Genomic DNA, 54814 nt, shown 5'->3' on the forward strand with positions numbered 1-54814 from the left:
GACGACGGATGCGGCTTCGCGTTCAGGGTTTTCGACCCTGCCGACGAAGGCTACTGCAGCCTGCTCGGCGGTGTCGTCATCCGGCCTGAGCCCCTCGAACCGAACGACCGGGAGCCATTCGCCATCTGGATTGCCGAGAGCATACTGGAGAGCGGCGCCGGCGTTGTCCGGGTGGAAACAAGAGGCAAGCGGATCGACGGCAGCCTTCACCGTTTCGCGATCATCGCGCTGGCGGCAGCCGACGCGAACAACCCCGATACGTGGACCGAATGGGACGTCGGCCTCTCGGCGCATTCCGGCGGCTCGATCGCGCAGTTCGTGGCCATCCCGTATCTCGGGAAGAAGAACGGCGATCCGGCTCCGCTCAGGCCCGATGGAGAGCAGCGGGACCGTCTTCTCCGAAACATGGCGACCGGCTGGTTCGAACTGAACCGACCTCTGCTGATGGACGATCCGGACTGAGGCGCCTTGCCCCGAGCCGCTTTCGCAGGAGGCCTCAGCCGATCCCAGCTTCCAGGACCATTCCATCGAAGGCCGGACGGATATGCGCCGGGAGGCTCTCGCACAGCGTGGCGTAGTCGAGCGGCGTGTGCATATGGGTCAGGACCGCGTTGGGCACGCGCAGGCGCTCGATCCAGTCCAGCGCCTGATCGAGCGAGAGATGGCTCGGGTGCGGCTTGTGCTGGAGCGCGTCGATCACGAGATGGCTGGCGCCTTCGATGGCCTCGACGGCCGAGGCCGGAAAGTCGCTGACATCGGAACAATAGGCGAACGGGCCGACGCGAAAGCCCAGCGAGACGATGCGACCGTGAACCTGCTCGAACGGCCGGAACGGGATCGGCCCGCCGGGTCCGTCGATCGAAAAGTCCCGTCCGGCCTCGACGCGGACGTGGCGCGCGATCGGCGGATAGCTGCTGCCGGGCGGCGTCGCGAAACAGTAGCCGAAGGCCTCGTTCACGCGTTCGAACGTGGGATCGTCCGCATAGACCGGCACGAGCCGCTTCTGCCCGAGGACGAAGGTGCGCAGATCGTCGATGCCATGGATGTGGTCGGCGTGCGGATGGGTCAGGACGGCCGCGTCGAGCCGGGTGACGTTCGCCGACAGCATCTGCTCGCGGAAATCCGGCCCGCAATCGATGACGACGCTGGTCGTTCCGTTCGGACCGACCCGCTCGAACAGAGCCGCGCAGCGGCGGCGCCGGTTCTTCGGCTCGTTCGGGTCGCAGTCGCCCCAGTCGCCGTTCGGGCGCGGAACGCCCGGCGACGAGCCGCAGCCCAGGATCGTGAGCCGCAGCCTGTCCGTCACGGCCGGTCCCGAAGCGGCCGGGGATCGCGCGCCTTGGCGAACAGGCGGAAGAAATTGTCGCTGGTCGCGGTCGCGATCTCGTCCAGCGTCACGCCCTTCACCTTGGCCAGCACCTCGGCAGTCTTGCGCGTGTAGGCCGGCTCGTTGCGCTTGCCCCGGTGGGGCGGCGGCGCCAGGAACGGCGCGTCGGTCTCGACCAGAAGCCGGTCCATCGGGACGGAGGCCGCGATCTCGCGCAGCTCCTCCGACCGGTTGAAGGCGAGAATGCCGGAGAAGGAGATCGTGCCGCCGAGCTCCAGGCCGACTTCAGCCAGGCGCGGCGTCGAGGAGAAGCAGTGGAGAACGAAGGGGAAGGCCCCCTTCCCCGTCTCCTCCCTCAGGATTCTCTCCATGTCCTCGTCCGCGTCCCGCGCATGGATGACGAGCGGAAGGCCCGTGCGGCGCGCGGCCTCGATATGGCGGCGGAACACGATCGCCTGAACGTCTCGCGGCGACTTGTCGTAGTGATAGTCGAGGCCGGCCTCGCCGATCGCGACGATCTTCGGGTGCTCCGACAGACGCACCAGCTCGTCCGCCTCGATCTCCGGCTCGGCCGCCGCATTGTGGGGATGGGTGCCGACCGAGGCGTAGACGTTTTCGTGCGCGCCCGCGATCTCCAGCAACGTCCCGATCCGCGAGACGAAGGTCGAGATGGTGACCACCAGCCCGACGCCCTCCGCCCGCGCCCGCTCCAGCAGGGCGCCGGTTTCGCCCTCGAAGTCGGGAAAGTCGAGATGGCAGTGGCTGTCGACGATGAAGGTCATGCGTTCGGCGCGGCCTCGGCCGTCGGCTCCACGAAGCGCGGGAAGATGCCCTGCGGCGCCGGCATCGGGCGACCGGCCTCCAGCATGCGGCCGGAGGACAGTTCGGCGAAGGTCCGCTCGTTCCCGCCGACGGCGAGGAGGTCGAGGAGCTTTTCCATCGACTGGGGCATGAAGGGCTGCAGCAGGATCGCCACGCGGCGCAGCACCTCCGCCGTCACGTAGAGCACCGTGCCCATGCGCGCGGCGTCCGTCTTGCGCAGCACCCAGGGCTCCTGGGCCGCGAAGTAGCGGTTCGCCTCCGAGACCACCGCGACGATCGCCGCGAGCATGGCGTGCAGCTCCTGCCGGTCGATGGCCGCGCGCGAGCGCTCCACCAGCGCGCCGGCGGCGGCGAGAATCGCGCGGTCGGCGTCGGTCATCTCACCGGGCGTCGGCACCACACCGTCGCAGTTCTTGGCGATCATCGACAGCGAGCGTTGCGCCAGATTGCCGAGATCGTTGGCGAGCTCGGAGTTGATGCGATTGACGATCGCCTCGTGGCTGTAATTGCCGTCCTGGCCGAAGGGCACCTCGCGCAGGAGGAAATAGCGCAGCGGATCGAGCCCGTAGACCTCCGACAGCGCCATCGGATCGATGACGTTGCCGACCGACTTCGACATCTTCTCCCCCTTGTTGAAGAGGAAGCCGTGGACGAAGACGCGCTTGGGGAGCGGCAGCCCGGCCGACATCAGGAAGGCGGGCCAGTAGATCGTATGGAAGCGGACGATGTCCTTGCCGATGACGTGGAGGTTCGCCGGCCAGAAGCCGGCGCGCTCGCCGCCCTCCAGATGCTCGGTGGCGGTCAGATAGTTCGTCAGCGCATCGACCCACACATACATCACATGCGCTTCGTCGCCGGGCACCTTGATGCCCCAGTCGAAGGTCGTGCGGGAGATCGAGAGATCGCGCAGGCCCGAGCGCAGGAAGGACATCACCTCGTTGCGGCGCTCGGCCGGCGCGACGAAGTCCGGGTTCGCCTCGTGGAAGGCCAGAAGCCGCTCCTGGAAGGCGGCGAGGCGGAAGAAGTAGCTTTCCTCCTCGACCCACTCCACCGGCGTGCCCTGCGGCCCGATGCGGGTCCCCTCGCCCGTCACCACCGTCTCGTCTTCGGCGTAGTAGGCCTCGTCGCGGACCGAGTACCAGCCGGAATAGGCGTCCTTGTAGATGTCGCCCGCCGCTTCCATGCGGCGCCAGATCTCCTGCGAGGTCCGCTTGTGGCGCTCCTGCGTGGTGCGGATGAAATCGTCGTTTGAGGCGTTCAGCGCGGCGCCCATGGCCTCGAACGCGTCGGAATTGCGCTTCGCCAGCTCGGCGGGCTCGATGCCCTGTGCCCGCGCCGTCTGCAGCATCTTGATGCCGTGCTCGTCCGTGCCCGTGAGGAACAGGACGTCGTAGCCGTCGAGACGCTTGAACCGTGCGATCACGTCGGTCGCGATCAGCTCGTAGGCGTGGCCGATATGCGGGCGCCCGTTCGGATACGAGATCGCGGTCGTCAGATAAAAGCGTTCGGGCATGATGTCCTGTCTGTCGCATCCGGAGCGCCGCGCCGCGAAGGGCGCCGATGGTCTCGCTCCGATCGGTCGCTTCTGGCGAGATAAAGCATGGCGGGTCCGCGCTCAATGCGCGCGCACGCCGAACCGGTCACGCCGCCCGGTCGTCGCGCTCGCGCACCTGCGCCAGACCGTGGAAGAAGGTGACGAGAAGCTGCTTCCTGTCGAGATTGTAGGCCAGTCCCTCGCGCCAGCGCGCCTGCTCGCTCGACCAGAAGGCGGCGAGCGCCGCGGCCTCGCCCGCATGGCCTGCCGCCTGCCGGTCCTGCGCGTCGCGCGCCAGAAGACGGAAGAGCTCCTCGGACACGAGTTCGAAGGCCGCTTCGCGCCCCTTCATCGCCAGCTGTTCGCCGAGCTTCTGGATCGCGCTCCAGGCCGGCGGCGCGGCGTAGAGCCGTTCGGCCTCGCCCGCGAGTTCCAGACCGCCGCCGAGAAGCATCAGGAGCGCGCGCCGTGCGCTGCCGCCGGCCCGCGAAGCCGCCGCCGCGCGCTCGCGCACACCGGCATCGGGCACGTGCAGCCCGAGGATCCGCTCGACGCCGGCCTCCGGCAGCGGCTGGAGCCGCAGGACGCGGCAGCGCGACCGGATCGTCGGCAGAAGGCGGCCGGGCTGGTGGTTGGTGAGGAGAAACACCGAGCGCGGCGGCGGCTCCTCCAGCATCTTCAGAAGCGCGTTGGCCGCGCTCCGGTTCATGTCGTCCGCCGGATCGACGATCGCGATCCGCCAGCGCCCGCCCGCCGTCGTCTGGAAGAAGTGCGTGAGGCGGCGGATTTCCTCGACGGTGATCTGGGTTCGGAAGCCGCCGCCCCGCTCGGCCGGCGGGCGGGCGATGTGGACGAGGCCGGGATGCCCACCCTGCTCCACCTGACGGCTGACATTCTCCAGCGGCTCGTCCGGCAGTTCGCCGTCGTGTGCCGCCGAAAGCAGCCGCCGCGCGAAGTCGAAGGCGAGCGTCGCCTTGCCGGCGCCCAGCGGCCCCTGAAGAAGCCAGGCGTGATGCAGCCGCTGCGAACGCACGGCCTCCTCGAGCTCGGTCCGCGCCGCTTCGTGCCCGACGAGGGCGCGCGTCTCGGCCGGGGACGGCACGCCGTCGATGTCGTCGTGGCGCTCGAGCGCGACCCGCTGGAAGGCGCTCACGCCACCGGCTCCGACGAACGCTGCCCGATGACCTCGCCGAGCTTGTCGCCCAGGATCCGCGCGACCTCCCGCGCCACCTCGTCCGCCGGACGGCTCGCGTCCACGACGCGGCAGCGCTTCGGATCGGCGGCCGCGATCTCCAGGAATCGCCTCCGCCGCGTCTCGTGGATCTCCACCGCCTCGCCCTCGAACCGGTCGGCCGTCGCCGCGCCGCGTCGCGACGCGGCACGCGCGAGACCGTCGGCGGCCGGCAGATCGAGCACGATGGTCAGATCCGGGCGCAGATCGTCGAGAGCGGCGTCCTCCAAGAGCGTCAGGAACGCAGCGTCGACACCCGCCAGCCCCTGATAGACGCGGGTCGAATCGTGAAAGCGGTCGCAGAGGACGTCGCTCCCGCGCGCCAGCGCGGGTCGGATCAGGGTTTCGACGTGGTCGGCGCGCGCGGCTGCGAAGATCGCGGCCTCCAGTTCCGGTCCGCCGTCGCGCGCCGCACCGGACAGGAGCGCCTCGCGCAGCGCCTCGGCCTTCGGCGAGCCGCCGGGCTCGCGGGTGACGACGACGGACCGCCCGCGCGCCTCGAGGAAGGCACGGGCCTTCGCGATCTGCGTGGTCTTGCCGCTTCCCTCGCCGCCCTCGAAGGTGACGAAGAGCGGCCTTTCGCCTGCCGTCATAGGGCGCGGATCCAGCCGAAGGCGAGTTCCTGCGCCGCGCCGAGCGCGCGCGCGGTGAAGGTCCCTTCCGGCACGTCCTCCGAGGCGAACACGTCCTGAACGATGCTGGGCCGTCCCGCCAGCCTGATCTCCAGCTGCCCGACCCGTTCGCCCGCCGCGATCGGCGCGCGCAGCGGCGCGTCGTACACCACGGCCCCGCTGACGAGCTGGGGCGCGTTGCGCGGCACCATCGCCACGACCTCCCGGTCGGTCCGCACCGCGACGTCGGGCCGCGTGCCGCCGTAAACGAGCGCCCGCCCGACGCTTGCGCCCTCCGCGAAGAGCGAGCGCTGGTCGAACGTCGTCTTGGCCCAGTCCAGCACCCGAGCCGCCTCGCGCGAGCGAACCCGCTCGTCCGCCAGCCCGCCGAGCGCGACGAAGGTCGTGCGACCGTCGCTTTCGGCCGAACCGAGGATCGCGTAGCCCGCGCCTTCCGCAAAGCCGGTCGCCACGCCCGTCGCGCCGATGTTTAGGCCCAGAAGCGGGTTGCGGTTGCGCTGCCGGATTCCGTTCCAGGTGAACTCGGGCTCGGCGAAGAGCGCGTACCAGGCGGGATAGGCGAGGTTCAGATGACGCCCGAGCCGGGCGATATCGCGAGCGGTGATCTGCTGGCCTTCGGCGGGCAGGCCGGTGGCGTTCACGAAGCGGCTGGAGGCCAGGCCGAGCTCGGCCGCGCGCTCGTTCATCGCCTGGACGAAGGCGCCTTCCGTCCCCTCCATCCCCTCCGCGAGAATGATCGCCGCGTCGTTCGCCTGCTGGATCGCGACGCCGCGCACCAGCGCGTCCACCGGAACGTTCGAGCGCACCTCCGCGAACATGGTGGAGGTGCGGGACGGCGCCCCGCCGGTGCGCCAGGCATTCTCGGACACGCGGTAGGCGGTGTCGGGCGACACGAGCCCGGTTTCCAGAGCCCGGAACGCGAGCTCCAGCGTCATGAGCTTGGCGAGAGATGCAGGGGGAAAGGGCTCGTCCGCGCTCTTCTCGAAGAGCACGGCGCCGGTCTCGCCGTCGAGGACGATCGCCTGCAGCGCCGGGGTCTCCAGCACGGTCGCCGGCGGGGTCTGCGCATGGGGGGTGGACGCGGGGAACGCGACGAGGGCGACCGCCAGAACACCCCACGCCATCATGGTTCGGACAGCCATCGGCGGTCCCTCACTTTATTCTCGTCGTCCCGGGAGCGAACCTACAGCATCGATCCGCGAACCGATATCGGCTTTGCGCCGATCGAAGCGGCAAGGGCGACGAAAATCAGTCACGCAGGACGAAGGCGTCCGTCGCTCCGGCCGCCCAGAGCGAACGCAGGGCGGCATCCGCGTCCGCGCCCGGTTCGACGAGGAGAGCCAGCGAGGCGTTCGCTCCGTCGCTGACGAGTTCGCCGGCGGTCTCCGCGAGCGCATGGACGCGCAGCAGGAGATCGACGTCCGTGATCTCGCCGATCTCGATCCGCTCCATCGCCGCCGGCTCGTTTGCCACGAGGTCGGCCAGCGCGCGGAAGGCGCCGCTCTGGACGGCGTTCGGAGCGTAGGACAGGACCGCCTCGCGGCGGGTCGGAAGCGGCACGCCGGCCGGGGCGGAAACGGCCTGTGCCGGTGCCGGCTCAGCCTCCACCGGAGCGCTCGAAGGCGTCGTCGCCCGCACCGCCGCGTTGATGGCGGAGGTCGCCTGCGGACGGGTGTTCGGAACGACCGCCGAACCGCTGTAGGAGATCGTGTTCGTCAAAGACGGCGTCTGCGGCGCGGCCTCGTTCGAGGCGATCATCACGCCCGTCGGCAGACCGTCGCTCGAGGGACCGGGCGTCCCCTGGCGCAGGCTCGCCATCAGCATCGGCTTGTCGTCGCCTTCCAGCGGCGCGCGGCCGAGATACTCGACCTTGACGTCCGTGACGCCGGCATTGCGGAAGCCGAGCACTTCGGCCGCCCGCTGCGAGACGTCGACGACGCGCCCGTGGGCGTAGGGGCCGCGATCGTTGACGCGCACCATCACCGAGCGGCCGTTCGCCTTGTTGGTGACGCGGGCATAGGAGGGCAGCGGGAAGGTCGGGTGCGCGGCCGACAGATGGTACATGTCGTAGACTTCGCCGTTCGCCGTCAGGCGCCCGTGGAAGTTCGAGCCGTACCAGGAAGCGGTTCCGCGGCCGACATAGCCGGGCTCCTCCTTCGGGTAGTACCACTTCCCGCGCACCTGATAGGGCTTGCCGATCTGGTCGCGGCCGCCGCCGCGCGGGACGCGCTTCAGATTGGTGACGCGCGGGCTGACGGGAACGCCGTATTCGGACGACGAGAAGATCGGCGATTCATCGAGAGGGGCGAGTTCGGCATCGGCGACGGTGGAACCGGAGCGGCAGCCCACGAGCGCGACGGCCGCACAGACCACGACACCCGCGCCCAGCATCCGGCGCGACGAGCCAGCCCATCCCCTCATCCATTACCCCCAAGTCGACGAATTCCTGGGGACAGCCCCTCGCCGCCCCACCACTCGCTTCAAAACGTTACTGTGAGGTTAGCGCGACTTTCAAGCCGGACAAGGGAACGAATCGGGACAGGCGACGTTCGCGCGCCGAATTAGGCCGTCGCGAGCTCTGCCGCCGCCCGCATATCGGCCCAGCGCGCCGTCCGGCGGGCTTCGGCCTCCGCGTCCGTGCCCCACTGCTCGATGTTCCAGTCCTCGTCGAGATGGGCGAGCGTCCAGGCCTCGGCGGGATCGAGATGGCGCTCGCGAACGGCCAGGGCGAGAAGGAGCGACCCGGTCAGCGTCGTCATCTGATGCAGGGCCGCGAGCGCGAAGGCATCCTTCTCGCGGTCGAGCCGCCGGCCCATCGCCGCGAGCGTCTCGGCCGGCTGGGCGACGTGCATGATGCCGCTGGTGGTGAGGAACAGGCCGCCGGCATGCATCTCCGCCCACCGCAGAACGGGGTCCCAGCGCTCCGTCTGGCGGAGCACCAGCGCGTCCGGCGCGTCCGCGCGGTAGAACAGGAGATCCGTCTCGGCGTATTGCCGGAGCTCGGCGCGCACGGCGGGCGGATCGTCCAGGACGCCGTCGATGACCGTGTTGACGAGGCGCGTCACCGGCATGGTCGCGGGATCGATGCGCTCGCCCTGGCCCTGCCATTCGGCCGCGATCGACGAGGCGACGTTCAGGTGCGGAACGACGAGGGCGCGACGCCCCGGCGTTCGCAGCGGCCGTCCGTCGAGGCGGACCCCGTGCCCGCCCTCCTCCGGTTCGACCGTCGCGGCGCTGTAGAACTTCTTCGGCAGTTCGTTGGTGCGGATGTCGCTCATGCCCCGACCGTCATCGCCTGAGAGGAAGGATCGGCCGTGCCCTCTGCGAAGGCGACGAGGGCCTCCAGCAGCGCCGCGACGTTCGGCACGACGCGCCCCGCCCCGGCCGCCAGAAGCGCCTCGGGCGAACCGGCGCCCCAGGCGACGCCGAGCGCCTCGGCACCGGCCGCTCCGGCCATCTGCATGTCGTAGACGGAATCCCCGACCACGATCGCCTCCGCCGGTCGCACGCCCAGCTCGGCGCAGCATTCCAGCACCATGGAGGGATCCGGCTTGGACGGGCAGTCGTCCGCCGTGCGGACGGCCTGGAACAGGCCCTCGATCCCGTGCTTCTGCGTGACGATCCGCACGCCCCGCCGCGACTTGCCCGTGACGATGCCGAGACGAAGCGTCTCGCGCGCGGCGAGCGTGCGCAACATCTCCTCGACCCCGGGAAACAGCCGCTCCTCCATCGCCGGATCGTTGCGGATCTGATGGAAGGTCGTGCGATAGAGATCGACCAGCCGCGCCAGCTCGTCGTCCCCCGTGGCAGGCGTCAGCCGATGGATGGCGGTCGCGAGCGAAAGGCCGATCACGCCTTCCACGTCGCGGTCGTCCGGGCGGGGAAGGCCCGCCTGCTCGAAGACCCGCCGCATCGTTCCGACGATGAGATGGAAGCTGTCGGCGAGCGTGCCGTCGAGATCGAAGAGGATCGCGCGCATCAGTCGTCGAGCGCCGCTTCGTCGAAGCCGAAGAGGTTCCAGGTCTGGACCATGTGGGGCGGCAATGGCGCGACCTGATCGATGACGCCGCGTCCGCTGGGATGCGGGATCACGATCCGGCGCGCGTGGAGGTGCAGCCGGTTCTGCACGCCGCCGGGAAACTCCCAGTTGGTGTCGTGCTCGAAATATTTCGGGTCGCCCAGGATCGGGTGCCCGAGATGGAGCGCGTGGACGCGGAGCTGGTGGGTGCGGCCCGTATAGGGCTCCATCTCCAGCCAGGCGAAGTTCTGCGCGACCTGATCGATGACGCGATAGTGCGTGAGCGCGTGGTCGGCGCCCTCCTCCCCGTGCCTGGCGACACGCATGCGGTCGCCGTCCGGCGTCATCTCCTTGACGAGATAGGTGGAGATGCGCCCCTCGTGCGGGGCCGGAACGCCCTTCACTAGCGCCCAGTAATGCTTCTTGGTGTCGCGCTCGCGGAAGGCCTTGGTCAGCGAGACGGCCGCGCCGCGCGTGCGCGCGACGACGAGAATGCCGGACGTGTCCCGGTCGAGGCGGTGGACGAGGCGGGGCTTTTCGCCCTTCTTGGAGCGCCACGCCTCCAGCATCTTGTCCACGTGGCGCGAGACGCCCGAGCCGCCCTGAACGGCGAGCCCGGCCGGCTTGTTGAAGACGAAGACCTTCTCGTCCTCGTAGATCAGCATCTGGGAGAGGACGTCGCCGTCGTGGCGGTCGCGGATCGTGTTGGCCGTCAGCGGCGCGACGCGCATCTTTGCGCTGTCCACGCCCATGGGCGGCACGCGGATCATCTGGCCGGATTCGAGCCGCGTGTCGGTCTTCGCGCGGCCGCCGTCGATGCGGACCTGACCGGAGCGCAGAAGCTTCTGCAGATGGCCGAAGCCGAGCCCCGGATAATGGATCTTGAACCAGCGATCGAGCCGCAGCCCCGCCTCGTCCGCCTCGACCCTGACCTGTTCGACCGACGACATCGCGGCACCCTTCTCACGTTCCGGGCTCTCCGTAGAGCATTTCCGGCCGAAGCGGAAACGCTTCGACCGGAACCGCCGAAACGCGCGGAACCGTCAGCCGAAATGGCGGCCGAGCAGAAGGCCGGCCAGGACGGCGGCGAGGCTGAGAAGGACGGAGGAGAGGACGTAGACGACGGCGGGCACCCATGCGCCGCGCTCGTAGAGGGCGAGCGCGTCCAGCGAGAAGGCGGAAAAGGTCGTGTAGCCGCCGAGAAGGCCGGTGAGGAGAAGCAGGCGTAGCGGTTCGGAGGCGCCGAAGCGCCGGGCGATGAGTTCCAGTCCGAGCCCGATCAGGAAGGAGCCGGTGACGTTGACGAAGAGCGTTCCGGCCGGAAAGCCGACGCCGGCGAGCTTCGCCGCGCCCATCGTCACGCCGTACCGCGCGACCGCGCCGATGGCGCCGCCGAGCGCGACCATGAGGACGTTCAGCATCGTCAACCGCGCTCCGCCCGAAGCCGCGCCCAGCGCTCCATCCGTTCGGCGATGCGGACTTCCGCGCCCCGGTCGGTCGGGCGATAGAAGCTCTGGCGGCCGAGCTCGGTCGGGAAATAGTCCTGCCCGGAGAAGGCGTCCGGCGCGTCGTGATCGTAGGCGTAGCCCGACCCGTAGCCCTCGCCTTTCATCAGCTTGGTCGGCGCGTTCAAGATGTGCTTGGGCGGCAGGAGCGAGCCGTTCTCCTTGGCCGCGCGCATCGCGGCCTTGTAGGCGACGTAGCCCGCGTTCGATTTCGGCGCGGCGGCCAGATAGATCGTCGCCTGCGCCAGCGCGAGTTCCCCCTCGGGGGAGCCGAGATAGTCGTAGGCGTCCTTGGCGGCGTTGGCGACGACGAGGGCGTTCGGGTCGGCCAAGCCGATGTCCTCCACGGCCATGCGCACGAGACGGCGGCCGAGATAGAGCGGCTCCTCGCCGGCGTCGAGCATACGGCAGAGATAGTAGAGCGCCGCGTCCGGGTCCGACCCGCGCACGGATTTGTGCAGGGCGGAGATCAGATTGTAGTGGCCGTCCTGGCTCTTGTCGTAGACCGGCGCCCGGCGCTGGACGATCCGCTGAACCCCTTCGGCGTCGAAGGTCTCGCCGTTGCGCGCGGCGCGCCACAGCTCTTCGGCGAGCGTCAGGATCGCCCGCCCGTCGCCGTCGGCCATGCGCAGGAGAACCGCCCTCGCCTCCTCCGTCACCGGCAGGGCACGGCCCTCCGTCGCCTCCGCCCGCTCGAGCAGGCGCGACAGGCTCGACGCGTCGTGCGGATGGAAGGTGAGCACGCGGGCGCGCGACAGAAGCGCGGCGTTCAGTTCGAAGGACGGGTTCTCGGTCGTCGCCCCGACGAGAACGACGGTCCCGTCCTCCATCACGGGCAGGAAGGAATCCTGCTGCGCACGGTTGAAGCGATGGATCTCGTCGACGAAAAGCAGTGTGCGCCGTCCGTTCGAGCGCCTGAGACGCGCGGCCTCGAAGACCTTCTTGAGGTCCGCGACGCCCGAGAAGATCGCCGAAATCTGCTCGAAGGCGAAGTCGACGCCCTCGGCCAGAAGCCGCGCGACGGTCGTCTTTCCCGTGCCGGGCGGTCCCCAGAAGACGACGGAGCCGAGCGTGCCCGAGGCGAGCATGCGCGTCAGCACGCCCTCCTCGCCCGTCAGATGCTCCTGGCCGACGACCTCGGACAGCGCCTGCGGCCGGAGCCGGTCAGCCAGCGGGCGCGAGGGATCCTCGCGCGCGGGCCGGTCGCGGGATGTCGGCCGCTCGGGCGGCGGCGAATCTGCGAAGAGATCGGCCATGGTCCTGCCTCGCTCGGCGCTCAACGCACCGTCTGGGACAGGCGTTGGCCGTCCCGTTCGATCTCGTAGTGCCACCCGCGGCCGCCGCGCGCCAGCATGCGCTCCAGATCGGCGCTCGACGAGACCTCCTGTCCGTTCAGCGACAGGATGACGTCGTTCTCGCGAAGGCCGAAGCGCTGGGCGTTCGATCCGCGCTCGACGCCGGTCACGACGACGCCCCGAAGCGTCTGGGGAAGCTCACGCTCGTCGGCGAGGCGCGGGGAAAGGTTGGCGACCGACGCGCCCTCGAAGGGGGTCTGGCCGCGAAGCCGACGCTCGTCGCGCGCCGGAACCTCCGGGGCGGGCGCGAGCTCGATCGGCACCGTGCGTTCCTCGCCCTGGCTGAGGACGGTCAGCTGCGCCTGCCGTCCGAGACCCGCCGTCGCCAGCCGGTAGCCGAGCGCATCGGGACCGTCGAGCGCGAAGCCGTCCATGGAGGTGACGACGTCACCGGGACGTAGACCCGCCGCTTCGGCCGGCGCCCCCTCGGCCACCGAGGAGACGAGCGCGCCGCGCGGACGGGACATGCCGAGCGCCTCAGCGATGTCCGGCGTCACCGGCGCGAAGCTGGCACCGATATAGGGCCGCTCGAAGCGCCCTCCCCGTTCGGCCGCCTCGACGAAGGCGCGCACCATGTTGGAGGGAATCGCGAAGCCGATCCCCATCGAGCCGCCGGAGCGCGAGAAGATCGCCGTGTTCACCCCGACGAGCTCGCCGCTCATGTCGATGAGCGCGCCGCCCGAATTGCCGGGATTGATGGCGGCGTCCGTCTGGATGAAGAAGCCGAAATCGCTCACCCCGACATGGCTTCGCGCCACCGCCGAGACGATGCCGCTCGTCACCGTCTGGCCGATGCCGAAGGGATTGCCGATGGCAAGGACCAGATCCCCGATCTCGGCCGTATCCGAATCGGCGATCGGAACGACCGGGAAGGCCTCGTCCGCGTCCTCGATGCGCAGGACCGCGAGGTCGATGCGCGCGTCGCGGATCAGGATGGTGGAGCGGAACTCACGCCCGTCCGCCAGCGCGACGCGAACCTCGTCGGCGCCTTCGATCACGTGATTGTTGGTGACGACGAGGCCGCTTTCCTCGACCACGACGCCCGAACCCAGAGACGATTCCATGCGCGGCCGGCTCTGGAAGCGGTTGCCGAAGAACTGTTCGAAGAACGGGTCGCCCGCGAAGGGCGAGCGGGACTGCACCTGCCGGGCGGCATAGACGTTGACGACCGCCGGCGCCGTCTCGCGCACCAGCGGGGCGAAGGTCAGATCGATCTGCGCCCGGCTGGCCGGAACGGTTCGCTCGGGCTGTTGTGCTTCGGCCGGCGGGACCGACGATTGCGCGATGCGCTGCGGCAGGCCGCTCGCCCCCGCCCAGGCTCCGGCCGCCAACGCTCCGAGCGCCACGAGGACAACGACGCTGGACTTCTTCATACGACCGTCTCCGGGATCCGACTCAACGAGCAGGCCGAGAGATATCCGGGACCATGGACACTAAAAAAGGGCCATCCGGCCCTTTTCGCATTTCGACTGTCGTCGGCGTTCAGTCGGCGACGGCGACCGTCTCGACCTGAACAGTCTCGTCCGGGAGATCGGCCGTCGCGTAGCTCGCGGTGAGGATCGCAAACGCGGCAAAGCCCCCGAGGAGCGTCAAGAACGTGCGCCGCATGGACAGCTTTCCACCGGTCATCTCAAGGTCAGCGTTGCTCATGGCAAATATTGATCCGCGTCTACTTTCGCGCTCTTTCCAGCTCGCGAGCGTCCCTACTTGCCACCAGAATGTTTCCGGGCGGAGAAGGTTGCCGGTGGAGGGGAAAAATCGTGTCTCGTGAATGACCCTCTTATGACATGCCGCAGGTGGCGCCCGCTATCGCCCGCCGGCAACACCCACAGCATCCTCCAACTTACACACGCTTTTGATTCAAATGGTTAATGTCCCGACGGCCTATCGCGCCGGACGCGGTTCGGGAACGAGCCCGTGTTCGACGAGGCTCGCGGCCGCGTCGGCGACGGCCGTCTCGGGCGAGCGGAACTCGATTCCCAGAACGCTGCGTGCCGGCGTCGCGTCCAGGCTTCGCTCCGGGTCGAGTTCGTTGCGCAGGAGGGCGGCCTGCGACGAGACGAGACCGGCGAGCCGGACGAGCGCGTTCGGAAGCGTCGCCGCCGGAAGACGACGCAGGGTCGGATAGGCTCGGCGGAGCGCCGCGCCGATCTCCAAGAGCGAACGCTCGCCCGCCGACAGGACGAATCGCCGGTTCCTCGCGTCCGGAACCGTCATGGCACGCAGATGCGCCTCCGCGACGTCGCGCACGTCGACGATGCCGAATCGGGCCTTCGGCACCAGTGGCATCATCCCCTTCATCATCATCGCCAGGATCGAGAGCGACGTTCCCGCGTCGGCATCGAGCCCCGGCCCGAGAACGAGTGCGGGATTGCAGACGGAGAGCTCCGTCGAGCTTCCCGCAAGAGCGTCCCAGGCCGCGCGCTCGGCCAGCGTCTTCGACACGGCGTAGGACGAGATCGAATCGCTCTCCACATTCGAGAAGTCGGCTTCGCCGAAGCGCTTTCCCCGCCTCCCGTCGTGCCCGTGATAGACCGAGACCACCGACGAGGTGAGAACGACCCGCTCGACGCCCGAGCGCTTCGCCGCCTCGACGACCCGCAGCGTGCCGCCTCTGGCGACCGGGACGAGGCCGAACTTGTCGCGCGGCGGGGAGGACGGGAACGGCGAAGCGGTGTGCTGGACGAAGCGGCAGCCCTCGGCCGCCCCGTCCCAGCCCGCGTCCCTCGTCAGGTCGAGCTCGACGACCTCCAGCCGCTCGAGGTCGGCCCCTCGAGCACCGAGGGTGCGACGCGTCTCCTCTCCCTTGGCCCGGCTGCGCACCGTCGCGCGGACCCGGTAGCCCGACTGGAGCAGGCGAAGCGCGACATGCTTGGCGATGAAGCCGGACGCGCCGGTGAGGAGAACGGTATCGGCAGAAGCGGTCATCGGCGGGTTCCTTCCCTCGCAGGCATCAGACCCCCAAACGAAAAAGGGCCCCTTTCGGAGCCCTTTCGTCGTTCGAAAATATCTGCGCCTGAAATCAGGCGGCTTCGCTCTCGTTGCCTTCGGCCTCGAGGCGGGCCCGGTCGGCCGAGCCGCGCGCATCGACGTCACGGTCGACGAACTCGATGACGGCCATCGGCGCGTTGTCGCCACGGCGGAAGCCGGCCTTCAGGACGCGCGTGTAGCCGCCGTTGCGGTCGGCGTAGCGCGGGGCCAGCGTGTCGAAGAGCTTCCGGATGACGGTCTCGTCACGGACCTGGCTGATCGCCTGACGACGGGCGTGCAGGTCGCCGCGCTTGCCGAGCGTGATCATCTTCTCAACGATCGGACGCAGGTCCTTCGCCTTGGGCAGCGTGGTGACGATCTGCTCATGCTCGATGAGCGAGGCCACCATATTGGCGAACATCGCTTTGCGGTGCTCGTGGGTGCGGTTGAGCTTGCGGCCGCGATTGCCGTGACGCATGGGGGTCTTCCTTCGAAATGCCGGCTCTTCGGCCGGGGGTCGGCATCCTCGCGTTCCCTTGAAGCGGGTCGCATGTGCCTTTGAATGATTGTGGCAGTGCTGGACCGCCGACCCGATCGGGCCGGCGGTCCACGTTTCGTCAGTACTGGTCTTCGTAGCGCTTGGCCAGATCGTCGATGTTCTCGGGCGGCCAGGCGGCCACTTCCATCCCGAGATGGAGACCCATGGAGGCGAGAACCTCCTTGATCTCGTTCAGCGACTTGCGGCCGAAGTTCGGAGTGCGCAGCATCTCCGCCTCGGTCTTCTGGATGAGGTCGCCGATATAGACGATGTTGTCGTTCTTCAGGCAGTTCGCCGAGCGGACCGAAAGCTCCAGCTCGTCGACCTTCTTGAGGAGCGCCGGGTTGAAGGCGAGCTCCGCGATCGCCTCGTCCGTGTGGCCGCGGCTGTCGCGCTGCGGCTCCTCGAAGTTGACGAAGACGGCCAGCTGGTCCTGCAGGATGCGGGCGGCGTAGGCCACCGCGTCCTCGCCGGAGATCGAACCGTCGGTCTCGATCTCCATGGTCAGCTTGTCCTTGTTCAGGTCCTGACCCTCGCGGGTGTTCTCGACCTTGTAGGACACCTTCTTCACCGGGGAGAACAGCGAGTCGACCGGGATGAGGCCGATCGGGGCGTCCTCGGCCCGGTTCCGGTCGGCCGGGACGTAGCCCTTGCCGGTGTTCACGGTGAACTCGATCCGGATCTCGGCGCCCTCGTCGAGGGTGCAGATCTCGTGGTTCGGGTTCAGGATCTCGATGTCGCCGACGGTCTGGATGTCACCGGCGGTCACGACGCCCGGCCCCTGCTTGCGCAGGACCATGCGCTTCGGGCCCTCGCCCTGCATGCCGATCGAGATTTCCTTCACGTTCAGGACGATGTCCGTCACGTCCTCGCGCACGCCCGCGATCGAGGAGAACTCGTGCAGCACGCCGTCGATCTGGATCGCGGTCACGGCCGCGCCCTGGAGCGAGGAGAGGAGCACGCGGCGCAGCGCGTTGCCGAGCGTCAGGCCGAAGCCGCGCTCCAAGGGCTCGGCCGTCAGCGAAACCTTCGTCCGGCTGCCGCCCTTGAACACGATCTGGTTCGGCTTGGTGAGGTCCTGCCAATTGCTGGCGATCATGGTCTTTGCCTTTCAGCTGCCCCGCCACCATCCAATCGTGGCGATGGGCGTCTCATGAGAAGGATCCCCCTCCTCGAACGGGCAAATCCGCAGCGCCGGATGAGCGCTGCGGTTCAGTCTCTCGGCTTTCGCGAGCCGCTTAGACGCGGCGCTTCTTGCGCGGGCGAACGCCGTTGTGCGGGATCGGGGTCACGTCGCGGATCGAGGTGATGGTGAAGCCCGCGGCCTGCAGCGCGCGCAGCGCCGACTCACGACCCGAACCCGGACCGCAGACCTCGACCTCGAGGGTCCGCATGCCGTGCTCCTGCGCCTTCTTGGCCGCATCCTCGGCCGCGATCTGCGCCGCGAACGGGGTCGACTTGCGCGAGCCCTTGAAGCCCTGGGCGCCCGCCGAGGACCACGCGATGGCGTTGCCCTGCGCGTCGGTGATCGTGATAAGCGTGTTGTTGAAGGAGGAGTTCACGTGAGCGACGCCCGACGTGATGTTCTTACGCTCGCGACGACGAACGCGCTGTGCTTCCTTGGCCATTTTCTATCCTTGGATATCGACACCGCCGTAATACCGGCGGCTCCACCTGGCGGGACCTCGAACGGGCCCCGCCGAACGAGCGGGCGGCGCGAGGCCGCCCACCGATGATTACTTCTTCTTGCCGGCGATCGCCTTCGCCGGACCCTTGCGGGTGCGGGCGTTGGTGTGCGTGCGCTGGCCACGGACCGGCAGGCCGCGGCGATGACGCAGACCGCGGTAGCAGCCGAGGTCCATCAGGCGCTTGATGTTCATCGAGGTCTCGCGGCGCAGGTCGCCCTCGACGCGGTAGTCGCGGTCGATCATCTCGCGGATCTGCAGAACCTCGGCGTCGGTCAGGTCGTTGACCCGGCGCTCGGCGCTCAGGTTGACCTTCTCGACGATCTCCTGCGCGAAGCGCGGGCCGATGCCGTGAATGTACTGAAGCGCGATGACGACGCGCTTGTTGGTCGGAATGTTGACGCCTGCAATACGGGCCATCGGACATTTCTCCATGTGGGCCGGCGAGCCGGCGCGTTGACAAGACCCGCGTCCGGTGGAGGCCGGCCCTTGCGGGGGCACCGCAACGAAACGATCGGCGCTGCCCGCTGGGGCGGCCCGATCGCGATTCTTCGATGAGGATAGGTGGCAGATAATCGAGCCGAAGCGTCGAGTCAACGCTTCGGCTCTTGACTTTGGCGAACTACGCCTCAGCGATCTCGATCACAGCGTCGATCGCCTTCGAGACCTCCTCGATCGAGGCCATGCCGTCGATCGAGTGGAGAAGCCCGCGTTCCCGGTAGTACGGACCGACGGCGGCCGTCGCGGCCTTGAACTCCTCGAGCCGGCGATGGAACACCTCCGGCTTGTCGTCCTTGCGGACCGGCTTGCCGGCGGCGGCGGTCTCGGCGGCGCGCTTCTCGATCCGGGCGACGAGAGCCTTCTCGTCGACCTGGAACTCGATGACCGCGTCGATCTTCCAGCCGCGCTCCTGGAGCATGGCGTCCAGCGCCTCGGCCTGCGGGATCGTGCGCGGATAGCCGTCGAGGACGAACCCGTTCCTGGCGTCCGGCTCGTCGATCCGCTCCGCGACGATCCCGTTGACGATCTCGTCCGAGACGAGTTCGCCGGCGTCGATCACGGCCTGCGCCTTCTTCCCCGTCTCCGTTCCGGCGGCCACCGCTGCCCGCAGCATGTCGCCGGTGGAAAGCTGCGGCGTGCCGTACCGATCGATGAGGCGCTGCGCTTGTGTCCCCTTCCCCGCCCCCGGCGGCCCAAGCAGAATCAGTCTCATTTATCGGTTACCCCGCCTTCCTCCACGCAGCTTCGCCTTCTTGACGAGGCCTTCATATTGATGCGCCAGCAGATGCCCCTGGACCTGCGCCACCGTGTCCATCGTCACCGAGACGACGATCAGGAGCGACGTCCCTCCCAGGTAGAAGGGAATGCCGGCGGTCGAGATCAGGATCTCCGGCAGGAGACAGACCACGACCAGATAGATCGCGCCGACGACCGTGATGCGCGTCAGCACGTAGTCGATGTATTCCGCCGTGCGCTCGCCCGGACGGATGCCCGGAATGAAGCCGCCGTGCTTCTTCAGATTGTCGGCCGTGTCCTTCGGATTGAAGACGATGGCCGTGTAGAAGAACGCGAAGAAGGCGATCATCGCGGCGTAGAAGATCATGTAAAGCGGCTGGCCGTGGCCGAGGGCGGCCACGACGGCCGTCGCCCAGGACGGCAGCGTCGTCGTGTCGGCGAAGTTCGCCGCCGTCACCGGCAGGAGCAGCAGCGAGGACGCGAAGATCGCCGGGATGACGCCCGCCGTGTTCAGCTTGAGCGGCAGATGCGAGGTGTCGCCCTGGAACATGCGGTTGCCGACCTGGCGCTTCGGATACTGGATCAGAAGCCGGCGCTGGGCGCGCTCGAAGAACACGATGACGACGATGCAGCCGAGCGCCGCCACGATCACGAGGAACAGGACCGCGAGCGACAGCGCGCCCGTGCGGCCGAGCTCGAGGAGCTGCGCCAGCGCGCCCGGAAGGTTCGCGACGATGCCGGCGAAGATGATCAGCGAGATGCCGTTGCCGATGCCGCGCGCGGTGATCTGCTCGCCGAGCCACATCAGGAACATGGTGCCGCCGACCAGCGTGATGACGGCGGACAGGATGAAGAAGGCGCCCGGCGAGACGACGATGTTCTCGGAGGACTGGAGGCCCAGCGCGATGCCGTAGGCCTGGATCGTCGCCAGCAGGACCGTGCCGTAGCGCGTGTACTGGTTGATGACCTTGCGGCCCTGCTCGCCTTCCTTCTTCAGCTGCTCGAGCGACGGAATGACCGACGTCATCAGCTGGATGATGATGGAGGCGGAGATGTACGGCATGATGCCGAGGGCGAAGATCGCCATGCGCTCGACAGCGCCGCCGGCGAACATGTTGAACAGCCCGAGAATGCCGGTGGACTGCTGGCTGAACGCCTGCGCCATGGCCTCCGGGTTGATGCCCGGCATCGGGATGTAGGTTCCCAGACGGTACACGAGCAGAGCGCCCAGCGTGAACCAGATGCGCTTCTTGAGGTCCGTCGCCTTCGAGAAGGCAGCGAAATTGAGGTTTGCGGCAAGTTGTTCCGCGGCCGATGCCATCGTCGATGCTCTCCGGGTTGTCCCCAGCGGCGCGCGGGGCCGAATCGAGACGTCGATGGCCTCAGGAGCGCGCCGAGTTCAGTCTATGTATGCGGTCCGTGCCCGCCGCAACAGACGAGAAATGACGTCGGCGTGGCGAACAGCGCAGCGCGCGCGCCGAACGGCAGCAAACGGGCGACCCAAGGCCGCCCGTTCGCACATTCCATTGTCAGGCGGAGGCTTCTTCGGCCGCCTGCGGCAGCTTCACGGTGCCGCCGGCCTTCTCGACCTTCTCGATGGCCGCCTTCGACGCGCCGTCGACGGCGATCGTCAGCTTGCCCGAGACCTCGCCGTCGGCAAGGAGACGGACGCCGTCGCGCGAGCGGCGAAGAAGGCCCGCGGCCTTCAGCGCCGCCGCATCGATCTCGGCCGACGCGTCCAGACGACCCGCCTCGATCGCCTGCTGGATGCGGGCGAGCGACACGATGTTATAGTCCTTCGCGAAGATGTTCACGAAGCCGCGCTTCGGCAGGCGACGGTAGAGCGGCATCTGGCCACCCTCGAAGCCGTTGATCGCGACGCCCGAACGGGCCTTCTGACCCTTCACGCCCCGACCGCCGGTCTTGCCGGAGCCAGAGCCGATGCCGCGGCCAACGCGCTTGCGCGAGTGGGTCGCGCCGGGGACGTCGGAGAGTTCGTTGAGTTTCATGTTCGCTTCTCCCGGCTTACTGGCCGTCGACGACGCGGACGAGGTGGCTGACCTTGGCGATCATGCCACGCACGGCCGGAGTGTCCTCCAGCGTCCGCGTGCGGTGCAACTTGTTGAGACCCAGACCGACGAGCGTCTGGCGCTGGTCGGCGGGGCGGCGAAGCGGGCTTCCGATCTGCTGAACGGTGATCGTAGCCCCGGTCTTTTCCTTGGCCATGGTGAGGCTCCTTCAGAAATGGCGTTGAAGACGATGCGCGTGGGCGCGATCAGTCTTCGGTGCCGACCAGGTCGCTGCGACGCGCCTGCAGGGTGGAGTACTTGATGCCCCGACGGGCCGCGACGTCCTTCGGGTGCATCTGACCCTTCAGAGCGTCGAAGGTAGCGCGAACCATGTTGTAGGGGTTCGACGAGCCGAGCGACTTCGCGACGACGTCGTGCATGCCGACGGCCTCGAAGACGGCGCGCATCGGACCGCCGGCGATGATGCCGGTACCGGCCTCGGCGGCGCGCAGGATGACCTTGCCGGCGCCGTGACGGCCGTGCGAATCGTGATGCAGCGTGCGCGCTTCGCGCAGCGGCACGAAGATCAGGTCGCGCTTGGCGGCTTCCGTCGCCTTGCGGATGGCCTCGGGCACTTCGCGTGCCTTGCCGTGGCCGAAGCCGACGCGGCCCTTGAGGTCGCCGACGACGACGAGCGCGGCGAAGCCGAAGCGACGTCCGCCCTTCACCACCTTGGCGACGCGGTTGATGTGAACCAGCTTGTCGACGAAACCGTCATCCCGCTCGTTGCGGTCGTTCCGTTCGTTGCGAGGCGCCATATCCTGTTCCTTGTTCTTTTCCGGAGGCGTCTTCGGGAATGGTCCGCCGAAACGGACGGACCGGCTTAAAGCACGATCCGGCGCGCGGGGGAACCGCGGCGCCGGGCGTGCATCTCAGATTTTCCTGACGGCGGGCCCTGCGGCCCGTCGGATCAGAAGTTCAGGCCACCCTCGCGAGCGGCGTCGGCCAGCGCCTTGACGCGGCCGTGGTAGATGAACGCGCCGCGGTCGAAGACGACGTCGGTGACGCCTGCTTCCTTCGCGCGCTCGGCCACCAGCTTGCCGACGGCCGCGGCGGCCGCCGTGTCGGCGCCCGTCTTCAGGTCGCCGCGCAGCTTCGGATCGAGAGACGAAGCGGACGCCAGCGTGCGGCCCTCCGAATCGTCGATGACCTGCACATAGATGTTCTTGGACGAACGGTGCACGGACAGGCGCGGGCGCCCGTTCGCAACCTTCTTGATCGTCCGACGGACGCGCTCGGCGCGGCGCCGGAGGGTATCCTTCTGCGTAGCCATGTTCGCGCCTTACTTCTTCTTGCCTTCCTTACGGACGATCTTCTCGCCCGCGTACTTCACGCCCTTGCCCTTGTAGGGCTCGGGACCGCGATACTCGCGGATTTCAGCGGCGACCTGACCGACCTGCTGCTTGTCGATGCCCGTGACGACGATCTCGGTCGGCTTCGGGACGGCGACCGTGATGCCCTCGGGCACCTGGTAGACGACGTCGTGGCTGAAGCCGAGGGCGAGCTGCAGGTTCTTGCCCTGCATCGCGGCACGGTAGCCGACGCCGTTGATCTCGAGACGCTTCTCGAAACCCTTGTCGACGCCGGTCAGGATGTTGGCGATCATCGTGCGGCTCATGCCCCACTTGGACCGCGCGTCCTTCGACTGGTCGCGGGGATCGACCTTGACCCCCCCGTCTTCCATCTTCACGAGCACTTCGTCGTTGACGACGAAGGCGAGCTCGCCCTTCGGGCCCTTCACGCGGACGGTCTGGCCGTCGACGGAAGCCGTCACGCCACTCGGAACCGCTACGGGCTTCTTACCAATACGAGACATCGTAGAACCTGTCGGTTTCAGTCAGCTTGCGATCCAAAGCCAGGTCAGAAGACCTGGCAGAGGACCTCGCCGCCGACATTCTGTTCACGGGCGCTGTGGTCGGCCATCACGCCCTTGGGCGTGGAGAGCACCGAAATGCCCAGGCCGTTCGCGACGTTCGGGATCGTCTTCGAGGAGACGTAGACCCGACGGCCCGGCTTCGACACGCGGCTGATCTCACGAATGACCGGCTGGCCCTCGTAGTACTTCAGCTCGATGTTGAACTCGGACGTGCCGTTCTCGAACGTCGTCTCGGTGTAGCCCCGGATGTAGCCCTCGTCCTTCAGGACGTCGAGCACGCGGGCGCGCAGCTTGGAAGCCGGCGTCGCCACCGAGTTCTTGTTGCGCATCGTCGCGTTGCGGATGCGGGTCAGCATATCGCCGAGCGGATCGGACAAAGCCATGATCGTCTCTCCTTACCAGCTCGACTTCACGACGCCGGGGATCTGGCCGTTGTTGCCGAGGTCCCGGAGCGCGATACGGCTCATCTTGAGCTTGCGGTAGTAGGCGCGCGGACGGCCCGTCACCTCGCAGCGGTTGCGGATCCGCGTCTTCGACGAATTGCGCGGCAGCTCGGCGAGCTGCAGCTGCGCACGGAACCGGTCCTCCATGGAGGCGGACTGGTCCGTGGTGATCTTCTTCAGCGCTTCGCGCTTGGCGGCATACCGAGCCACCAGCTTCTCGCGGCGCTTGTTCTTCTCGACGGCGCTTTTCTTGGCCATGTCGTCTTATCCTTTTCGCCTGCCGTTACTGGCGGAACGGGAAGTTGAGCGCCGTCAGAAGGGCGCGCGCTTCCTCGTCGGTGTTCGCCGTCGTACACACGATGATGTCCATGCCCCACATCTGATCAACCTTGTCGTAGTTGATCTCGGGGAACACGATGTGCTCCTTGATGCCCATGGCGAAGTTGCCGCGGCCATCGAAGCTCTTGGGGTTCAGCCCACGGAAGTCGCGCACGCGCGGCAGGGCGATCTGAACGAGCCGGTCGACGAACTCGTACATCTTGTCCTTGCGAAGGGTGACCTTCGCGCCGATCGGCATGTTCTCGCGGACCTTGAAGCCCGCGATCGAGTTGCGCGCCTTCGTGATCACTGGCTTCTGGCCGGCGATGCGGGCGAGGTCCTCGGCCGCGACGGAGGGCTTCTTGGAGTCGCCGGTAGCCTCGCCGACGCCCATGTTGATCACGACCTTGTCGAGCCGCGGCACCTGCATCTCGTTCTTGTAGGAGAACTTCTCGAGCAGCTGCTTGCGGATCTCGTCGCGGTAGACCGCCTTGAGGCGGGGTTCGTAAGCGGCCTCAGCCATCGATCTGGTCTCCGGTCGTCTTGGCGAAGCGCACCTTCTTGGCGTTCTCGCCCTCGCCCACGAACTTGAAGCCGACGCGCGTCGCCTTGCCGTTCTTGTCGGTCAGCGACAGGTTCGACAGATGGATCGGGGCTTCCTTGTTGATGATGCCCGCTTCCTGGGAGGCGGTCTGCTTCTGGTGACGCTTCACCATGTTGACGCCGCGCACGAGAGCGCGATCGTCCTTCGGCATCACCTGGATGACCTCACCGGTGCGGCCCTTGTCCTTGCCGGCGAGCACGACGACGTTGTCGCCCTTCTTGATCTTCTGCATCGTCCGGTCCTCAGAGCACTTCGGGGGCCAGCGAGATGATCTTCATGTGGTTCTTGCCACGAAGCTCGCGGGGAACCGGGCCGAAGATACGCGTGCCGACCGGCTCCTTCTTGTTGTCGATCAGGACGGCGGCGTTCCGGTCGAACCGGATCACCGAACCGTCCGCGCGACGGATGTCCTTGGCGGTACGAACCACCACGGCCTTCATCACGTCGCCCTTCTTCACGCGGCCGCGCGGAATGGCCTCCTTGATGGAAACGACGATGATGTCGCCCACCGAGGCATACTTCCGCTTCGAGCCGCCCAGCACCTTGATGCACATGACCCGACGGGCGCCGGAGTTGTCCGCGACATCGAGGTTAGTCTGCATCTGAATCATGTCAGGCCGCCTTCATTCAACGGTCGGGCGGCGCTTGCGCCGCGCCGGCCCGAATGTCCTAGAGTTCAGTTCGACGCCGCGGCATCCGCGACGACCGTCCAGGTCTTGTCCTTCGAGATCGGACGCGTCTCCTCGATGGAGACGATGTCGCCGACCTTGTAGGCGTTGGTCTCGTCGTGCGCCTTGTACTTCTTCGACCGGCGCACGGTCTTCTTGAACAGCGGATGGGTGAAGCGACGCTCCACGAGCACCACGACCGTCTTGTCATTCTTGTCGGAGACCACGGTCCCCTGCAAAACGCGTTTGGGCATCGTTACTCTCTCAGGCCTTGTTCTCGGCCGCGTTCTGGCGGGCGATGGTCTTGATCCGGGCGATGTCGCGACGGATCTCCTTCACACGCGCCGTGTTCTCGAGCTGGCCCGTAGCACGCTGGAAGCGCAGATTAAACTGCTCTTTCTTCAGCGAGCCGAGCTGATCGTTCAGCTCGTCGGCCGTCTTGGTCCGGAAATCGGAAGCCTTCGTCATGGTCGAACCCTTCCTTACTCGGCGATGCGCTGGATGACGCGGGTGCGGATCGGGAGCTTGGCGGCTCCGAGACGCAGCGCCTCGCGGGCCACGTCCTCGGCGACGCCGTCGATCTCGAACATGATGCGACCGGGAGCGACGCGGGCCGCCCAGTATTCGATCGCGCCCTTGCCCTTACCCATGCGGACTTCGGTCGGCTTGGCGGTCACGGGCAGATCCGGGAAGATCCGGATCCACACGCGCCCCTGGCGCTTCATCTGACGCGTGATCGCGCGGCGGGCCGCCTCGATCTGACGCGCGGTGACACGCTCGGGCTCCAGAGCCTTCAGGCCGAAATTGCCGAAGTTCAGGAGCGAGCCGCCTTTCGAAGCACCGTGAATGCGTCCTTTGAACGCCTTCCGGAATTTCGTGCGCTTTGGCTGCAACATTTGTCTTTACTCCGAAACCTTCAAGCTCAGGCGTGCTCGCGCTCGCGCTCGCGACGACGCTGGCCGCCACCGCTGCTCGAGCCCTCGCCCTCGACCGCCCGGCGCTCGGACGCCATCGGATCATGCTCCAGGATCTCGCCCTTGAAGATCCAGACCTTCACGCCGCAGACGCCATAGGCCGTGTGGGCCTCGGCGACGCCGTAGTCGACGTCCGCACGGAGCGTGTGCAGGGGCACGCGGCCCTCGCGGTACCACTCCATGCGCGCGATCTCCGCACCGCCCAGACGACCCGCACAGTTGATGCGGATGCCCTCGGCGCCCAGACGCATCGCCGACTGAACGGCGCGCTTCATGGCGCGGCGGAACGCGACGCGGCGCTCCAGCTGCTGGGCGATCGACTGCGCGACGAGCGTCGCGTCCGTCTCGGGCTTGCGCACCTCGACGATGTTGATGTGCGTCTCGACGCCCGTCATCGAGGTCAGCTTCTTGCGGAGCTTCTCGATGTCGGCGCCCTTCTTGCCGATCACGATGCCCGGACGAGCCGAGTGGACCGTGATGCGGCACTTCTTGTGCGGGCGCTCGATGACGACCTTGGAGACCGCCGCCTGCTTCAGCTCGTTCAGGAGGTATTTGCGGATCGCAAGGTCCTCGTGGAGCAGCTTGCCGTACTCGCCGGTGTTCGCATACCAGCGCGAATCCCAGGTGCGGTTGATGCCGAGCCGGAAACCGGTCGGGTTGATCTTCTGACCCATTACGCGGCCTCCTCTTCGGCCCGCTCGCGGACCACGATCGTCAGGTGCGAGAACGGCTTCTCGACGCGGCTCGCGCGGCCACGCCCACGGGCGTGGAAGCGCTTCATCGTGATCGACTTGCCGACATAGGCCTCGGCGACGAACAGGGCGTCGACATCGAGGTCATGGTTGTTCTCGGCGTTCGCGATCGCGCTTTCCAGCGTCTTCTTGACCGTCTCGGCGATGCGCTTGCGCGAGAAGGTCAGGTCGGCCAGGGCCGAGTCCACCTTCTTGCCGCGGATCATCGCAGCGACGAGGTTCAGTTTCTGCGGGCTGACGCGGATCGTACGGGCGACTGCCTTCGCCTCGTTGTCCTTCAGCACGCGCTCGGCCTTGGCCTTGCCCATGATTACTTCCTCTTCGCCTTCTTGTCGGCGCCGTGGCCGTAATAGGTGCGGGTCGGTGAGAACTCGCCGAACTTGTGTCCGACCATGTCCTCGGAAACCGACACCGGGACGTGCTTGGAGCCGTTGTAGACCCCGAAGGTGAGCCCGACGAACTGCGGCAGGATCGTGGAGCGACGGCTCCAGATCTTGATCACCTCGTTGCGGCCACCCGAGCGAACCTTGTCGGCCTTCTTGAGAAGGTAGCCATCGACGAACGGGCCCTTCCAGACGGAACGTGTCATCTCAAACTACCCTTACTTCTTGCGCTGATGGCGCGAGCGCATGATGAACTTGTCGGTCGACTTGTTCTGACGCGTGCGCTTGCCCTTGGTCGGCTTGCCCCAGGGCGAGACCGGATGACGGCCACCCGAGGTGCGGCCTTCACCACCGCCGTGCGGGTGGTCGACCGGGTTCATGGCGACGCCGCGCACATGCGGGCGACGGCCGAGCCAGACGGAGCGACCCGCCTTGCCGAGGTTGATGTTGCCGTGGTCGGGGTTCGACACGGCGCCGACGGTGGCGAAGCAGGCGCCCGGAACGAGACGCTGCTCGCCCGAGTTCAGGCGAAGGATCGCCATGCCAGCGTCGCGGCCGACGAGCTGCGCGTAGGTGCCGGCGGAGCGGGCGATCTGACCGCCCTTCTCCGGCTTCATCTCCACATTGTGGATGATGGTGCCGACCGGCATCGCCGACAGCGGCATCGCGTTGCCCGGCTTGACGTCGATGTTCTTCGCCGAGGAGACGATCTTGTCGCCCGCCGCCAGGCGCTGCGGCGCCAGGATGTAGCTCATCTCGCCGTCCTCGTAGCGGACGAGCGCGATGAAGGCCGAGCGGTTCGGGTCGTACTCCAGACGCTCTACCGTCGCGACGACGTCGAGCTTGCGACGCTTGAAGTCGATGACGCGGTAGGTGCGCTTGTGACCGCCGCCCTGGTAGCGGGCCGTGATGCGACCGGTGTTGTTGCGGCCGCCCTTCTGCGTCAGGCCCTCGGTCAACTGCTTGACCGGCTTGCCCTTCCACAGACCCGAGCGGTCGACGATGACGAGCTGGCGAAGGCTCGGCGTGACCGGTTTGAAGTTCTTCAGTGCCATGTTCTTATCCTCGTCCCTGCCTTCAGAGGCCGGTCGAGACGTCGATGGACTGGCCCTCGGCCAGCGTCACGATCGCCTTCTTCTGGTCGCTCTGGCGGCCCGGACGGCCCCGGAAACGTCGCGTCTTGCCCTTGCGGATCAGCGTGTTGACCGCCTTCACCTTCACGCCGAAGAGTGCTTCGACCGCCGCCTTGATGGCGGGCTTGGTCGCGGTCTGCGGGACGTTGAAGACGACCTGGTTGTTGTCCGAAGCCATGGTCGACTTTTCGGTGACGACCGGGCTCGTGATGACGTCGTAGTGGCGAAGATCGGTCACTTGAAGCGCTCCTCGAGAGCCTCGACCGCGGCCTTCGACAGGACCAGCGTCTGGCGACGGAGAATGTCGTAGACGTTGATGCCCTGCACGGGCAGCACGTCGACGTGCGGGATGTTGCGGGTCGAGCGCGCGAAGTTCTCGTTCAGCTCGGCGCCGCCGATGACCAGCGCGTTCGTCACGCCGAGACCGGCGAACTGCTGCAGCATGGCCTTGGTCTTGCCGTCCTGCGAGACGAGATCGTCGACGACGATCAGGCCGCCGGACTTCGCCTTCGCCGAAAGGGCGTGGCGCAGGGCCAGAGCGCGGACCTTCTTCGGCAGGTCATGCGCATGGGAGCGCGAGACCGGACCGTGGGCCTTGCCGCCGCCGCGGAACTGCGGCGCGCGCGCCGAGCCGTGACGGGCGCGACCGGTGCCCTTCTGCTTGTAGAGCTTGGCGCCGGTGCGGGCGATGTCCGCGCGGCCGAGCGTCTGGTGCGAGCCCTGCTGACGCTTGGCCAGCTGGTAGCGGACCATGCGCTGCAGGATGTCCTCGCGGGGCTCGAGACCGAAAATCTCGTCCGCGAGCGTCACCTGGCCGGCATCCTTGCCGTCGAGGGATTTGATCGTGATGTCCATTTACTCGGCTCCCTCGGAAGCGCTGGCCTCTTCGGCACCGTTGTTCGCTGCGGCCTGACGCAGCGCGGCGGGCTTGGGGGCGTTCTCCGGCAGCGCCGCCTTCACGGCGTCGCGCACATAGATCCAGCCGCCCTTCGAACCCGGGACCGCGCCGCGGATCAGGATCAGACCCTTGTCGGCGTCCGTGCGGACGACTTCGAGGTTCTGGGTCGTGACGCGCGTCTGGCCCATGTGGCCGGCCATCTTCTTGTTCTTGAAGACCTTGCCGGGATCCTGGCGCTGACCCGTCGAACCGTGCGAGCGGTGCGAGACGGAGACGCCGTGGGTGGCGCGCAGACCACCGAAATTGTGGCGCTTCATGGCGCCCGCGAAGCCCTTACCGACCGACGTGCCCGTCACGTCCACGAGCTGACCGGCGACGAAGTGCTCGGCGGTGATCTCCGCGCCGACCTCGACGAGGTTTTCCTCGGAGACGCGGAACTCCGCGACCTTCTTCTTCGGCTCGACGGAGGCCTGGGCGAACACGCCGCGCATCGCCTTCGAGACGTTCTTGACCTTGGCGAGCCCGACGCCGAGTTGGACGGCCGTGTAGCCGTTCTTCTCCTGCGTGCGCTGACCGACGACCTGGAGGTTCTCCACCTTCAGGACGGTGACCGGAACATGCTCCCCGGCGTCGTTGTAGACGCGGGTCATGCCGACCTTCTGTGCGATTACACCTGAACGCATTTCTCGTTCTTTCTTCAGAGGAACCTTAGGAGCCCTTGGCGGGCCCGGTCGGTTCATGCCGCTCCTTAGAGCTTGATCTCGACGTCGACGCCTGCGGCGAGGTCGAGCTTCATCAGCGCGTCCACCGTCTGCGGCGTGGGATCGACGATGTCGAGGAGCCGCTTGTGGGTGCGCATTTCGAACTGCTCGCGCGACTTCTTGTCGACGTGCGGCGAGCGGTTGACCGTGAACTTCTCGATCCGGGTCGGCAGCGGGATCGGCCCGCGAACGTTCGCGCCGGTCCGCTTGGCCGTGGAGACGATCTCACGCGTCGAGGCATCCAGGACCCGGTGGTCGAACGCCTTCAAGCGGATGCGGATATTCTGGCCGTTCATTGCATTCGTCCTCTCGTCGGAGCTGCCGTCATCGGCGCTTTCCGAGCGCTGGTCAGTTCTTCGGACATTTCAACAAGATCGCCGCTGCGGCGACCCAACCGGCTCTCCCGGGAAACGGGAGGGGGCCGTAAGCGCGGCAGCGATATCACCGCCGCGCTTAGACTTCAAAGCTTACTCGACGATGGAGGAGACGATACCGGCACCGACGGTGCGGCCGCCCTCGCGGATGGCGAAGCGAAGCTTCTCTTCCATCGCGATCGGAACGATCAGCTTGACGTCCATCGTCACGTTGTCGCCCGGCATCACCATCTCGGTGCCCTCCGGCAGCGTCACCACGCCCGTCACGTCCGTCGTGCGGAAGTAGAACTGCGGACGGTAGTTGGTGAAGAACGGCGTGTGGCGGCCGCCCTCCTCCTTGGTCAGGATGTAGGCCTCGGCCATGAAGCGCGTGTGCGGCTTCACCGAACCCGGCTTGCACAGGACCTGGCCGCGCTCGACGCCCTCGCGGTCCACGCCGCGAACCAGCGCGCCGATGTTGTCGCCCGCCTGACCCTGGTCGAGCAGCTTGCGGAACATCTCGACACCCGTGACGGTCGTCTTCTTCGAATCGCGGATGCCGACGATCTCGACTTCCTCGCCGACCTTCACGATGCCGCGCTCGACGCGACCCGTCACGACCGTGCCGCGGCCCGAGATCGAGAACACGTCCTCGATCGGCATCAGGAACGGCTGGTTGATCGGACGCTCCGGCGTCGGGATGTAGGCGTCGACCTGCGCCATCAGCTCGCGCACCGCGTTCTCGCCGATCTCCTTGTTGGAGTCCTCGAGAGCGGCCAGCGCCGAACCCTTCACGATCGGAACGTCGTCGCCCGGGAAGTCGTAGGACGACAGAAGCTCGCGAACCTCGAGCTCGACCAGCTCCAGGAGCTCCGCGTCGTCGACCTGATCGACCTTGTTCAGGAACACGACCAGCGCCGGAACGCCGACCTGGCGCGCTAGAAGGATGTGCTCGCGGGTCTGCGGCATCGGGCCGTCCGCCGCCGAGCAGACCAGGATCGCGCCGTCCATCTGCGCCGCGCCCGTGATCATGTTCTTCACGTAGTCGGCGTGGCCCGGGCAGTCGACGTGGGCGTAGTGACGGTTCTCCGTCTCGTACTCGACGTGAGCCGTCGAGATCGTGATGCCGCGCGCCTTCTCCTCCGGAGCGGCGTCGATCTGGTCATACGCCCGGAACTCGCCGAAGTACTTCGTGATCGCAGCCGTCAGAGACGTCTTGCCGTGGTCGACGTGACCGATCGTCCCGATGTTCACGTGAGGCTTGTTGCGCTCGAATTTGCTCTTGGCCATGTCTCAATTCCTCAATTCGTCTCGGCCCCTGGGGCCATCCAATTTCCAGCCTTCGCGAAGCGGACCTCGCGTCAGGCGTACTTCTTCTGGATTTCCTCGGCGACCTGGTTCGGCACCTGCTCGTAGTGGTCGAACTGCATCGTGTACTGGGCGCGGCCCTGCGACATCGAACGCAGCGTGTTCACGTAGCCGAACATGTTGGCCAGCGGAACCATCGCGTTGACCACGGTCGCGATACCACGGGCCTCGGTCCCCTGGATCTGACCGCGACGCGAGTTCAGATCGCCGATGACGTCGCCGACATAGTCTTCCGGCGTCACGACCTCGACCTTCATGATCGGCTCGAGCAGCTTCGGGGACGCCTTCTGGATGGCCTCACGGAAGCCGGCACGCGCCGCGATCTCGAAGGCCAGGACCGAGGAGTCGACGTCGTGGAACGCGCCGTCGATCAGCTCGGCCTTGATATCGACCATCGGGAAGCCCGCGAGCGGACCCGAGGTCATCACCGAGGCAATGCCCTTCTGGACACCCGGGATGTACTCCTTCGGCACCGCGCCGCCGATGATCTTCGACTCGAAGGTGAACCCTTCGCCGAGTTCGGCCGGAGCAAAGACCATCTTGACGCGGGCGAACTGGCCCGTGCCGCCCGTCTGCTTCTTGTGGGTGTAGTCCACTTCGGCCTGACGGGTGATCGTCTCGCGATAGGCGACCTGCGGAGCGCCGATGTTCGCCTCGACCTTGAACTCGCGCTTCATGCGATCGACGAGGATGTCGAGGTGAAGCTCGCCCATGCCCGCGATGATCGTCTGCCCCGACTCCTCGTCGGTCTTGACGCGGAAGGACGGATCCTCGGCGGCCAGACGGTTGAGCGCGAGGCCCATCTTCTCCTGGTCGCCTTTGGTCTTCGGCTCGATCGCGATCTCGATGACCGGATCGGGGAACTCCATGCGCTCCAGGATGACCGGCTTCAGCGGATCGCAGAGCGTGTCGCCCGTCGTGACTTCCTTCAGGCCCGCCAGTGCGACGATGTCGCCGGCATAGGCCTCCTCGATGTCCTCGCGGGAGTTGGAGTGCATCTGGAGCATGCGGCCCAGACGCTCCTTCTTCTCCTTCACCGTGTTCTGCAGCGCGGTGCCCTTCGAGACCTTGCCCGAATAGATGCGGCAGAAGGTGAGCGAGCCGACGAACGGGTCGTTCATGATCTTGAAGGCGAGCATCGAGAGCGGCTCGTCGTCGGAGGACGCGCGGGTCGTCTCGGTCTCGGTCTTCGGGTCGATCCCCTTGATCGCCGGCACGTCGACCGGGGACGGCAGGAAGTCCACGACGCCGTCGAGCAGCGGCTGGACGCCCTTGTTCTTGAAGGCCGAGCCGCAGAAGATCGGCGTGAACCAGACGTCGCAGGTGCCCTTGCGGATCAGCGCGCGCAGCTCGTCGTTGGACGGCATCTCGCCTTCGAGATACCGCTCCATAGCGGCCTCGTCGACCTCGACGGCGGCCTCGATCATCTTCTCGCGATACTCCTCGGCCTGATCCTTCAGATCGGCCGGGATCTCGACGACGTCCCACTTGGCGCCGAGCGACTCGTCGCGCCAGACGAGAGCGTTCATCTCGATCAGGTCGACGACGCCCTTGAACTCGTTCTCCGCGCCGATCGGCAGCTGGACGACGATCGGACGGGCGCCGAGGCGCGTCTTGACCATGTCCACGCAGCGGAAGAAGTCCGCGCCGGTCTTGTCCATCTTGTTGACGAACATCATGCGCGGGACGCGGTACTTGTCGGCCTGGCGCCAGACGGTCTCGGTCTGCGGCTCGACGCCGGCGTTGGCGTCCAAGAGCGCGATCGCGCCGTCGAGAACGCGCAAGCTGCGCTCGACCTCGATCGTGAAGTCGACGTGGCCCGGCGTGTCGATGATGTTGAAGCGCCGCTTCTTGCCGTCACGGCCTTCCCAGAAGGTGGTCGTCGCGGCCGACGTGATCGTGATGCCGCGCTCCTGCTCCTGCTCCATCCAGTCCATGGTCGCGGCGCCGTCGTGGACTTCGCCGATCTTGTGGGACTTGCCGGTGTAGAAGAGAATCCGCTCGGTCGTCGTCGTCTTGCCCGCGTCGATGTGGGCCATGATGCCGAAATTGCGGTAGTCTTCGATCTTGTATTCGCGGGCCATGGGGCGTCGCCTTTCGATCTTAGGCTGCGTTTACCAGCGGTAGTGCGAGAAGGCGCGGTTCGCTTCCGCCATGCGGTGCGTGTCTTCGCGCTTCTTCACGGCAGAGCCGCGGTTGTTGGCAGCGTCCATGAGCTCGCCGGACAGGCGATCGACCATGGTGGTTTCGTTGCGGTTGCGGGCCGCGGAGATGAGCCAGCGGATTGCCAGCGCCTGACGGCGCTCCGGACGGACATCGACCGGGACCTGGTAGGTCGCACCACCGACGCGGCGCGAACGAACCTCGACGTGCGGCGCGACGTTGTCGAGCGCCTGGTGGAACATCGCCACCGCGTCCTGACGGCTCTTCTCCTGCATGGAGTCGAACGCGCCGTAGACGATGCGCTCGGCCGTGGACTTCTTCCCATCGTACATGATGGCGTTCATGAACTTGGTCACGACGAGATCGCCGAACTTCGGGTCCGGGTTGATCTCACGCTTTTCGGCGGAATGGCGACGGGACATCGATCAGTCTCTTCTTCGTCTCTCGGAACGGGCGCTTACTTCGGACGCTTCGCGCCGTACTTCGAACGGCGCTGCTTGCGGTCCTTGACGCCCTGCGTGTCGAGCACGCCGCGGATGATGTGGTAGCGAACGCCAGGCAAGTCCTTCACGCGGCCGCCGCGGATCATGACCACGGAGTGCTCCTGGAGGTTATGCCCCTCGCCCGGAATGTAGCCGATGACCTCGAAGCCATTGACGAGGCGAACCTTGGCGACCTTACGAAGCGCCGAGTTCGGCTTCTTCGGGGTGGTCGTGTAGACGCGGGTGCAGACGCCGCGCTTCTGCGGGTTGGCCTGCAGTGCCGGAACCGTGTTGCGCTCCGCCGGACGGACGCGAGGCTTGCGGATCAACTGGTTGATGGTCGGCATCAGGGCCTTCCCTTTTCCTCAAATCGAATTCGAACCGATACGACACCGCCGCCCACGACCGGGAGGTCATGCACGAAACCGGGCATTCGATCCGCTGTTAGCGGACTGCCCGGACGAACGCAGAGGACTGAATGACCAGTCATGCAACCAGCAATGTCGCGTCTCGTAGAACGAAACCTTGTTTGAGACCGCTGCATCCCGGGCGTGGCGCCCTGGGGAAGATTCGGCCTCACATCGGCTCTGTAGGGGGGCTTTTAACGAGTAGGGCAGGATGCGTCAACCCCGGCGCATAGGGCGCCGCCCGCAGGTCGGCCATGCAGCGAATGCACGATGCCCGCAAAAAAGGGGCCGCCCGGAGGCGACCCCTTTCGTCTCTTCGGTCGTCGCAGCCTTACTCGGCGGCGTCGTTCAGCGAGGTCAGCATGCGGTCCGCCTCGGACGCGTTGGACTGCTTGCGGCGATCCTCGATGATGAGGTCGTCGCGGCCCGTCGCGATGCGGCGCACCTGGGTCATCATGCCGCCCGTGCCCGCCGGGATGAGGCGGCCGACGATGACGTTCTCCTTCAGGCCCTGCAGCGTGTCCGTCTTGCCGGCGACCGCGGCCTCGGTGAGGACGCGCGTGGTCTCCTGGAAGGAGGCCGCCGAGATGAAGGACGGCGTCTGCAGCGACGCCTTGGTGATGCCGAGGAGGACCGGAACGCCGGAGGCCGGCTTCTTGCCCTCTTCCGCGAGCTTCTCGTTCAGCTCCGCCAGCTCGATCCGGTCGACGTTGTCGCCCGGAATGTAGCCCGAGTCGCCCGACTCCTCGATCTCGACCTTCTGCAGCATCTGGCGAACGATCACCTCGATGTGCTTGTCGTTGATGAGAACGCCCTGGAGACGATAGACCTCCTGGATCTCGTTCACGAGGTAGCTCGCCAGCGCCTCGACGCCCCGGATGGCCAGGATGTCGTGCGGTGCCGGGTTGCCGTCGAGGATGTAGTCGCCCTTCTCCACGATGTCGCCTTCCTGGAGATGGAACGGCTTGCCCTTCGGGATCAGGTATTCGACCGGCTCGACGCCGTCCTCGTGCGGCTCGATGATGATGCGGCGCTTGTTCTTGTAGTCGCGGCCGAACTTCACCGTGCCGTCGATCTCCGCGATGACCGCGTTGTCCTTCGGCTTGCGGGCCTCGAACAGCTCGGCGACGCGCGGCAGACCGCCCGTGATGTCCTTCGTCTTCGCGGACTCCATCGGAATACGCGAGAGGACATCACCGGCCGAGACCTTCGATCCCGGCTCGACCGAGAGGATCGCGTCCACCGACAGGAGGTAGCGAGCTTCCGAACCGCGCGCGAGCTTGAGGATCTGACCGTCGGCGCCGCGAATGACGATCGCGGGCTTGAGGTCGGAACCGCGCGGGTTCGCCCGCCAGTCGATGACCTGGCGCTTGGTGATGCCGGTCGACTCGTCCGCCTGCTCCAGGACCGACAGGCCCTCGACCAGATCCTCGAACTCCACGATGCCGTCGAGCTCGGTGAGGACCGGACGGGTGTACGGATCCCACTCCGCGATGCGCTGGCCGCGACGAACCGTGTCCCCGTCGTCGACGAAGACGCGGCTGCCGTAGGTGACGCGGTGCGAGGCGCGCTCCTTGCCCGAGGCGTCCAGGATGAGGATCGCCATGTTGCGGCCCATCGCGACGAGGCGCCCTTCCGAATCCCGAACCACGTTGCGGTTCCGGATCTGGACCGTGCCCTCGTAGGAGGCTTCCAGGAAGGACGAGTCGACGACCTGCGCCGTGCCGCCCATGTGGAAGGTGCGCATGGTGAGCTGCGTGCCGGGCTCGCCGATCGACTGCGCCGCGATGACGCCGACGGCCTCGCCCATGTTGACGGGCGTGCCGCGGGCCAGATCGCGACCGTAGCAGACGGCGCAGATGCCGGTGCGGACCTCGCAGGTCAGCGCCGAGCGGATCTTCACCGACTGGACGCCGGCCTTCTCGATCACCTCGACGTCCGGCTCCTCGATCGTGCGGCCGCCCTCGACGAGGACGTCGCCCGTCTGCGGATGGAGGATGTCCTCCAGCGCCGTGCGGCCGAGAATGCGCTGGCCGAGGGTCGCGACGACCTGACCGGCATCGACGATGGGCTGCATCGTCAGGCCGTTCGGCGTGCCGCAATCGGTCTGCGTGATGATGCAGTCCTGCGCGACGTCGACGAGGCGGCGGGTCAGGTAGCCCGAGTTCGCCGTCTTCAAGGCGGTGTCGGCCAGACCCTTACGGGCGCCGTGCGTGGAGTTGAAGTACTCCAGAACGGTGAGGCCTTCCTTGAAGTTCGAGATGATCGGCGTCTCGATGATCTCGCCCGACGGCTTGGTCATGAGACCGCGCATCGCCGCCAGCTGACGCATCTGCGTCGGCGAGCCGCGGGCGCCCGAGTGCGACATCATGTAGATCGAGTTCATCGGCTTCTGACGGCCGTTGTCGTCGAACTCGACCGCCTTGATGCGGCCCATCATCTCGTCGGCGATCTTGTCCGTGCACTTGGCCCAGGCGTCGACGACCTTGTTGTACTTCTCGCCCTGGGTGATCAGGCCGTCATTGTACTGCTGCTCGTATTCCTTCGCGAGCGCCTGCGTCTCGCCGATCAGCTGCGGCTTGGTGTCCGGAATGAGCATGTCGTCCTTGCCGAACGAGATGCCCGCCGTGCACGCATGCCGGAAGCCGAGCTGCATGATGCGGTCGCAGAAGATCACCGTGTCCTTCTGGCCGCAGTGACGATAGACCTGATCGATGAGGCGCGAGATGTTCTTCTTCGTCATCAGCTCGTTGGCGATGTCGAAGGAGATCTTGTGCGTCTTCGGCAGGAGCTGGCCGATGAGCATGCGCCCCGGGGTCGTCTCGTAGATCTTCGAGACCGGGTTGCCGTTCTCGTCGACCGACTTGAAGCGGCCCTTGATCTTGGTGTGCAGCGTGATCGCCTTGGAGGCGAGCGCGTGCTCCATCTCGCCGATGTCGGAGAAGGCCATCCCCTGCCCCGGCTCGTTCTCGTTCATGATCGAGAGGTAGTAGAGCCCGAGCACCATGTCCTGCGACGGCACGATGATCGGCTGGCCGTTCGCCGGATGCAGGATGTTGTTCGTCGACATCATGAGGACGCGCGCTTCCAGCTGCGCCTCGATCGAGAGCGGCACGTGGACCGCCATCTGGTCGCCGTCGAAGTCCGCGTTGAAGGCCGTGCAGACCAGCGGGTGAAGCTGGATTGCCTTGCCTTCGATCAGGACGGGTTCGAAGGCCTGGATGCCCAGACGGTGCAGCGTCGGCGCGCGGTTCAGCAGAACCGGATGCTCGCGGATCACCTCGTCCAGGATGTCCCAGACCTCCGGACGCTCCTTCTCGACGAGCTTCTTCGCCTGCTTGACGGTCGAGGAGTAACCCTTGGCGTCGAGGCGGGCGTAGATGAACGGCTTGAACAGCTCGAGCGCCATCTTCTTCGGCAGGCCGCACTGGTGCAGCTTCAGCTCCGGACCCGTCACGATGACGGACCGGCCCGAATAGTCGACGCGCTTGCCGAGGAGGTTCTGGCGGAAGCGGCCCTGCTTGCCCTTCAGCATGTCGGACAGCGACTTCAGCGGACGCTTGTTGGCGCCGGTGATGACGCGGCCGCGACGACCGTTGTCGAACAGCGCGTCAACCGCCTCCTGAAGCATGCGCTTCTCGTTGCGGATGATGATGCCCGGCGCGCGCAGCTCGATCAGCCGCTTGAGGCGGTTGTTGCGGTTGATGACGCGGCGATAGAGGTCGTTCAGGTCCGACGTGGCGAAGCGGCCGCCGTCCAGCGGAACCAGCGGGCGCAGGTCCGGCGGGATGACGGGGACGACCGACAGGATCATCCATTCGGGCTTGTTGCCCGACTCCAGGAAGTTCTCGACGATCTTCAGCCGCTTCATCAGCTTCTTCGTCTTGAGCTCGGACGTCGTCGTCGCAAGCTCTTCGCGAAGGTCGCCCGCGATGCGTTCCAGGTCCATGGAGCGCAGCAGCTCCTGGATCGCCTCGGCGCCGATCAGCGCGGTGAACGAATCCTCACCGTACTCCTCGGTCGCGATGATGTACTCCTCCTCGGTGAGGAGCTGGTGCTCCTTCAGCGCGGTGAGGCCGGGCTCGGTGACGATGTAGTTCTCGAAGTAGAGAACGCGCTCGATGTCCTTGAGGGTCATGTCGAGCAGCGTGCCGATGCGGCTCGGCAGCGACTTCAGGAACCAGATGTGGGCGACGGGCGCGGCCAGCTCGATGTGGCCCATGCGCTCGCGGCGCACGCGCGAGAGGGTGACCTCGACGCCGCACTTCTCGCAGATAATGCCCTTGTACTTCATGCGCTTGTACTTGCCGCACAGGCACTCGTAGTCCTTGATCGGACCGAAGATGCGCGCGCAGAAGAGACCGTCGCGCTCGGGCTTGAACGTGCGGTAGTTGATCGTCTCCGGCTTCTTGATCTCACCGAAGGACCAGGACAGGATTTTTTCCGGGCTCGCGAGCGAGATCCGGATGGAATCGAACGTCTGGGCCTGCACCTGAGGATTGAAGAGATTCATGACCTCTTGGTTCATGGTGCTTTCTCCTTCCGGGGCATTCTAGCCCCCATGGCGCCGTGGCGGGATCGGCGCCGAACAGGTTCCGCAAAACTGGCAAGGACCGGCGCCGTTCGCGGGCGCCGGCCAACGTCGCTCCACAGAGCGACGTTTTGATGGTCGGCCTTACTCGGCCGCGTCGGGCAGGCCTTCGAGCGAGGCGCTGAGATCCGGCGTCGAGTTGGCGAGATCGACGTCGAGGCCGAGCGAGCGCATTTCCTTCACGAGAACGTTGAAGCTCTCCGGAATGCCCGACTCGAACGCGTCGTCGCCGCGAACGATCGACTCGTAGACCTTGGTGCGGCCCGCGACGTCGTCCGACTTCACGGTCAGCATTTCCTGCAGCGTGTAGGCGGCGCCGTAGGCTTCGAGCGCCCAGACCTCCATCTCGCCGAAGCGCTGACCGCCGAACTGCGCCTTGCCGCCCAGCGGCTGCTGGGTGACGAGCGAGTACGGGCCGATCGAACGGGCGTGGATCTTGTCGTCGACGAGGTGGTGCAGCTTCAGCATGTAGATGTAGCCGACCGTCACCTGCCGGTCGAAGGCCTCGCCGGTGCGCCCGTCATAGAGCGTCACCTGGCCCGAGCCGTTCAGCCCGGCCTTCTCCAGCATGTGCACGATGTCCTGCTCGACCGCGCCGTCGAAGACCGGCGTCGCGATGGAGACGCCCTTCTTCATCTGGTTGGCCAGCGTGACAACGCTCTCGTCGTCGTAGTCCTTCACCTTCTCATTGCGGTCGTTGTCGCCGAGAAGACCGGCGATCTCGTTCCGAAGTGGAGCCGCGTCGTGGTTCTGCTGGTAGGCCTCCAGCATCTCCCCGATGCGCTTGCCCATGCCGGCGCAGGCCCAACCGAGATGCGTCTCGAGGATCTGACCGACATTCATGCGCGACGGCACGCCGAGCGGGTTCAGGACGATGTCGACATGGGTCCCGTCCTCGTTGAACGGCATGTCCTCGACCGGAACGATGCGCGACACGACACCCTTGTTGCCGTGGCGGCCCGCCATCTTGTCGCCCGGCTGGATCTTGCGCTTGACCGCGACGAAGACCTTGACCTGCTTCATGACGCCGGGAGGCAGCTCGTCGCCGCGCTGCACCTTCTCGACCTTGTCCATGAAGCGCGCTTCGAGCGTCTTCTTCGCCTCGTCGTAGACGCTGCGCAGAGCCTCGATCTCACCCTGGAGACGCTCGTCCTCGACGGCGAACATCCACCACTGCGAACGCGAGTGGTTGGCCATCACCTCGGGCGACAGCTTGCCGCCCTTGGCGAAGCCCTTCGGCCCCGAGATGGCGGTCTTGCCGTCCAGCATCTCGACCAGACGCCCGTAGACGTTGCGGTCGAGGATCGCCTGCTCGTCGTCACGGTCCTTGGCGAGACGCTCGATCTCCTCGCGCTCGATCGCCATCGCGCGCTCGTCCTTCTCCACGCCGTGGCGGTTGAAGACGCGCACTTCCACGACCGTGCCGTAGGTGCCGGGAGGCATGCGGTTCGAGGTGTCGCGGACGTCGGACGCCTTCTCGCCGAAGATGGCGCGCAGGAGCTTCTCCTCCGGCGTCATCGGGCTTTCGCCCTTCGGCGTGATCTTGCCGACCAGGATGTCGCCCGGCTGCACCTCGGCACCGATGTAGACGATGCCGGCCTCGTCGAGGTTCTTGAGCGCCTCTTCCGACACGTTCGGAATGTCGCGCGTGATCTCCTCGGGCCCGAGCTTGGTGTCGCGGGCCATGACCTCGAACTCCTCGATGTGGATCGAGGTGAAGACGTCATCGGCGACGATGCGCTCGGAGAGGAGGATCGAGTCCTCGTAGTTGTAGCCGTTCCACGGCATGAACGCGACGAGCACGTTCCGGCCGAGGGCCAGATCGCCCAGATCGGTCGACGGGCCGTCCGCGATGATGTCGCCCTTGCGCACCCGGTCACCCACGCGGACCAGCGGACGCTGGTTGATGCAGGTGTTCTGGTTGGAGCGCTGGAACTTCATCAGACGGTAGATGTCGACGCCGGAACGCCCGGTCTCGAGATCTTCCGTCGCGCGGATGACGATACGGGTCGCATCGACCTGATCGACGATGCCGGTCCGGCGCGCGCCGATGGCCGCACCCGAGTCACGGGCGACGATCGGCTCCATGCCGGTGCCGACGAACGGCGCCTCGGCGCGAACCAGCGGCACCGCCTGGCGCTGCATGTTCGAACCCATGAGAGCGCGGTTCGCGTCGTCGTTCTCCAGGAACGGGATGAGCGCTGCCGCGACCGACACGAGCTGCTTGGGCGAGACGTCCATCAGATCGACGTTCTCGCGCGGCGTCATGAAGACGTCGCCGGCATGACGGCAGACGACCAGCTCCTCCTGGAACTCGCCGGCCTCCGTCAGGACCGCGTTCGCCTGCGCGACGTGGTGCTTGGATTCCTCCATCGCCGACAGATAGACGACGTCGTTCGTCACCTTCCCGTCGACGACGCGCCGGTACGGGCTCTCGATGAAGCCGTACTTGTTGACGCGCGCGAACGTCGCCAGCGAGTTGATCAGACCGATGTTCGGGCCTTCCGGCGTCTCGATCGGGCAGATGCGGCCGTAATGCGTCGGGTGCACGTCGCGCACCTCGAAGCCGGCGCGCTCGCGGGTCAGACCGCCGGGGCCGAGCGCGGAGAGACGGCGCTTGTGCGTGATCTCCGAGAGCGGATTGGTCTGGTCCATGAACTGCGAGAGCTGCGAGGAGCCGAAGAACTCGCGCACCGCCGCGGCTGCGGGCTTGGCGTTGATCAGGTCCTGCGGCATGACCGTGTCGATCTCGACCGAGGACATGCGCTCCTTGATCGCGCGCTCCATGCGGAGCAGGCCGACGCGGTACTGGTTCTCCATGAGCTCGCCGACCGAACGCACCCGGCGGTTGCCGAGATTGTCGATGTCGTCGATCTCGCCCTTGCCGTCGCGCAGGTCGACCAGCGTCTTGACGACGGCCAGGATGTCCTCGCGGCGCAGGACGCGGACCGTGTCCTCGGCCGAGACGTCGAGACGCATGTTCATCTTCACGCGGCCGACGGCCGAGAGGTCGTAGCGCTCGGCGTCGAAGAACAGCGACTGGAACATCGCCTCGGCGGTGTCCATCGTCGGCGGCTCGCCCGGACGCATGACGCGGTAGATGTCGAACAGCGCGTCCTGGCGGGACTCGTTCTTGTCGGCCGCCAGCGTGTTGCGGATGTAGGCGCCCACCGTCACGTGATCGATGTCGAGAACCGACATCTCCTCGTAGCCGGCGTCCGTCAGGACCTTCAGCGTCTTCTCGTCGATCTCGTCGCCGGCCTCGAGATAGATCTCGCCCGTCTGGTAGTTGACGATGTCCTCGGCGAGATAGTTGCCGTAGAGGTCCTCCTCGGTCGCGCGCAGAGCCTTGACGCCGCGCTCCTTGAGCTGGCGGGCCTGACGGGCCGTGACCTTCTTGCCGGCCTCGACCAGCACTTCGCCCGAATCCGCGTCGACCATGTCGACGACGGCCGTCTGGCCGCGGACGCGCTCGACGGAGAACGGAATGCGCCAGCCGTTCTTGTCCTTGTCGATCTTCACGATGTCGTAGAAGGTCGACAGGATCTCCTCGCCGTCCATGCCGAGCGCCATCAGGAGGCTCGTCACGGGGATCTTGCGGCGGCGGTCGATACGCGCGTGGACGATGTCCTTGGCGTCGAACTCGATGTCGAGCCAGGAGCCGCGATACGGGATGACGCGCGCGGCGAAGAGAAGCTTGCCGCTGGAGTGCGACTTGCCCTTGTCATGGTCGAAGAAGACGCCCGGCGAACGGTGCATCTGCGAGACGATGACGCGCTCGGTGCCGTTGACGATGAAGGTGCCGTTCGACGTCATGAGCGGCATGTCGCCCATGTAGACGTCCTGCTCCTTGATGTCCTTGATGGACTTGGAGCCGGTGTCCTCGTCGATATCGAACACGATGAGGCGCAGCGTCACCTTGAGCGGCGCAGCGAAGGTCAGGTCGCGCTGCCGGCACTCGTCGACGTCGAACTTCGGCGCCTCGAACTCGTATTTCACGAACTCCAGCATCGACTGGCCGGAGAAGTCGGAGATCGGGAAGACGGAACGGAAGACGGCCTGCAGGCCCTCGTCGCCGCGGCCGCCCTCGGGCTCCTCGACCATCAGGAACTGATCGTAGGAGGCCTTCTGGACCTCGATCAGATTCGGCATTTCGGCGACTTCCGGGATCGACCCGAAATATTTGCGTACCCGCCTGCGACCGCTGAACGTCGTGACTTTCGACATCGTCGCTCCTTCATTCGACATCGCCCCGGACCAGGGGGCTCATCCAGCGCTTCCTGACTTCAGAAGCGCCCCCGCCTTCGTCTGCGGGTCGTCAGGCCGACCTTCCCTTCCGGTCGGACCCGTGTCTCCAGAAGGCCGTCCGAGCGGCATTCTGGAGAAACGGGAATGCCCGCCGGGGACCCGGGTCCCCAGCGAGCACGGAAGGCGGGACGGCAGATCTGCCGTCCCGCCCGCCGAATGTCGTTCCGGCGAAGCGCCGGAGACGATTACTTGACGTCGACCTTGGCGCCAGCCTTCTCGAGCTGGTCCTTGATCTTGGCAGCCTCGTCCTTCGAGACGCCTTCCTTGACCGGCTTCGGAGCGCCGTCGACGAGGTCCTTGGCTTCCTTGAGGCCCAGGCCCGTGATCGCACGGACTTCCTTGATGACGTTGATCTTCTGCGCGCCGGCATCCGAGAGGATGACGTCGAACTCGGTCTTCTCTTCCTCGGCCGGAGCCGCGGCGCCCGCACCGCCGGCAGCGGCGACGGCGACCGGAGCGGCGGCGGAGACGCCCCACTTCTCTTCGAGCATCTTCGAGAGCTCGGCGGCCTCGAGGACGGTCAGGCTCGACAGGTCTTCAACGATCTTGGCGAGATCAGCCATTGTAGTTCTTCCTTCGTGTTCGAATGTTCTGAATGCAGCGAGGAACCGTAAGCCTCAGGCCGCTTCGTCCTTCTTGGCATACGCTGCGAAGACGCGCGCAAGCTGCGCGGCCGGTGCTGCGACGACGCCCGCGATGCGGGTGGCCGGCGTCTGGATCATGCCCAGAAGCTTGCCGCGCAGCTCGTCCAGCGAAGGCAGCGAGGCCAAAGCCTTCACGCCTTCCGCGTCGAGCGAGGTGGAACCCATCGCGCCGCCCAGGATCACGAGCTTGTCGTTGCCCTTGGCGAAGTCGTTGGCCACCTTCGGCGCCGCGACCGGATCACCCGAATAGGCGATCAGGGTCTGGCCCTCGAACAGGTTCGAGATGCCTTCGGCGTCGGTGCCTTGAAGAGCGATTTTGGCGAGGCGGTTCTTCGCGACTTTGACGGTCCCACCAGCATCGCGCATCTTGACCCGCAGGTCATTCATCTGCGCGACGGTGAGACCGGCGTAGCGGGCCACCACGATCGCGCCCGAGGCCTTGAAGGTCTCGTTCAGCTCCGTGACGAACTCGCGCTTTTCCGCTCTGTCCACTGCCACTCTCCAGTTGGAGCCCACCCTTGCGGGAGAACTCCGGTTGCCGTTCGCTTCCGTCCCGAAAGACGGAAGCACGAGGATCCTGTCCCCTTGGCGCATGACTGGATCCGAAGGACGGAACCGGCGGCTGGCACAAGGCATTCAGAGGTTCGAACCGGGATCCGGTTCTCACCCGTCTCATGCGGGCTTGGCGATTAAGACGGACCGGCAAGCCGGACCTGTCGCCCGCAATCTCGGACAGGAGAAGCGACGAAGCCTAAGCCCCGCCGCCCGAACCGCGATCGAAACCGCGGAACACATGTCGAAAGCACCGCATATGGGCGCGGCACCTTCGTATTTGAAGGGCTTACGCCTCGACGCGAACCGTCGAAGGGTCGAGCTTGATGCCCGGGCCCATGGTCGAGGACACCGCGACGCGCTGGACGTAGTTGCCCTTGGCGCCCGACGGCTTGGCCTTGGTCACCGCATCGGCGAAGGCCTTGATGTTCTCGACCAGCGCCGAGACCTCGAAGCTCGCCTTGCCGACGCCGGCATGGACGATGCCCGCCTTCTCGACGCGGAACTCGACGGCGCCACCCTTGGACGCCTTGACGGCGGCGGTGACGTCCGGCGTGACCGTGCCGACGCGCGGGTTCGGCATCAGGCCGCGCGGGCCGAGCACCTTGCCCAGACGGCCGACGAGGCCCATCATGTCCGGCGTCGCGATGGCGCGATCGAAGTCGATCGTGCCACCCTGGACCTGCTCGACGAGATCTTCCGCACCGACGATGTCGGCACCGGCGGCGCGAGCCTCGTCGGCCTTGTCGCCGCGCGCGAAGACCGCGACGCGGACGGTGCGGCCCGTGCCGTTCGGCAGGTTGACGACGCCGCGGACCATCTGGTCGGCGTGGCGCGGATCGACGCCGAGGTTCATCGCGACCTCGATCGTCTCGTCGAACTTGGCGCTCGCACGATCCTTCAGGAGGCTGACGGCCTCGTTCAGGTCGTAGAGCTTCTCGCGGTCGATACCCTCGCGGGCCTTCGCAATGCGCTTGCCAATCTTAGCCATCGGTTCAGCCCACCACTTCCAGGCCCATGGAGCGGGCGGAGCCCTCGACCATGAGCATCGCCGCATCGACGTCGTTCGCGTTCAGGTCCTTGAGCTTGGCCTCGGCGATCTCGCGCACCTGGGCGCGGGTGACCGAACCGGCCTTGACCTTGCCCGGCTCCTTGGAGCCGCTGGTCAGGTTGGCCGCCTTCTTGAGGAAGAAGCTCACGGGAGCCGTCTTCATCGTGAAGGTGAAGGACTTGTCCTGGTAGTAGGTGATGACGACGGGGACCGGGGACCCCTTCTCCATCTCCTGGGTCTGCGCGTTGAACGCCTTGCAGAACTCCATGATGTTGATGCCGCGCTGGCCGAGGGCCGGGCCGATCGGGGGCGACGGGGTCGCCGAACCGGCCTTCACCTGCAGCTTGAGCTGGCCTGCAATCTTCTTAGCCATATCTCTGCCTTGTCCTATTCAGCCCCTCGGGGCCCGGTGCAGTGGCGCGGTCCGGTTCCGGAAGCCGGCTACAGCTCCCTCGCCTCCCGCGCCGTTCGGAGCGCCAGGCGCTCCTTTCCGTCAGACCTTCTCGACCTGACCGAATTCGAGATCGACGGGCGTCGCGCGCCCGAAGATGGAAACCTCGACCTTGAGACGCGCGCGCTCCTGATCGACCTCCTGGACGATGCCGTTGAACGAGGCGAACGGACCATCGGAGACGCGAACGCTCTCGCCCACGTCGAACGACACGGTCGGCTTCGGCCGCTCGACGCCGTCCTGCACCTGCGTCAGGATCTGCGTCGCCTCGGCCTCCGAGATCGGCACCGGACGATTGTCCGGCCCGAGGAAGCCCGTCACCTTCGGCGTGTTCTTGATCATCGAGAACACGGCGTCGGTCAGCTCGGCCTTCACCAGGACGTAGCCCGGGAAGAACTTGCGCTCGGCGTCCACCTTTCGGCCGCGGCGCACCTCGACGACCTTCTCGGTCGGGACGAGGATCTTCTCGAACTTGTCCGACAGACCCTTCTGACGGGCCTGCTCCTCGATCGATTCGGCCACCTTCTTCTCGAAGTTCGAGTAGGCGTGGACGATGTACCAGCGCGCGGTCATGAAAGAATGCGAACTCCCGTTGTCAGCCGACGTTCATCACCAGGCCGACGACGTAGCCGAGAACCTGATCGGCCACGAAGAAAAAGGCGGCCGCGAAGGCGACCATCACCAGCACCATGATCGTCGAGATCAGGGTTTCCTTGCGGGTGGGCCAGGTGACCTTCGAGGTCTCCGTGCGCACCTGCTGCAGGAACGTGAAAGGGTTGGTCTTGGAAGCCATACACCGCCCATGACATGAAGACGCGGTCAGGGCAAGCGCTTTGCCCCGCGCGTCCTTTATCTCTGATAGGCTTAATAAACCCCTTGGCAAGGATTCACAAGGGCCGGATCGGACCGCCCTCCTCCGGACCCGGCGTCCGCCTTGTTACGCGCGGGACACACATGGGCGCGGTTCAGACGAGAGCGGGCAACCGCTCGTTGACTCCCCGATCATGCCGTCGTGAAACTTCCCAAACGTCATTCTTTGATCGTCTAAAGAATGTCTCGCTGCTTTCGCGTGCCCCGAAGCCCGAAAGGCCGCACCCTTCCGATCCGCGCCCCGGCGTACGGTTGGCGAAAGGGTCGGCTGCGAATTCGGACCGAAGGTCACGGTAGGATGAGGTCCGCGTTGGGTACGCAAGCACGATTCGCGGGAGGCTTTCGCGCCCTCGTCGGCCTCTCCGGCGCGCTCGCGCTCGCGGGTTGTATTCAGGGTGGGCAACCGGAGCTGCCGTCGCGGTCCCGCAGCATCCCGCTGGAGGACGCCTTCGTCTCCGCGCCGGTGGGCGGGCCGGAGGTCACCAGCGTCGTTCAGGAGCGGTACCCGAACGCCACCGAGCAGCGGATCTTCCTCGCCAACCGCTCGCTCCAGAGCGGCTCGAACTATCTGCAGGTCCAGTATTTCGGCCCGGTGGGCAACAGCGGGACGGGCCGAACGCCCCTTGCGAACTCGCGCCTCGCGACGGCGGACCTGCGCAGCGAGATCCGCGCCGCCGTTCCCGGCGTGCAGATGGTCCAGTCTCCGCTCTTCGTCCAAAATCGCTACGGTCCGTTCGGCTATGCGGCCGGGCGCGCGCCGAACGGCGACGTCTGCGTCTACGCCTGGCAGCGGATCGCCGGCGTCGATCGCAGAACGCTCCTTCTTCGGGACAGGGGAACGATCCAGATCCGCCTTCGCCTGTGCGACCGGGCCGCGGGCGAGGAGCGCCTTCTCTATTCCATGTACGGCCTGACGATCCGGGCCTTCTTCTCCAACCTCTCCTGGAACCCTTACGGCGATCCCAACATGGCCGATCCGCGTTTCGGCGGCGTCGGGCAGCCGATCCTTCCGGTTGGCGCGAGAGGCTTCGAGCCGGTCACCGGCGTGGTTGCGGCCCCGGCGCCCGCTCAGGCGAGCGCGCCACCGAGGCGGCGAAGCGCACCGGCCCGGCCGGCGGCGGCACCCGCCGTGCAGCCCGCCGTCGCCGCGCCGGCGCCGGTCCAGCAGCTTCCGGCGCCGATCGGACCGCTGGTCCCGCCGCCCCCCGCAGCGGCGACGATCGCGCCCGCCGCGGGCGGGAGCGCCGCGTCGTCCTCCTCCGCCGCTGAGTCGGCCGCGGCGGTTCCGCCGCCGTCCTCGACCTGCGCGCCCGCAGACCGGCAGGCCGGCACATGCTGAAGGCGCTCACCATCATCCTATGGGCCTGCGCCGCCGCGTTCGCCCTCCTCGTCATCGCGCTGCCGATCAGCGTGCAGTCGCAGCTCATCGCCGTGCTTCTGGTCCTGGCGGTGATGGTGGTCATCAAGACGCTGAACCTGAGCAGCGGCTGGCGGCTCGTCGCCCTGGCGCTCGGGACGGCCATCGTCCTGCGCTACGTCTACTGGCGCACGACCGGCACGCTGCCGCCGGTGAACCAGCTCCAGAACTTCATTCCCGGCTTCCTCCTGTATCTCGCCGAGATGTACTCGGTGTTCATGCTCTTCGTGTCGCTGTTCGTTGTCGCGGCGCCGCTGCCGCCGCGCCAGCCGCGACAGCAGGGCCCGTCCGACCGCTTCCCGACGGTCGACGTCTTCGTGCCGACCTACAACGAGGACGCGGCGCTTCTGGCCAACACGCTGGCCGCCGCCCTGCAGATGAACTACCCGTCCGACCGTCTGAAGGTCTGGCTGCTCGACGACGGGGGGACGCTCCAGAAGCGAAACTCCGTCGATGCCGGCGAGGCGCGCAACGCCGAGCTCCGCCATCGCGAGCTGAAGGCGCTCTGCGCCGAGCTCGGCGCCATCTACCTGACCCGCGAGCGGAACGAACACGCCAAGGCCGGCAATCTCAACAACGGCCTCAAGCACTCGATCGGCGAACTCGTGGCGGTCTTCGACGCCGACCACGCGCCCGCGCGCGACTTCCTTCTGGAGACGGTCGGCTATTTCGACGAGGACCCACGCCTCTTCCTCGTCCAGACGCCGCACTTCTTCCTGAATCCCGATCCGCTGGAGCGCAATCTGCGCACCTTCGAGAAGATGCCGTCCGAGAACGAGATGTTCTACGGCGTCATCCAGCGCGGCCTCGACAAGTGGAACGCGTCCTTCTTCTGCGGCTCGGCGGCGGTCCTCTCGCGCAAGGCCCTTTCGGAGACCAACGGCTTCTCCGGACTGTCCATCACCGAGGACTGCGAGACGGCGCTCGAGCTGCACTCGCGCGGCTGGAACTCGATCTATGTCGACAAGCCGCTGATCGCCGGCCTGCAACCCGCGACCTTCGCATCCTTCATCGGCCAGCGCTCGCGCTGGGCGCAGGGCATGATGCAGATCCTGCGCTTCCGCTTCCCGCCCCTGAAGCGCGGCCTCTCCCTGCCGCAGCGTCTCTGCTACATGTCCTCGACGCTGTTCTGGCTGTTCCCGTTCCCGCGCGCGATCTTCCTGATCGCCCCGCTGTTCTACCTCTTCTTCGGCCTGCAGATCTTCACGGCCTCGGGCGGCGAGTTCCTCGCCTACACGCTGACCTACATGGTCGTGAACCTGATGATGCAGAACTATCTCTTCGGCTACTATCGCTGGCCGTGGATTTCCGAACTCTACGAGTACATCCAGACGGTCCATCTCCTGCCGGCGGTCATCTCCGTCGCGCTCAATCCGAGCAAGCCGACCTTCAAGGTGACCGCGAAGGACGAGTCGATCCTGCACTCGCGCCTGTCGGAGCTGAGCCTGCCCTTCTTCGTCATCTTCGCGGTGCTGACCGTCGGCGTGGCGGCGACCGCGTGGCGCATCTACGCCGAGCCCTACCGTGCGGACCTGACGCTGGTCGTCGGGGCCTGGAACCTCCTCAACCTTCTCCTCGCCGGCTGCGCGCTCGGGGTCGTCGCCGAGCGCGGCACGCCGTCCCAGTTCCGCCGCGTGAAGGTCGCCCGGCGGGGCGAGGTCGTCCTCGACGGCGTGACCTATCCGGCCAACATCGAGGACGTGTCGGTCGGCGGGGCGCGCGTGCGCGCCTTCGGAGACCCGCCGTCGGAAGCGCGCAGCGCCGAGATGCGGTTCAAGCCGACCGGATCGGACGAATATGCGACGCTGCCGATGACGGTGCGCCGCGTCGGCCCCCTGTCGGACGGCTTCACCCTCGGTCTTCAATACGCCACCACCGAGCCGAAGCAGGCCTTCCTGATCGCGGACCTCGTCTTCGGCTCCTCGTCGCAATGGCAGTCGTTCCAGAAGTCTCGCCGCCGCAATCCCGGCGTTCTGCGCGGAACGCTCTGGTTCTACTGGCTCTGCGTCTTCGAGACCTATCGCGGCTTCTTCTATCTCATGCGCGGATCGACGGCCAAGCGCGCCAAGACGGGCCGCAGCGCCTCGGAGGCACGCCTATGAGGTCGGCGATCGTTCTCGCGGCGCTCGCCGCACTCAGCCTCGAGGCGAGCGCGCAGCCCTCGCCGTTCGACATGTCGTCCGAGGGAACGCCTCCCGCGAGCGAGCAGGACGCGAGCGACGACGTCGGCCCGTCCGCCGTGTCTCCGTCGGAGGCTCCCGCCCCTTCCGCCGCGCCGGCCAGCCCCGCCCAGCCGGGCGGCGCACCGGCGAGCGACGGCGCACCGCCGCCCCCGGCCGCCACGACGGCCATCGGTCAGCGGCAGATCGTGCCGGCGGCATCCATTTCGCTGTCCGGAGAAGTCGCGCATCGCCGCTGGGCCATCTTCCTGACGGAAGCCGAAGCGGCGAATGCCGAAAGCGTGCAGATCGCCTATCAGAGCTCGATCCTGGTCGCGCCGGAGGCCTCCAGCCTGCGCTTCATCGTCAACGGACAGACCGTGATCGACGCTCCCGTCGCCTCGCCGGAGGCGGTCTCGGAGATCGCGGTCGCGGTGCCGCCGAACGTCCTCCAGGCGGGCCTCAACACGATCGCCTTCGAAGCGTCGATGCGCCATCGGACCGACTGCACGGTCCAGTCGACCTACGACCTGTGGACGGAGATCGACGGCGCGCGGAGCTTCATCACCTTCGGCGACGCCGCCGAGACGCGCCCCCGCGCGCTGGAGGACGTTCGGGCGGTCGGGTTCGACGCCGAGGGTCTCACCCGCTTCAACATCGCGATCGCGCCCGAGACGAGCGTTCAGGCGTCGCAGTCGATTACGCGCCTGTCGCAGGGGCTCGCCCTCCTGGGCGCGACGCCCAATCAGGTCGTGACCGTGACCGAGGGCGGCCCCGCGCCCACCGAGACGGGCTCCCTCTCCGTCCTTGTCGGTCCTGCGGGGGCCTTGGAAGCGCTCCTGCCGTCCTTCCCCGGTCAAGCCCGGCTCGGCGCCTATGCCGATTTCGTGGAGGGCGCCGACGGCGAGCCGGTGCTCCTCCTCTCCGGCCCCGACTGGAGCTCCGTCGAGGCGGCCATCGACCGTCTGGTCGCGCCCGTCGACCGCCCCAGCTCGGTCCGTCGCACCAGCATCGCCAATCCGGGCTGGACGAGCCCCAGCGCGCCGCTCTTCTATTCGGGCGGTTCGCTGCCGCTGCGCGATCTGGGCGTTGCCACCGAAGAGTTCTCGGGCCGCCGATACCGGACCGAGTTCGACGTCGCCGTGCCGGCCGACTTCTATGCCGAAGCCTACGGCCGGGCGACGCTTCTGCTCGACCTCGCCTACACGGCCGCGGTTCGTCCCGGTTCCACGCTTGACATCTACGTCAACGACAACATCGCGACGACGATTCCGATCGGAAGCCGGACGGGCGAGGTGCTTCGCAGCTTCCCCGCCTCCGTCTCGCTCCAGAATCTGCGTCCCGGCTCGAACACGATCGCGATCGAGGCGATCATCGACGCGGAGGCGGACCTCGCCTGTCTGCCCGGCACCTCGACGGGCGGAGAAACGCGGTTCGTCCTGTTCGATTCCTCGACGTTCCAGATGCAGGACTTCGCCCGGATCAGCTCGCGACCGGACCTTTCCGCCCTGTCCGGGAACGGTTTCCCGTTCAATACGGCCGAAGCGTCCTCGCCGCTCCTGCTCGGCGACTACTCCACCGAGACGATGTCGGCCGCCGCGACCCTGGCCGCACGGATCGCCAGCACGGCCGGACGCATCGTCCCCTTCGACACCAATCTGCCGGCCTCCGCCGCGACGGAACGCGACGCCCTGTTCATCGGAGCGGCCGCGCGGCTTCCGGTGGGCGTGCTCCAGGTCGCCAACGTCTCGGAGACGCTGAGGAGCAGCTGGAGCGGCACCGAAATCGCGCCCGCCGCCGACGCTCCGTCGCGGATCTCGATCGATGACTGGAGCCAGCGGGTGAGCAGCCCCGTGGAACGGGTGACGACGTCGATCCAGAGCTGGCTGGAAGGGCGTTTCGACCTCTCCCTCGACGCCCTGCAGCTGATCCAGCGCCGGCCGGAGCCCTTCGAGGCGCCTGCCGAAAGCTCTCTCATCGTCGCGCAGGGCCTGAGCACGGATGGCGAACACAGCTGGACCGTCGTCACCGCGCCGAGCGCGGAACAACTGTTCGAAGGCGTCTCGGACCTCGCGCGGCAGGCGAACTGGAACGAGCTGTCGGGACGCCTGACCTATTACGACGAGGCGCAGACGGCCTACGCCTCCCTGCCGGCCACCGGCGCGACGCTCGTTCCGTCGGTCGAGCCCAGCTTCGGCAATCTGCGTCTGGTCGCCGCCAACTGGCTGTCCGAACGGCCGCTCGGCTATGCGCTCCTCCTGGCGCTGGTCTCGGTGGTGCTCGGTGCTGCCACGGCGACGATGACCTCAATTCTCGGGCGGCGCTCATGAGCCGTTCGGCGCTGCGCCATCTCGCGCTCGCGGTCGCCCTCCTCATGCCGTCCGCCGCCGTCTCCGCGCCCGAAAGCGGCACCGTCACCGAATCGGAGTGGGCGGCGTGGCGGGAGCGCTTTCTCGACGCGTCGGGCCGGGTGGTGGACGATGGCAACGGCGGCATCAGCCACAGCGAGGGCCAGGGCTACGGCCTGATCCTCAGCTATCTCGCGGGCGATCCCGCCAGCTTCCAGCTCATCTGGTCGTTCACCCGCGACGAGCTGATGCTGCGGGACGACGGACTGACGGCCTGGACCTGGAATCCCGGTTCCGAGCCGCACGTCACCGACCTCAACAACGCGACCGATGGCGACATCCTGATCGCCTACGCGCTCGCCCTTGCCGGCAAGGGCTGGGGCGAGGCGGAGCTGACGCAGGCCGCCACCGACCTCTCCAAAGCCATGGCGCCGCTGATCTTCGAGCAGGGCGGCCGCCGCCTCATCCTGCCCGGCGCGACGGGCTACGCCCGCGGCGACCGGCCGGACGGCCCGATCGTCAATCCGTCCTACTGGGTCTACGAGGCGTTCCCGGTGCTCGCCGAACTCGATCCGGACGGCGGATGGCCGAGCGTGTCCGACGGAGGTCTCGGGCTTCTTCCCGACGCTCTGATCGGCCCACGCCGGCTGCCGCCCGAATGGCTGTCCGTCTCGGGTCGCCCCCGTCCCGCGGACGGCTTTCCGGCCGTCTTCGGGTACAATGCCGTGCGCGTTCCGCTTTACCTCATGCGTGCGGGCCTCGGCGACGACGCGCTCCTGTCCGGGCTCGCCGGTTCGATGCTGGGCGAGGCCGGCGTGCCCTCGATCGTGACGCTCGAGACGGGACGCGACGGCGAAGCCTTGAGCGAAGCGGGCTACCGCGTGATCCCGGCGGCCCTGTCCTGCGTCGTCGAGGGACCCCCCCTCCCCGCCGACTTGGCGACGTTCGAGCCGACGCTGTACTATCCGTCGACCCTGCACCTTCTCGCCCTGTCCCACCTGCGTGCCGAACACCCGGAGTGTCTGCCATGAGACATACTCTGCTTCTCCTCATGGCCGGGACGGCGCTCGTCGGCGAAGCGCTGTTCCTGTCGCGGCCCGCCGGAAACGAGCGTGCCGCGATCGGCACCGCCTTCTCGCAGGAGGAACCGGCGGCTTCGGACGCAGCCGAGCCCGTCGCCGGCGAGCCGCTCTTCGCGCAGGCCGGCCAGACTGCGCCATCGGCGCCCGCGCCCCAGACCTCGTCCGCGGAAGGCTCGGAGCCGCCTCGGGTCGACGAGACGGCGCTGCGCTATTTCGCCCAGCAGGGCGACACCGCCCGGCTCGAGGCCGAGATCGCCCGCCTGCGTTCCCTCTATCCGGGCTGGGAGCCCCCGGCCGATCCGCTCGCGATCCCGCAAGGCGGCGATCCGCAGCTCGACGCGCTCTGGTCGCTCTATGCCAACGGCCGCTACCCGCAGGTGCGCGAGGCCATCGCCGAACGCCAGCGCAACGAACCCGACTGGCAGGTTCCCCAGGACCTCCTGGACCGTCTGGCCGTGGCCGAAGCGCGCCGGCGCCTCGTGAACGCCTCCGATCTCGACCAGTACGAGACCGTGGTGCGCGTGGCGGCGGAGACGCCAAGCCTGCTCACCTGTGCCGACGTCGACGTCCTGTGGCGCGTCGCGCGAGCCTTCGCCGAGACCGACCGGCCGGCACGCGCGCTCGATGCCTATCGCTACGTCCTCGACAATTGCGACGACACGAACGAGCGTCTGGCGACGGTCCAGATGGCGAGCGAGAACCTCGACCGTTCGGCGGTCGACGAGCTCCTGTCGCTGGAGCGGACGGGGTCCGACGGCGTCGGCGAGTTCGTCACGGTGCGCACGGACCTCGCGCGGGCGGCCATCGCGGCCGCCGGAGAGGACCCGGACGCGGAG

Annotated in this window: 60 protein-coding genes (2 of these 60 running past the window's edge); 6 read left to right on the top strand and 54 right to left on the bottom strand. The window is 67.0% G+C overall.

Going from position 1 to position 54814, the window contains the following annotated elements:
* A protein-coding gene (locus tag AC6R2M_RS08975) for a hypothetical protein (protein ID WP_500481325.1) crosses the window boundary here: on the top strand, positions 1-462 show its 3' portion. Its footprint begins 252 nt before the window's first position; only the last 462 of its 714 coding nucleotides appear in the window; its start codon lies off the left edge, out of view; its stop codon occupies positions 460-462.
* Positions 463-496: 34 nt separating this feature from the next.
* Here AC6R2M_RS08975 and AC6R2M_RS08980 read toward each other — a convergent pair whose 3' ends face one another.
* From AC6R2M_RS08980 to secE, 54 genes are all read right to left on the bottom strand, one after another.
* Entirely contained in the window at positions 497-1306 is an 810-nt protein-coding gene (locus AC6R2M_RS08980) for an MBL fold metallo-hydrolase (RefSeq protein WP_500481327.1), read from the bottom strand.
* Positions 1303-2109 (bottom strand): TatD family hydrolase, encoded by an 807-nt coding sequence (locus AC6R2M_RS08985; protein WP_500481329.1) that lies wholly within the window; start codon positions 2107-2109, stop codon positions 1303-1305. Before AC6R2M_RS08985 ends, AC6R2M_RS08980 begins: the two co-directional genes overlap by 4 nt.
* Positions 2106-3662, bottom strand: a complete 1557-nt coding sequence (gene metG / locus AC6R2M_RS08990) for a methionine--tRNA ligase (RefSeq protein ID WP_500481331.1) — start codon at positions 3660-3662, stop codon at positions 2106-2108. Before metG ends, AC6R2M_RS08985 begins: the two co-directional genes overlap by 4 nt.
* A gap of 127 nt (positions 3663-3789) precedes the next feature.
* On the bottom strand, positions 3790-4836 hold the full coding sequence (locus AC6R2M_RS08995) for a DNA polymerase III subunit delta' (RefSeq protein ID WP_500481333.1): 1047 nt from the start codon (positions 4834-4836) through the stop codon (positions 3790-3792).
* The gene (gene tmk, locus AC6R2M_RS09000) at positions 4833-5507 is read right to left on the bottom strand and encodes a dTMP kinase (protein WP_500481335.1); all 675 of its coding nucleotides are present in this window, start codon (positions 5505-5507) and stop codon (positions 4833-4835) included. Before tmk ends, AC6R2M_RS08995 begins: the two co-directional genes overlap by 4 nt.
* The gene (locus tag AC6R2M_RS09005) at positions 5504-6688 is read right to left on the bottom strand and encodes a D-alanyl-D-alanine carboxypeptidase family protein (RefSeq protein WP_500481337.1); all 1185 of its coding nucleotides are present in this window, start codon (positions 6686-6688) and stop codon (positions 5504-5506) included. Before AC6R2M_RS09005 ends, tmk begins: the two co-directional genes overlap by 4 nt.
* A 106-nt stretch (positions 6689-6794) precedes the next feature.
* Positions 6795-7967 carry a septal ring lytic transglycosylase RlpA family protein gene (locus tag AC6R2M_RS09010; RefSeq protein WP_500481339.1) on the bottom strand — a complete coding sequence of 391 codons (1173 nt, stop codon included), beginning with the start codon at positions 7965-7967 and terminating at the stop codon, positions 6795-6797.
* 140 nt (positions 7968-8107) lie between these two features.
* Positions 8108-8824: an ATP12 family chaperone protein gene (locus tag AC6R2M_RS09015; RefSeq protein ID WP_500481341.1), complete on the bottom strand. Its 717-nt coding sequence runs from the start codon at positions 8822-8824 to the stop codon at positions 8108-8110.
* Complete coding sequence (locus tag AC6R2M_RS09020) at positions 8821-9525, bottom strand: HAD-IA family hydrolase (RefSeq protein ID WP_500481343.1); 705 nt, start codon at positions 9523-9525, stop codon at positions 8821-8823. The genes AC6R2M_RS09015 and AC6R2M_RS09020 overlap by 4 nt, the downstream gene beginning before the upstream one ends.
* On the bottom strand, positions 9525-10514 hold the full coding sequence (locus AC6R2M_RS09025) for an RluA family pseudouridine synthase (RefSeq protein WP_500481345.1): 990 nt from the start codon (positions 10512-10514) through the stop codon (positions 9525-9527). Before AC6R2M_RS09025 ends, AC6R2M_RS09020 begins: the two co-directional genes overlap by 1 nt.
* Before the next feature lie 93 nt (positions 10515-10607).
* Positions 10608-10985 (bottom strand): fluoride efflux transporter CrcB, encoded by a 378-nt coding sequence (crcB, locus tag AC6R2M_RS09030; protein ID WP_500481347.1) that lies wholly within the window; start codon positions 10983-10985, stop codon positions 10608-10610.
* Positions 10986-10987: 2 nt separating this feature from the next.
* The gene (locus AC6R2M_RS09035) at positions 10988-12325 is read right to left on the bottom strand and encodes a replication-associated recombination protein A (RefSeq protein WP_500481349.1); all 1338 of its coding nucleotides are present in this window, start codon (positions 12323-12325) and stop codon (positions 10988-10990) included.
* A gap of 20 nt (positions 12326-12345) precedes the next feature.
* Positions 12346-13797, bottom strand: coding sequence for a DegQ family serine endoprotease (locus tag AC6R2M_RS09040; RefSeq protein ID WP_500481351.1), 1452 nt, complete (start codon positions 13795-13797; stop codon positions 12346-12348).
* 109 nt (positions 13798-13906) lie between these two features.
* On the bottom strand, positions 13907-14032 hold the full coding sequence (locus AC6R2M_RS09045; protein WP_500481353.1) for a hypothetical protein: 126 nt from the start codon (positions 14030-14032) through the stop codon (positions 13907-13909).
* Between the two features lie 276 nt (positions 14033-14308).
* Positions 14309-15352 (bottom strand): NAD-dependent epimerase/dehydratase family protein, encoded by a 1044-nt coding sequence (locus tag AC6R2M_RS09050; protein WP_500481355.1) that lies wholly within the window; start codon positions 15350-15352, stop codon positions 14309-14311.
* 94 nt (positions 15353-15446) lie between these two features.
* On the bottom strand, positions 15447-15872 hold the full coding sequence (gene rplQ / locus AC6R2M_RS09055) for a 50S ribosomal protein L17 (protein ID WP_500481357.1): 426 nt from the start codon (positions 15870-15872) through the stop codon (positions 15447-15449).
* Between the two features lie 139 nt (positions 15873-16011).
* Positions 16012-17031, bottom strand: coding sequence for a DNA-directed RNA polymerase subunit alpha (locus AC6R2M_RS09060; protein ID WP_500481359.1), 1020 nt, complete (start codon positions 17029-17031; stop codon positions 16012-16014).
* Between the two features lie 139 nt (positions 17032-17170).
* Positions 17171-17560 carry a 30S ribosomal protein S11 gene (gene rpsK / locus AC6R2M_RS09065; protein ID WP_185985318.1) on the bottom strand — a complete coding sequence of 130 codons (390 nt, stop codon included), beginning with the start codon at positions 17558-17560 and terminating at the stop codon, positions 17171-17173.
* A gap of 108 nt (positions 17561-17668) precedes the next feature.
* The gene (gene rpsM / locus AC6R2M_RS09070) at positions 17669-18037 is read right to left on the bottom strand and encodes a 30S ribosomal protein S13 (RefSeq protein ID WP_500481361.1); all 369 of its coding nucleotides are present in this window, start codon (positions 18035-18037) and stop codon (positions 17669-17671) included.
* A 202-nt stretch (positions 18038-18239) separates the two neighbouring features.
* Positions 18240-18830, bottom strand: a complete 591-nt coding sequence (locus tag AC6R2M_RS09075) for an adenylate kinase (protein WP_500481363.1) — start codon at positions 18828-18830, stop codon at positions 18240-18242.
* Positions 18831-20174 carry a preprotein translocase subunit SecY gene (gene secY / locus AC6R2M_RS09080; protein WP_500481364.1) on the bottom strand — a complete coding sequence of 448 codons (1344 nt, stop codon included), beginning with the start codon at positions 20172-20174 and terminating at the stop codon, positions 18831-18833. It lies immediately after the preceding gene.
* Positions 20175-20382: 208 nt separating this feature from the next.
* Complete coding sequence (gene rplO / locus AC6R2M_RS09085; RefSeq protein ID WP_500481366.1) at positions 20383-20862, bottom strand: 50S ribosomal protein L15; 480 nt, start codon at positions 20860-20862, stop codon at positions 20383-20385.
* Positions 20863-20878: 16 nt separating this feature from the next.
* A complete protein-coding gene (gene rpmD, locus AC6R2M_RS09090) occupies positions 20879-21079 on the bottom strand; it encodes a 50S ribosomal protein L30 (RefSeq protein WP_500481368.1) in 201 nt (66 codons plus the stop codon).
* A 49-nt stretch (positions 21080-21128) separates the two neighbouring features.
* Positions 21129-21680: a 30S ribosomal protein S5 gene (rpsE, locus tag AC6R2M_RS09095; RefSeq protein WP_500481370.1), complete on the bottom strand. Its 552-nt coding sequence runs from the start codon at positions 21678-21680 to the stop codon at positions 21129-21131.
* Positions 21681-21832: 152 nt separating this feature from the next.
* On the bottom strand, positions 21833-22195 hold the full coding sequence (gene rplR, locus AC6R2M_RS09100; protein ID WP_500481372.1) for a 50S ribosomal protein L18: 363 nt from the start codon (positions 22193-22195) through the stop codon (positions 21833-21835).
* Between the two features lie 9 nt (positions 22196-22204).
* Positions 22205-22738: a 50S ribosomal protein L6 gene (gene rplF / locus AC6R2M_RS09105; protein ID WP_500481374.1), complete on the bottom strand. Its 534-nt coding sequence runs from the start codon at positions 22736-22738 to the stop codon at positions 22205-22207.
* 44 nt (positions 22739-22782) lie between these two features.
* Positions 22783-23181, bottom strand: a complete 399-nt coding sequence (gene rpsH / locus AC6R2M_RS09110; protein ID WP_500481376.1) for a 30S ribosomal protein S8 — start codon at positions 23179-23181, stop codon at positions 22783-22785.
* A gap of 12 nt (positions 23182-23193) precedes the next feature.
* Positions 23194-23499 carry a 30S ribosomal protein S14 gene (gene rpsN, locus AC6R2M_RS09115; RefSeq protein WP_500481378.1) on the bottom strand — a complete coding sequence of 102 codons (306 nt, stop codon included), beginning with the start codon at positions 23497-23499 and terminating at the stop codon, positions 23194-23196.
* 25 nt (positions 23500-23524) lie between these two features.
* On the bottom strand, positions 23525-24082 hold the full coding sequence (rplE, locus tag AC6R2M_RS09120) for a 50S ribosomal protein L5 (protein ID WP_500481380.1): 558 nt from the start codon (positions 24080-24082) through the stop codon (positions 23525-23527).
* Positions 24075-24395 (bottom strand): 50S ribosomal protein L24, encoded by a 321-nt coding sequence (gene rplX, locus AC6R2M_RS09125; RefSeq protein WP_500481382.1) that lies wholly within the window; start codon positions 24393-24395, stop codon positions 24075-24077. Before rplX ends, rplE begins: the two co-directional genes overlap by 8 nt.
* A gap of 10 nt (positions 24396-24405) precedes the next feature.
* On the bottom strand, positions 24406-24774 hold the full coding sequence (gene rplN / locus AC6R2M_RS09130) for a 50S ribosomal protein L14 (RefSeq protein ID WP_472933210.1): 369 nt from the start codon (positions 24772-24774) through the stop codon (positions 24406-24408).
* A 65-nt stretch (positions 24775-24839) separates the two neighbouring features.
* Positions 24840-25085: a 30S ribosomal protein S17 gene (gene rpsQ / locus AC6R2M_RS09135; RefSeq protein WP_500481384.1), complete on the bottom strand. Its 246-nt coding sequence runs from the start codon at positions 25083-25085 to the stop codon at positions 24840-24842.
* Between the two features lie 10 nt (positions 25086-25095).
* Positions 25096-25299 carry a 50S ribosomal protein L29 gene (rpmC, locus tag AC6R2M_RS09140; protein ID WP_500481386.1) on the bottom strand — a complete coding sequence of 68 codons (204 nt, stop codon included), beginning with the start codon at positions 25297-25299 and terminating at the stop codon, positions 25096-25098.
* A 14-nt stretch (positions 25300-25313) separates the two neighbouring features.
* Positions 25314-25727 (bottom strand): 50S ribosomal protein L16, encoded by a 414-nt coding sequence (rplP, locus tag AC6R2M_RS09145; RefSeq protein ID WP_500481388.1) that lies wholly within the window; start codon positions 25725-25727, stop codon positions 25314-25316.
* A 26-nt stretch (positions 25728-25753) separates the two neighbouring features.
* Entirely contained in the window at positions 25754-26479 is a 726-nt protein-coding gene (gene rpsC, locus AC6R2M_RS09150; RefSeq protein ID WP_500481390.1) for a 30S ribosomal protein S3, read from the bottom strand.
* A complete protein-coding gene (gene rplV / locus AC6R2M_RS09155) occupies positions 26479-26865 on the bottom strand; it encodes a 50S ribosomal protein L22 (protein WP_500481392.1) in 387 nt (128 codons plus the stop codon). The genes rpsC and rplV overlap by 1 nt, the downstream gene beginning before the upstream one ends.
* A gap of 2 nt (positions 26866-26867) precedes the next feature.
* Complete coding sequence (gene rpsS / locus AC6R2M_RS09160; RefSeq protein ID WP_500481394.1) at positions 26868-27146, bottom strand: 30S ribosomal protein S19; 279 nt, start codon at positions 27144-27146, stop codon at positions 26868-26870.
* A 12-nt stretch (positions 27147-27158) separates the two neighbouring features.
* A complete protein-coding gene (rplB, locus tag AC6R2M_RS09165) occupies positions 27159-27995 on the bottom strand; it encodes a 50S ribosomal protein L2 (protein ID WP_500481396.1) in 837 nt (278 codons plus the stop codon).
* A gap of 22 nt (positions 27996-28017) precedes the next feature.
* Entirely contained in the window at positions 28018-28311 is a 294-nt protein-coding gene (locus tag AC6R2M_RS09170) for a 50S ribosomal protein L23 (protein ID WP_500481398.1), read from the bottom strand.
* Positions 28308-28928, bottom strand: a complete 621-nt coding sequence (rplD, locus tag AC6R2M_RS09175; RefSeq protein ID WP_500481400.1) for a 50S ribosomal protein L4 — start codon at positions 28926-28928, stop codon at positions 28308-28310. The genes AC6R2M_RS09170 and rplD overlap by 4 nt, the downstream gene beginning before the upstream one ends.
* The gene (gene rplC, locus AC6R2M_RS09180) at positions 28929-29654 is read right to left on the bottom strand and encodes a 50S ribosomal protein L3 (protein WP_500481402.1); all 726 of its coding nucleotides are present in this window, start codon (positions 29652-29654) and stop codon (positions 28929-28931) included.
* 65 nt (positions 29655-29719) lie between these two features.
* Positions 29720-30028 (bottom strand): 30S ribosomal protein S10, encoded by a 309-nt coding sequence (gene rpsJ, locus AC6R2M_RS09185; protein ID WP_006205468.1) that lies wholly within the window; start codon positions 30026-30028, stop codon positions 29720-29722.
* 171 nt (positions 30029-30199) lie between these two features.
* Positions 30200-31375 (bottom strand): elongation factor Tu, encoded by a 1176-nt coding sequence (gene tuf / locus AC6R2M_RS09190; RefSeq protein WP_500481422.1) that lies wholly within the window; start codon positions 31373-31375, stop codon positions 30200-30202.
* 71 nt (positions 31376-31446) lie between these two features.
* Positions 31447-33537, bottom strand: a complete 2091-nt coding sequence (fusA, locus tag AC6R2M_RS09195; protein WP_500481424.1) for an elongation factor G — start codon at positions 33535-33537, stop codon at positions 31447-31449.
* Positions 33538-33567: 30 nt separating this feature from the next.
* Positions 33568-34038: a 30S ribosomal protein S7 gene (gene rpsG / locus AC6R2M_RS09200; protein ID WP_500481426.1), complete on the bottom strand. Its 471-nt coding sequence runs from the start codon at positions 34036-34038 to the stop codon at positions 33568-33570.
* 35 nt (positions 34039-34073) lie between these two features.
* Positions 34074-34445, bottom strand: coding sequence for a 30S ribosomal protein S12 (gene rpsL, locus AC6R2M_RS09205; protein WP_500481428.1), 372 nt, complete (start codon positions 34443-34445; stop codon positions 34074-34076).
* Positions 34446-34836: 391 nt separating this feature from the next.
* Positions 34837-39033 (bottom strand): DNA-directed RNA polymerase subunit beta', encoded by a 4197-nt coding sequence (gene rpoC / locus AC6R2M_RS09210; RefSeq protein ID WP_500481430.1) that lies wholly within the window; start codon positions 39031-39033, stop codon positions 34837-34839.
* A gap of 147 nt (positions 39034-39180) precedes the next feature.
* On the bottom strand, positions 39181-43323 hold the full coding sequence (gene rpoB / locus AC6R2M_RS09215; protein ID WP_500481432.1) for a DNA-directed RNA polymerase subunit beta: 4143 nt from the start codon (positions 43321-43323) through the stop codon (positions 39181-39183).
* 266 nt (positions 43324-43589) lie between these two features.
* Positions 43590-43967, bottom strand: coding sequence for a 50S ribosomal protein L7/L12 (gene rplL / locus AC6R2M_RS09220; RefSeq protein WP_500481434.1), 378 nt, complete (start codon positions 43965-43967; stop codon positions 43590-43592).
* Between the two features lie 54 nt (positions 43968-44021).
* Positions 44022-44540, bottom strand: coding sequence for a 50S ribosomal protein L10 (gene rplJ, locus AC6R2M_RS09225; RefSeq protein ID WP_500487548.1), 519 nt, complete (start codon positions 44538-44540; stop codon positions 44022-44024).
* A gap of 349 nt (positions 44541-44889) precedes the next feature.
* Positions 44890-45591: a 50S ribosomal protein L1 gene (gene rplA, locus AC6R2M_RS09230; protein WP_500481436.1), complete on the bottom strand. Its 702-nt coding sequence runs from the start codon at positions 45589-45591 to the stop codon at positions 44890-44892.
* Positions 45592-45595: 4 nt separating this feature from the next.
* Complete coding sequence (gene rplK / locus AC6R2M_RS09235) at positions 45596-46024, bottom strand: 50S ribosomal protein L11 (protein WP_500481438.1); 429 nt, start codon at positions 46022-46024, stop codon at positions 45596-45598.
* A 120-nt stretch (positions 46025-46144) separates the two neighbouring features.
* Positions 46145-46675, bottom strand: a complete 531-nt coding sequence (nusG, locus tag AC6R2M_RS09240; RefSeq protein ID WP_500481440.1) for a transcription termination/antitermination protein NusG — start codon at positions 46673-46675, stop codon at positions 46145-46147.
* A 22-nt stretch (positions 46676-46697) separates the two neighbouring features.
* Positions 46698-46895: a preprotein translocase subunit SecE gene (gene secE, locus AC6R2M_RS09245; RefSeq protein WP_500481442.1), complete on the bottom strand. Its 198-nt coding sequence runs from the start codon at positions 46893-46895 to the stop codon at positions 46698-46700.
* A 387-nt stretch (positions 46896-47282) separates the two neighbouring features.
* Between secE and bcsN the strand changes: the two genes are divergently transcribed.
* The 5 genes in view from bcsN to AC6R2M_RS09270 are tightly spaced (each overlapping or abutting the next) and all read left to right on the top strand, a layout consistent with a single transcriptional unit that may run on beyond the window.
* On the top strand, positions 47283-48311 hold the full coding sequence (gene bcsN, locus AC6R2M_RS09250; RefSeq protein ID WP_500481444.1) for a cellulose biosynthesis protein BcsN: 1029 nt from the start codon (positions 47283-47285) through the stop codon (positions 48309-48311).
* Positions 48305-50491: a UDP-forming cellulose synthase catalytic subunit gene (bcsA, locus tag AC6R2M_RS09255; RefSeq protein WP_500481446.1), complete on the top strand. Its 2187-nt coding sequence runs from the start codon at positions 48305-48307 to the stop codon at positions 50489-50491. Before bcsN ends, bcsA begins: the two co-directional genes overlap by 7 nt.
* Complete coding sequence (locus tag AC6R2M_RS09260; RefSeq protein ID WP_500481448.1) at positions 50488-52878, top strand: cellulose biosynthesis cyclic di-GMP-binding regulatory protein BcsB; 2391 nt, start codon at positions 50488-50490, stop codon at positions 52876-52878. Before bcsA ends, AC6R2M_RS09260 begins: the two co-directional genes overlap by 4 nt.
* Positions 52875-53927 carry a family 8 glycosyl hydrolase gene (locus tag AC6R2M_RS09265; protein WP_500481450.1) on the top strand — a complete coding sequence of 351 codons (1053 nt, stop codon included), beginning with the start codon at positions 52875-52877 and terminating at the stop codon, positions 53925-53927. Before AC6R2M_RS09260 ends, AC6R2M_RS09265 begins: the two co-directional genes overlap by 4 nt.
* On the top strand, positions 53924-54814 hold the 5' portion of the coding sequence (locus tag AC6R2M_RS09270) for a tetratricopeptide repeat protein (protein ID WP_500481452.1). 1491 nt of this gene lie beyond the right edge of the window; only the first 891 of its 2382 coding nucleotides appear in the window; the start codon lies at positions 53924-53926; its stop codon lies off the right edge, out of view. Before AC6R2M_RS09265 ends, AC6R2M_RS09270 begins: the two co-directional genes overlap by 4 nt.

The organism is Aureimonas sp. CAS (genome assembly GCF_059838215.1).

What these genes read in the sequence shown, in the direction of transcription:
- AC6R2M_RS09020 (WP_500481343.1), bottom strand. Translation starts at nt 9,525, where the DNA reads ATGCGCGCGATCCTCTTCGATCTCGACGGCACGCTCGCCGACAGCTTC.
- rpsN (WP_500481378.1), bottom strand. Translation starts at nt 23,499, where the DNA reads ATGGCCAAGAAAAGCGCCGTCGAGAAGAACAAGCGCCGCGAGAAGCTG.
- secY (WP_500481364.1), bottom strand. Translation starts at nt 20,174, where the DNA reads ATGGCATCGGCCGCGGAACAACTTGCCGCAAACCTCAATTTCGCTGCC.
- rplA (WP_500481436.1), bottom strand. Translation starts at nt 45,591, where the DNA reads ATGGCTAAGATTGGCAAGCGCATTGCGAAGGCCCGCGAGGGTATCGAC.
- rpsG (WP_500481426.1), bottom strand. Translation starts at nt 34,038, where the DNA reads ATGTCCCGTCGCCATTCCGCCGAAAAGCGTGAGATCAACCCGGACCCG.
- rplD (WP_500481400.1), bottom strand. Translation starts at nt 28,928, where the DNA reads ATGGACATCACGATCAAATCCCTCGACGGCAAGGATGCCGGCCAGGTG.
- rplQ (WP_500481357.1), bottom strand. Translation starts at nt 15,872, where the DNA reads ATGCGTCACGGCAATCGCGGCCGCAAGCTCAACCGCACCCACGAGCAC.
- rpsS (WP_500481394.1), bottom strand. Translation starts at nt 27,146, where the DNA reads ATGACACGTTCCGTCTGGAAGGGCCCGTTCGTCGATGGCTACCTTCTC.
- metG (WP_500481331.1), bottom strand. Translation starts at nt 3,662, where the DNA reads ATGCCCGAACGCTTTTATCTGACGACCGCGATCTCGTATCCGAACGGG.
- rplF (WP_500481374.1), bottom strand. Translation starts at nt 22,738, where the DNA reads ATGTCTCGTATTGGTAAGAAGCCCGTAGCGGTTCCGAGTGGCGTGACG.
- AC6R2M_RS08985 (WP_500481329.1), bottom strand. Translation starts at nt 2,109, where the DNA reads ATGACCTTCATCGTCGACAGCCACTGCCATCTCGACTTTCCCGACTTC.
- rplE (WP_500481380.1), bottom strand. Translation starts at nt 24,082, where the DNA reads ATGGCTGAGGCCGCTTACGAACCCCGCCTCAAGGCGGTCTACCGCGAC.
- rplB (WP_500481396.1), bottom strand. Translation starts at nt 27,995, where the DNA reads ATGGCACTGAAGAACTTCAAACCGGTCACGCCGAGCCTTCGCCAGCTC.
- AC6R2M_RS09050 (WP_500481355.1), bottom strand. Translation starts at nt 15,352, where the DNA reads ATGACCGCTTCTGCCGATACCGTTCTCCTCACCGGCGCGTCCGGCTTC.
- rpsJ (WP_006205468.1), bottom strand. Translation starts at nt 30,028, where the DNA reads ATGAACGGCCAGAATATCCGCATCCGCTTGAAGGCGTTCGACCACCGG.
- rpmD (WP_500481368.1), bottom strand. Translation starts at nt 21,079, where the DNA reads ATGGCCAAGGAAAAGACCGGGGCTACGATCACCGTTCAGCAGATCGGA.
- rpoB (WP_500481432.1), bottom strand. Translation starts at nt 43,323, where the DNA reads ATGTCGAAAGTCACGACGTTCAGCGGTCGCAGGCGGGTACGCAAATAT.
- AC6R2M_RS09260 (WP_500481448.1), top strand. Translation starts at nt 50,488, where the DNA reads ATGAGGTCGGCGATCGTTCTCGCGGCGCTCGCCGCACTCAGCCTCGAG.
- rplV (WP_500481392.1), bottom strand. Translation starts at nt 26,865, where the DNA reads ATGGGCAAGGCCAAGGCCGAGCGCGTGCTGAAGGACAACGAGGCGAAG.
- AC6R2M_RS09075 (WP_500481363.1), bottom strand. Translation starts at nt 18,830, where the DNA reads ATGAGACTGATTCTGCTTGGGCCGCCGGGGGCGGGGAAGGGGACACAA.
- AC6R2M_RS09035 (WP_500481349.1), bottom strand. Translation starts at nt 12,325, where the DNA reads ATGGCCGATCTCTTCGCAGATTCGCCGCCGCCCGAGCGGCCGACATCC.
- rpoC (WP_500481430.1), bottom strand. Translation starts at nt 39,033, where the DNA reads ATGAACCAAGAGGTCATGAATCTCTTCAATCCTCAGGTGCAGGCCCAG.
- crcB (WP_500481347.1), bottom strand. Translation starts at nt 10,985, where the DNA reads ATGCTGAACGTCCTCATGGTCGCGCTCGGCGGCGCCATCGGCGCGGTC.
- rpsE (WP_500481370.1), bottom strand. Translation starts at nt 21,680, where the DNA reads ATGGCGCCTCGCAACGAACGGAACGACCGCAACGAGCGGGATGACGGT.
- rplL (WP_500481434.1), bottom strand. Translation starts at nt 43,967, where the DNA reads ATGGCTGATCTCGCCAAGATCGTTGAAGACCTGTCGAGCCTGACCGTC.
- fusA (WP_500481424.1), bottom strand. Translation starts at nt 33,537, where the DNA reads ATGGCCCGCGAATACAAGATCGAAGACTACCGCAATTTCGGCATCATG.
- AC6R2M_RS09265 (WP_500481450.1), top strand. Translation starts at nt 52,875, where the DNA reads ATGAGCCGTTCGGCGCTGCGCCATCTCGCGCTCGCGGTCGCCCTCCTC.
- rplP (WP_500481388.1), bottom strand. Translation starts at nt 25,727, where the DNA reads ATGTTGCAGCCAAAGCGCACGAAATTCCGGAAGGCGTTCAAAGGACGC.
- rplC (WP_500481402.1), bottom strand. Translation starts at nt 29,654, where the DNA reads ATGCGTTCAGGTGTAATCGCACAGAAGGTCGGCATGACCCGCGTCTAC.
- AC6R2M_RS09060 (WP_500481359.1), bottom strand. Translation starts at nt 17,031, where the DNA reads ATGATCGCCAGCAATTGGCAGGACCTCACCAAGCCGAACCAGATCGTG.
- secE (WP_500481442.1), bottom strand. Translation starts at nt 46,895, where the DNA reads ATGGCTTCCAAGACCAACCCTTTCACGTTCCTGCAGCAGGTGCGCACG.
- AC6R2M_RS09005 (WP_500481337.1), bottom strand. Translation starts at nt 6,688, where the DNA reads ATGGCTGTCCGAACCATGATGGCGTGGGGTGTTCTGGCGGTCGCCCTC.
- rplR (WP_500481372.1), bottom strand. Translation starts at nt 22,195, where the DNA reads ATGGCTACGCAGAAGGATACCCTCCGGCGCCGCGCCGAGCGCGTCCGT.
- tmk (WP_500481335.1), bottom strand. Translation starts at nt 5,507, where the DNA reads ATGACGGCAGGCGAAAGGCCGCTCTTCGTCACCTTCGAGGGCGGCGAG.
- tuf (WP_500481422.1), bottom strand. Translation starts at nt 31,375, where the DNA reads ATGGCCAAGAGCAAATTCGAGCGCAACAAGCCTCACGTGAACATCGGG.
- AC6R2M_RS09045 (WP_500481353.1), bottom strand. Translation starts at nt 14,032, where the DNA reads ATGCGGCGCACGTTCTTGACGCTCCTCGGGGGCTTTGCCGCGTTTGCG.
- bcsA (WP_500481446.1), top strand. Translation starts at nt 48,305, where the DNA reads ATGCTGAAGGCGCTCACCATCATCCTATGGGCCTGCGCCGCCGCGTTC.
- rpsL (WP_500481428.1), bottom strand. Translation starts at nt 34,445, where the DNA reads ATGCCGACCATCAACCAGTTGATCCGCAAGCCTCGCGTCCGTCCGGCG.
- AC6R2M_RS09025 (WP_500481345.1), bottom strand. Translation starts at nt 10,514, where the DNA reads ATGTCGTCGGTCGAACAGGTCAGGGTCGAGGCGGACGAGGCGGGGCTG.
- rpsK (WP_185985318.1), bottom strand. Translation starts at nt 17,560, where the DNA reads ATGGCCAAGGAAGCACAGCGCGTTCGTCGTCGCGAGCGTAAGAACATC.
- rpsM (WP_500481361.1), bottom strand. Translation starts at nt 18,037, where the DNA reads ATGGCCCGTATTGCAGGCGTCAACATTCCGACCAACAAGCGCGTCGTC.
- AC6R2M_RS09010 (WP_500481339.1), bottom strand. Translation starts at nt 7,967, where the DNA reads ATGAGGGGATGGGCTGGCTCGTCGCGCCGGATGCTGGGCGCGGGTGTC.
- nusG (WP_500481440.1), bottom strand. Translation starts at nt 46,675, where the DNA reads ATGACCGCGCGCTGGTACATCGTCCACGCCTACTCGAACTTCGAGAAG.
- rpmC (WP_500481386.1), bottom strand. Translation starts at nt 25,299, where the DNA reads ATGACGAAGGCTTCCGATTTCCGGACCAAGACGGCCGACGAGCTGAAC.
- rplX (WP_500481382.1), bottom strand. Translation starts at nt 24,395, where the DNA reads ATGCAGAAGATCAAGAAGGGCGACAACGTCGTCGTGCTCGCCGGCAAG.
- rpsH (WP_500481376.1), bottom strand. Translation starts at nt 23,181, where the DNA reads ATGGCTTTGTCCGATCCGCTCGGCGATATGCTGACCCGCATCCGCAAC.
- AC6R2M_RS09040 (WP_500481351.1), bottom strand. Translation starts at nt 13,797, where the DNA reads ATGAAGAAGTCCAGCGTCGTTGTCCTCGTGGCGCTCGGAGCGTTGGCG.
- AC6R2M_RS09015 (WP_500481341.1), bottom strand. Translation starts at nt 8,824, where the DNA reads ATGAGCGACATCCGCACCAACGAACTGCCGAAGAAGTTCTACAGCGCC.
- rplK (WP_500481438.1), bottom strand. Translation starts at nt 46,024, where the DNA reads ATGGCTAAGAAGATTGCAGGCCAGCTCAAGCTGCAGGTGAAGGCCGGT.
- rpsC (WP_500481390.1), bottom strand. Translation starts at nt 26,479, where the DNA reads ATGGGTCAGAAGATCAACCCGACCGGTTTCCGGCTCGGCATCAACCGC.
- rplN (WP_472933210.1), bottom strand. Translation starts at nt 24,774, where the DNA reads ATGATTCAGATGCAGACTAACCTCGATGTCGCGGACAACTCCGGCGCC.
- rplO (WP_500481366.1), bottom strand. Translation starts at nt 20,862, where the DNA reads ATGAAACTCAACGAACTCTCCGACGTCCCCGGCGCGACCCACTCGCGC.
- rpsQ (WP_500481384.1), bottom strand. Translation starts at nt 25,085, where the DNA reads ATGCCCAAACGCGTTTTGCAGGGGACCGTGGTCTCCGACAAGAATGAC.